Genomic DNA, 55,843 nt, shown 5'->3' on the forward strand with positions numbered 1-55,843 from the left:
CAACAAGTCGATCGACCGTATCGAGCAACAGCCGACGGTCGATCGCGATACCAAATATTATCTCGCCAACATCACCAAGGTGAAATCGATCGACGATTTCGTCAACAACGACCGCTTGTTCAAATATGCCATGAAGGCCTACGGGCTGGGGGACATGGACTACGCCAAGGCGTTCATGGTCAAGGCGCTCAAGGAAGGCGTTTCCAATCCCAACAGTTTCGCCAACAAGCTCACCGACAAGCGCTACGCCGCGTTCGTCACCGCCTTCAACTTCGCCGCCAACGGTGCCGATGCGACCATCTACAACAAGGCGCAGCAGCTGGTGGCGAAGAACTACGCCACGCAGGCGCAAATCGCCGGCCTCGATCCGAATTCCGCCTATGTGAAGGGCGAGACGACCTACTATCTTGCCAACATCACCAAGGTGAAGTCGGTCGACGATCTGATGTCGAACAGCCGGCTCTACACCTACGCGCTGGCGGCGTACGGCCTCGATTCGGCGACGGAGAACAAGGACCTTATCAAGCAGGTCCTGCAGGGTGGCGTGCGCGACCCCAACAGTGTCGCCAACAAGCAGACGAACCCGGCTTACGCGGGACTGGCCACGGCCCTTAACTTCGAACAATACGGCGAAAATGCCACCACCATCAATCCGGCGCAGCAGCCGACCGTCGACAAATACATGCGCCAGACGCTGGAAGAGGATGCCGGCCAAACCAATGAGGGCGTGCGGCTGGCCCTCTATTTCAACCGTAAGGCGCCCGATATCACCAGTTGGTACGACGTGTTGGCCGACACCGCGCTGGCCAGCGTGGTGCGCACCGCGCTGGGGCTGCCTGATTCCTTCGCCACCGCCGACATCGACAAGCAGGCGCAACTGTTCGAGCAGAAGCTCGACATCTCGGATTTCACGGATTCCGTGAAACTGAACAAGTTCCTGACCCGCTTCACCAGCATGTACGAGATCAACAACCCGACCTCGACGGCCGTGACATCGATCAGCGTGCTCTTCGCCAAACCGGTCACATCGGGCATCTCCACCGACCTGATGATGGCCATGCAGAAACTGAAGTTCTGATCATGCGAGACAGTCTTTACGTCGCCCTCTCCGCGCAGATGGCCCTCGAGCGGCGGCTCGATACGATCGCCGACAATGTCGCCAACGCCAGCACCGTCGGCTTTCGCGCCACCGGCGTGAAATTCGAGGATGTGGTGTCGGGTGCAGGGCAGAAGTCGGTATCGTTCGCTTCCTCCGGCAAGACCTATCTGTCGGGGGCTCACGGCGCCATGACAGAAACCGGCAACCCATTCGATTTCGCCATCCAGGGCGACGCCTGGTTCGCCATCGACACGCCGGCCGGCACCGTCATGACTCGCGACGGCCGCTTCTCCATGAACGAGAATGGCGAGCTGATGTCGGTCGAGGGCCACCCGGTGCTCGACGCCGGCGGCGCGCCGATCCAGCTCGATCCCCGCAACGGCCCGCCCAAGGCGGGCGCCGACGGCTCGCTGCGCCAGAACGAACAGCTCGTCGGCTCGATCGGCCTCTACAATTTCGACCCGGGCCAGAATTTCGTGCGCTACGGCAATTCCGGCATTGTGCCCGCACGCACGCCCGAACCGGTCACCGACCGTTCCGATGTCGGCATAGCGCAAGGTTTCGTCGAGGAATCCAACGTCAATCCGGTGCTGGAAATGACCCGGCTGATCATGGTCCAGCGCGCCTTCGAGAACACCGCCGCGATGATGCGGCAGACCGATTCCTCCACCGATGAGGCGATAAAGACGCTCGGCTCGAAGTCGTAGCATGTCGTCAGAGCAGCCATCCATCCGCGCACCCGAAAGACAGCTCCAGCCGGCGCCGAAAGATCGGCTTGCCGCTTTGGAGCGGGTCATCAGACGCTTCGGCGATAGCGACGGGCTGGTCAAGCGCGGCGGCCTCGTCACCGAAGTCACGCCCACGCACTACAAGGTGCGCGGCCTTTCCGATTTCACCAGGCTGGGCGACATTGTCGAACAGCGCGGCCAGGCCGGCGCGCGTCGCGGCGAGATCGTCAAGATCAGCCGTGACGAGGTTGTGATCGCCCCCTTCGAACGCAGTGCCGATGCCGGCATCGGCGATGCCGTGTTCCGCCGGGGTCCGCTCGCGGTGGCGCCGCATGCCTCGTGGCGCGGCCGCGCCATCGACGCGCTCACCCGGGTGATCGATGGTGGTCCGCCCTTGATGAGGGGCGACGACATGGCGGCGATAGCCGCGACGCCCGGCGCCATGGCGCGGCAGCGTGTCGGCACAGCCTTCATGACCGGTGTCAAGGTCATCGACATTTTCACGCCACTCTGCTTTGGCCAGCGCATGGGCGTTTTCGCCGGCTCCGGCGTCGGCAAGTCGACGCTGTTAGCCATGCTCGCCGGCGCCGACGCGTTCGACACCGTCGTCGTGGCGCTGATCGGGGAACGTGGCCGCGAGGTCCGCGAATTCCTCGAGGACACGATCGGCGACAGCATGGCCAAGACCGTCGCCGTCGTCGCCACCAGCGACGAGAGCGCCATGATGCGCCGGCGCGCGCCCGACACCGCCATGCGTGTGGCCGAGCATTTTCGCGACCAGGGCCACCGTGTGCTTCTGGTGCTGGATTCGATCACCCGCTTCGCTCACGCGCTGCGCGAGGTGGCGACGGGAACCGGCGAGCCGCCGGTCGCGCGCGGCTATCCCGCCTCGGTCTTCACCGAACTGCCCAAGCTGCTCGAGCGCGCCGGCCCCGGGGCCGAAGGTAAAGGCTCTATAACCGCCATCATTTCCGTGCTGGTCGACGGCGACGACCACAATGATCCGGTCGCCGATTCCGTGCGCGGCATTCTCGACGGCCATGTCGTGCTCGACCGCGCGATCGCCGAACAGGGCCGCTATCCGCCCGTCAATCCGCTGTCGTCCATATCGCGGCTGGCAGGCAAGGCCTGGAGCATCGAGCAGCGAGCCCTGGTGACGCGGCTGAAGTCGATGATCTCCCGCTTCGAGGACACCCGCGACATCCGCCTGCTCGGCGCCTATCAGGGCGGCGTCGACGCCGAACTCGACATGGCGGTGCGCCAGGTGCCCCTGATCTATGAGGCGCTGACGCAATCACCCAGGGACCGTCCGTCCGCCGATCCGTTCTCCGACCTTGCCCGCCATCTCAAGGGAAAGCAGAATGTCGAACCAGGAGACTGAACGCCAGTACACGGAGCGCCTCCTGAACGAGATGATCGCCGAGGCGAACGCCGCGGAGCAGGCTCGAGCGGAGGAGGCCAGGGTCGCCAAAGCAAACGCCGCCGGCGCCATTGCTGCCAGGACCGCGGCTGTTCTGGCCAGGGCCGTCAAACCGGCTCTCCCCAGATCCGAACCTGTTCTGGGCCGGACCGCCCTTTCCTCAACGCATGTGGCTCCCGGCGTCGATGCTCCGGAGATGATGCAGGCCAGCCGCGAATTGCTGATCGAAGACCTTTTTCCGGTCGCCGAATGGCCGCAACCGCCAAAGGCGCAATTTCCAAAATTGCGAAAGAAGGCGGACCGTCGCAGCGACGTCGTCATCGCCGCGCTCGGCATCACGCTCGGCCTGATCTGCGCTCTGTTTCCCTGGTACATTTTCTTCAACCAGGACCAGTTCGGCGTCCAGGCGATCAAGTTCGGCGGCACCGGCACCAATTCAGGACGCGTGGGCGGCGGCGTGGTCGCGGCACGCAGCGCGCCGCTGACCGCCAAGGACGTTCCCAACGCAGGTGTCGACCTGCTCGCCACCGGCGCGGTGCAGGACGATGCCAAAACGGAGCCGCCCGGCGACCAGCCCTTCCCCGCCGATATCGCGAAGTTCCGCATGGTCCATGTCGCCAACGGCCGCGCCATGATCGAGGACGACACCGGCCTGTGGATGGTCCAACGCGGTTCAACGCTGCCGGATTCCAGCAAGGTCTCGGCGATCGAACAGCGCAACGGCAAATGGGTCATGCTCACCAGCGCCAACCAGGTGATCGAGCTTTCCAGGTAAGGCCGTCTCGGCCTTGCCCAGAGCCGGATCCAAGATAGAGCAGCATATCGTCCGAAAACCGCTTCACACTTTTCGGCATCCTGCTCTAGCGACCGTCCGCAAGGTCCACGCAAGACTGGCGGCCTAGTCTTTGGGCACATGCCCGGAGATTCCCATGGAGCCTGTTTCCCTTTTCGATCTCGCCGCCAAGCAAGCGCAGTGGCTGTCCGTGCGTCAGTCGGCCGTGGCCGGCAACATCGCCAATGCCAACACGCCGGGCTACACGGCAAACGATGTCGAGCCTTTCGAGAAGGTGCTCGACCGTACCGCGGTGTCGCTTGAGATCACCGAGCCCGGCCATCTTGGCAGCGCTGCCACCAATGCCGGCTTCGCCATCAAGCCGCAGGAAGACGACGGCGTGATCTTGCCGTCCAAGAACACGGTCGTGCTTGAAGACCAGCTTCTCAAGGCCGGCGAAGTGCGCCGCTCCTTCGAGCTCAACACGGCAATCGTCAAGGCATTCCATTCAATGATGATGATGGCGGTGAAGAGCTGACCATGGACGCGCTGACCGCAGCCCTCAAAGTCGCAGCATCAGGCCTCGGCGCCCAGTCCGAGCGCTTGCGCGTGGTTTCGGAAAACCTCGCCAACGCCCAGTCGACGGGAACCACGCCGGGCGCCGACCCTTATCGCCGCAAGACCATCAGCTTCGTCTCCGAACTCGACCGGGCCTCCGGCAGCTCGACCGTTGAGGTGAACTCGATCGACCGCGACCCGAGCGACTTTCCCGTCGAATTCCAGCCCGGCAACGAGGCCGCCGACGACAAGGGCTATGTCAAGATGCCCAATGTGAACGTGCTGATCGAAATGGCCGACATGACCGAGGCCAACCGCTCCTACGAGGCCAACCTGCAAGTCGTGAAGCAGGCGCGCGACCTCATTTCAATGACCATCGACCTGATGAGGAACCAATGATCGTCAACGGCATCGGCGCGCTTAACCTGAAGCCTGGGCTGGGCGACACGGCTACCGACCTGCTGCAGGGTGGCGTTGCGCCGGCGGCATCGGGAAACCTCGGCACCTCCTTTGCCGAGGCGGTGAGCCAGGCAGCCTCCAAGACCGTCAGCACCATGCAGAATGCCGAGCAGGTGTCGCTGCAGGCGCTCAAGGGCGACGCCGACACCCGCCAGGTGGTCGATGCCGTGATGAGCGCCCAGCAGGCGTTGCAGACCGCCGTTGCTATCCGCGACAAGGTCGTTTCGGCCTATCTCGAAGTCAGTCGTATGGGCATCTGAGGAGCAGGCCATGAAAGCACTCGCCATCGCCGCCACCGGCATGAATGCCCAGCAGACCAATCTGGAAGTCATCGCCAACAACATCGCCAACATCAACACCACCGGCTACAAGCGCGCGCGCGCCGAATTCTCCGACCTGCTCTACCAGGTCGATCGCACGCAAGGTGTGCCGAACCGTTCCAACGCCTCGCTGGTGCCGGAAGGCGTTTCGATCGGTCTCGGCGTCAAGACGACCGCCGTGCGCAACGTCCACACACAGGGCGAACTGACCAGCACCGGCAACAGTTTCGACATGGCGCTCACCGGCAGGGGCTGGTTCCAGATCGAAGGTGCCGATGGCGGCACGCTCTATACGCGCGCCGGCGCCTTCAACACCAACGCCACCGGCCAGCTGGTGACGGTCGACGGCGCCAACGTCATTCCGGCCATCACCGTGCCGACTGATGCGGTCGAGGTCATCGTCAACAAGACCGGCCAGGTCTTTGCCCGCATCGACGGTCAGACCGACCTGCAGAATCTCGGCCAGCTCCAGATCGTCAACTTCGCCAACGAGGCAGGCCTGGCACCGCTCGGCGACAATCTGTTCCAGGAAACGACAGCCTCCGGTCCCGCCAATGTCGGCGTGCCCGGCGATCCAGGCTTCGCCACCATCCAGCAAGGCTATCTCGAGGCTTCCAACGTCGATCCGGTCAAGGAAATCACCGAGCTGATCTCGGCGCAGCGCGCCTATGAGATGAATTCCAAGGTCATCCAGGCCGCCGACGACATGGCCTCCGTTGTGTCCAAGAACATCAGGTAACGGATGATGGCCATGCCGATCTCCCGCTCCGCATTCCGCCGCGCCGCGCTGACCCTTGCGCTGGTGGCCGGCGGCATGCCGGCTTTCGCCCAGGAATCGACGAGTCAATCGGCAAGCCAATCGACGGGCCAGTCGGCCAACCAGATTGCCACCAATCAGCCCGCCGGCGAGGTCGTGCTGATTCCCAACCGCGTCATCTATCCCGGTGAGACCATCGAACTCGCCGCGCTGAAACAGGTCACCCTCATCACGGGCAAGCACAAGCCCGATGCGGTAGCGACCCGTTCCGAGGAACTCCAGGGCAAGATCGCCAAGCGCACGCTGCTGCCGGGCCGCTACATTCCTTCCGCCGCCATCCGCGAGGCCTGGCTGGTCGAACAGGGTGCGGCCGTGCAGGTCTTCTTCGTCGCCGGCGGGCTGACGATCACGGCCACCGCCGTGACCTTGCAACCGGGCTCGGCCGGCGACTTCATCAAGGTTCGCAACAGCGACAGCGGCAAGATCCTCTCCGGCACGGTGATGGCCGACGGCACCATCCAGGTCGGCGCTTCATGATGCGGCCGTTTGCCCTTCTGCTCGCGGCGGCACTTGGCCTGCAGCCGGTGCTGGCCGATGGCTTAACGCCCAAGGCCAAGCGCGAGCTCGCCGCCAGGAATGGCGGTGTCTACGACGATCCGGAATATGATCCGGCCACCACCACGCGCATGTTCCGCGTGTCGCCCGGGCCGAGTTCGCTGCCGCCAGGCCAGGTCGCCTCGCGCATCAAGGACATCGCGCAGCTGCAGAGCTCGCGCGACAACCAGCTCGTCGGCTACGGCCTCGTCATCGGGCTCGCCGGATCCGGCGACAGCCTGCGCAACTCGCCGTTCACCGAACAGTCGATCCGCGCCATGCTCGAAAATCTCGGCATCGCCACCGAAGGCGGCAGCGCGCGCGCCAAGAACGTCGCCGCCGTCATCGTCACCGCCAACATGCCACCCTATGTGCAGTCGGGCGCACGCATCGACATCGACGTCTCCTCGATGGGCGACGCCACCTCGCTTGCCGGCGGCACGCTGATCATGACGCCGCTCAAGGCGGCGGACGGCGAGATTTACGCCGTCGGCCAGGGCGCGGTCATCGTTTCCGGTTTCACCGCGCAGGGCCAGGCCGAGCAGTTGACGCAAGGCGTGCCGACCGCCGGCCGCGTGCCGAACGGCGCCATCGTCGAGCGGCAGGTGAAGGCCGAATTCGACGACCAGTCGACGCTGACGCTGCAATTGCGCAATCCAGATTTTTCGACCGCCATCCGCATCGCCGATGCGATCAACGACTACACCGCCCAGCGCTTCGGCATGCGCGTGGCGGCCGAGCGCGATTCCCGCACCGTGCAGATCAGGCGGCCGAAGAGCGTGTCGGCGGCCCGCTTCTATGCCGAGATTGAGAATCTGGTGGTCGAGTCCGACACGCCGGCTCGCGTCGTCATCGACGAGCGCACCGGAACCATCGTCATCGGCAACGACGTCAAGATCTCGCGTGTCGCCATCAGCCACGGCACGCTGACGGTGCGCATCACGGAAGCGCCGCGCGTCGTGCAGCCGGAACCCTTCTCCAAGGGTGAAACCGCCGTCGAGCCGTTCACCGCCATCGATGCCAGCCGGCCCGACGCCCGCGTTGCCGTGCTCGATGGACCCGACCTGCAAACCCTCGTTTCCGGCCTCAATCGTCTCGGCGTCAAGCCGGACGGCATCATTGCCATCCTGCAAGGCATCAAGTCGGCCGGCGCCCTGCAAGCCGATCTGGTTCTCCAATAGCGATGCCGATGATCTCCTCCCTCTCGTCCCGTGAAAGACGCCGCTCCCGCATCTTCCTGTTGGCGGCCGCGATGGCGGCCATGCCTGTCCTTGGCGGCGCACACGCGGACGATGCCGTGCGGCAGGTTCTGCCCGGTGGGCAGCCCGCGGTCGCGCCGCAGCAATTGACGCGGGAGAAATCACCGGACCAAAGCGAGATAGAGCGCTTCTGTTCCAACATCGCCGATGCCGCCCGCGACCGCCGCTATGCCTTGCAGGCGGAGGAGTTGAAGCAGCTGCAGGCCGGCATTGACGAGCGCATGAAGGCGCTGGACGCAAAGAAAGCCGAATACGAGACCTGGCTGAAGCGGCGCGAAGTGTTCCTGGCCAGGGCCGAGGACGGCGTCGTCAAGATCTATGCCGGCATGAAGCCCGATGCGGCTGCCGAACGCCTGGCAATCGTCAATGCGGACCTCGCCGCGGCCATCCTGATGAAGCTCGATTCACGCAAGGCCGGCGTCATCCTCAACGAAATGGACCAGAAGGCGGCGGCGACGCTCACCGGCATCATGGCCAGCGCAGCCCGAAGGGTAGATCCGTCATGATCCGCAAAATGCTCATCCTGTGCGCGGCCGCAGCCTTGTCGGGCTGCGGAACCAACTTCAAGGAGATCGGCAGGGAACCGACCATGTCGCCGGTCGGGTCGGGCATCGGCAGCGACGGTGCAGCGCCCTACAGCTATCCTCAGCCGCCCGCCACGCCGGTCAAGAAGTTCTCTCTGTGGGACGATCGTCAGAGCCGGCTGTTCACCGATCCCAGGGCGCTGCGCGAAGGCGACATCCTGACCGTCAGGATCAAGCTCAACGACAAGGCCAACTTCAAGAACCAGAACGACAGGAGCCGGACTGCCGCGCGCAAGCTGGGCTATGACGTCACGCTGGGATGGGAAGGCAACAGCACGAGCGGCAAGGGCGACGCCGGCTTGAGCTCCAGCACCGAGACCAACGCCGACGGCGAAATCAAGCGCTCGGAGAACCTTGAGCTCAACGTCGCCGCCGTCGTCACCGAGGTCCTGCCCAACGGCAATTTGATGATCAGGGGTTCGCAGGAAGTGCGCGTCAACTACGAACTCAGGGTGCTCACCATCGCCGGCATGGTGCGTCCGTCGGACATCGGCGCGGAGAACACCATCTCCTATGAACGTATCGCCGAGGCGCGGATCTCCTATGGCGGCCGCGGTCGCGTCAGTGAGGTCCAGCAGCCGGCCTACGGCCAGCAGGTCCTCGACCAGGTTCTTCCGTTCTAGGTCTTGGCCTTCTGGGGATTGGAGAGCAAAGCACCGTGGCCAATATCGAACAGGTTCAGCCTCGCAAGGGTCCTTCCCTTGCCATCCAGGGCGCCATGCTGCTCGTGGTGACGGCCGCCGCCATCGGCATGGGCTGGATGTCAGGCGGCTATCTCAAAGGCGTCGGCGCACCATCATCGGTGCCTGTTGCGCCCGAAAATGAAAGCAAGGTCGCCCAGCCCGCCGCCACCCAACAGCCAGGCACGGGTCCAACGCTTGTCACACTGGCGCCGATCACCACCAATATCGCCTCGCCTGCCGATACATGGATCAGGATGGAAGTATCCGTGGTCTACGACGCGCCGCAGCCGCCGGCCATGGCGGAGGATATTCAACAGGATCTTCTGGCTTTCGTGCGCACCCTGAAAATGCACCAGATCGAAGGCGCCAGCGGCTACCAGCACCTGAAGGCCGATCTCGACGAACGCGCCTCGATCCGCAGTCAGGGGCACGTCAAACAGGTTCTTATCAGGACATTGCTGCTCGAATGAGAAAATTCCTTCTTGCCGCGGTACTGATCGGTGCCGCCACCTCCGTCGCGGCGGCCCAGCAGCTTGACCTCGGCGGCATCGGCAAGGCCGATGGCACCACCGTCGGCTACATCATTCAGATGTTCGGCCTGCTTACCGTCTTGTCGGTGGCGCCGGGGCTGCTGATCATGGTGACGAGCTTCACCCGCTTCGTCATCGCCTTCTCGATCCTGCGTGCCGGCATCGGCCTGCAATCGACGCCGGCGAACCTCATCCTCATTTCGCTGTCGCTGTTCATGACCTTCTATGTCATGGCGCCGACCTTCGACCAGGCGTGGAACACCGGCGTCAAGCCGTTGATGGACAATCAGATCAGCCAGACCGAGGCCTTCGAGAAGATTTCCGATCCCTTCCGCACCTTCATGCTGCACAATGTGCGCGACAAGGACTTCGACCTTTTCGCCGACCTCGCCCGCGAGCGCGGCCAGGTCGTTGCCAAGGAGACGGTCGACCTGCGCATCCTGGTGCCTGCCTTCATGATCTCCGAGATTCGCCGCGGCTTCGAGATCGGCTTCCTGATCGTGCTCCCATTCCTGGTCATCGACCTGATCGTGGCGACCATCACCATGGCGATGGGCATGATGATGCTGCCGCCAACAGTGGTGTCGCTGCCGTTCAAGATCCTGTTCTTCGTCCTTATCGACGGCTGGAACCTGCTCGTCGGCAGCCTGGTGCGCTCTTTCACCTGATCGTCCGCGCTCGACATCAGGCATCGCGCGCCCGAGGAATCGGACGGCGCGAGCATCATCGAATTTTCTCCGAATTATTTTCGATTAACCGTCCGATTTAGTCCTTTGGTAGGGACTCGCCGCCATAGTCGCTCGCAGATGGCGGGTGACCCAAACACAACGGTCATTGGCATGATGCCGCTCCGTCATACCGGACAAACCGGTATGCAAAAAACACCTGTAAAAACAAGGTACGAGTAGCCATGGCCAGTATCATGACCAACGCCGCAGCGTTGACCGCGCTGCAGAGCTTGAACGCCACCCAGAAGAGCCTCGACACCACCCAGTCCCGCATCTCGACGGGCTATCGCGTCTCCCAGGCTTCGGACAATGCCGCCTACTGGTCGATCGCCACCACGATGCGCTCCGACAACCAGGCCATGTCCACCGTTTCGGACTCGCTCGGCCTCGGCGCTTCGAAGGTCGACACCGCCTACACCGGCATGAACAGCGCGATCACCACCATCAACTCGATCCAGCAGAAGCTGACCGCGTCCTACGGTCAGACCGACGCCGCCAAGGAAAAGACCCAGGTCGAAATCGCCGCCCTTCAGGCACAGCTCAAGGGTTACGCCGACTCCGCCACCTTCTCCGGCACCAACATGCTGTCGGTGTCCACCGCCTCGGGCACGGCAGCCGACGTCAAGGTCGTTTCGGCTTTCAACCGCACCTCTGCCGGCGCGGTTTCGATCTCGACGATCGACGTCAAAGTCGAAAGCATCAAGCTCTATGACTCCGGCGCCGCGCCGACCGCCAAGGGTATCCTCGACACAGCCCGCCTTGGCACCACTGGCGCTGCAACCACCACAGCACAGGCCCCGACCCTTGGTGGCCCTATCGTTGCCGGCGATACCTATTCGGTCGCCAGCCTGGCCATCTTCTCAGGCACCACGGCCGCCAGCGACGCTCAGATCTCGCAGATGATGACCGTCGTCGACGCCGCGCTCAAGGACATGACGACCGCCGCTACCAAGCTCGGCGCCGCCAAGAGCTCCATCGACCTGCAGAAGACCTTCACGCAGAGCCTGATGGACTCCATCGATCGCGGCGTCGGCCAGCTCGTCGATGCCGACATGAACAAGGAATCGACCCGCCTCCAGGCTCTGCAGGTCCAGCAGCAGCTCGGCGTCCAGGCGCTGTCGATCGCCAACGGCTCCTCGCAGTCGATCCTGTCGCTCTTCCGCGGCTGATCCCTCTCGACCGACCAAACCAGGCAAACGGGCCGCGCCAAAAGCGCGGCCCGTTTTGCGTTTGCTCCAGCCCCGCGCAACCCTCGTTCCTTAACCCTCTGAAGCTGGCTTTTAACAGGCCATTAACCATAACGAGCTAGTCATGGTTAACCAATGACTACAACGGATTGCCGAATCGGCCCGATCGGGGTGGCGGCAATCCAGGGGCGGGTCGAGCGGCTCGCGAGGGCAACGCCGGTCTTTGAGAAAGACCGGTCTGAAAAAAGGAGCGAGTTTCTTGGCGAGCATCATGACAAACGCCGCGGCGTTGACCGCACTTCAAAGCCTTAACGCCACCAACAAGTCGCTCGAGCAGACCCAGGCCAGGATCTCGACCGGTTACAGGGTCTCCGAAGCATCCGACAACGCCGCCTACTGGTCGATCGCCACGACGATGCGCTCCGACAACCAGGCGCTGTCGACAGTGCAGGACGCGCTCGGCCTCGGCGCCTCGAAAGTGGACATTGCCTATACTGGCATGAACAATGCGCTGGATACGATCGGCAAGATCAAGACCAAGTTGCTTTCGACCATTGGCCAGACGGCAGCCGCCAAGGCAAAGACGCAGACCGAGATCACGACGCTTCAGGCGCAGATGAAGTCCTTCGCCGACGCCGCCACTTTTTCTGGTTCGAATTATCTTTCGGTGACGTCCAACGCCGCCAATGGTGGCGTCCAATCTGACGCCAAGATCGTCTCGTCCTTCAATCGCTCCTCCTCGGGCGCCATCTCGCTCGGAACGATCGACATCAATTTGGAGAGCACCAAGCTGTTCGATTCCGGCCTTCCTGCCGTCGTCAAGAACCAGGGCACGCTCGACCGCCAGACCTCGGTCTACTCCACCGCCGCCGCCCAGGCCTTGTACGACGCCGCCTATGCGACAGCACTCGCTGGCGGCGGCACGGACGCCGCCGCCAACACCGCTGGCCAGACCGCGGCCGCGGCGAGCACGGCCACGAAGATCGACAACGTCTCCGCGTTCAATCTCGACATCACCGCGGCCGGCGTGACCGACGACATCATCACCCAGATGATCGGCAAGATCGACAACGTCATGGCTCAGTTGACCGACCAGGCCACCATCCTCGGTTCGGCCAAGAGCAGCATCGATCTGCAGAAGACCTTCACGCAGAGCCTGATGGACTCCATCGACCGCGGCGTCGGCCAGCTCGTCGATGCCGACATGAACAAGGAATCGACCCGCCTCCAGGCGCTGCAGGTGCAGCAGCAGCTCGGCATCCAGTCGCTGTCTATCGCCAACAGCTCCTCGCAGTCGATCCTGTCGCTGTTCAAGAACGGCTAGTTCAGCCTTAGCCGACGGATACTTCGACTTCCAATTCACGGGCCGCGCCGCAAGCGCGGCCCGATTTCATTTTCGCACAAGCTTCGAGGCTTAGTGTTCCGGCGGACAGTCATGCTGGGAGTCGCTCAACCGTGCCGCAACAGATCCAGAGCATCATCTCGAATCTCCGCGGCTTTGGCGTCAGGCGCCTCGCCATGCTGGCGGGCATCGCTGTCCTGGTGATGGGCGTCATCGGCATTGCATCGGTCTACCTCAACCGCCCGGCCTATGACACGCTCTATGTCGGGCTCGACCGCTCCGACGTGAACCAGATCGGCCTCGTGCTGGGCGAGGCTGGCATCGGCTTCGACGTCGGCTCCGACGGAACCTCCGTGCTGGTGCCGGCCGGCACCACGGCGCAGGCCCGCATGCTGCTTGCCGAGAAGGGCCTGCCGACCAGCGCCAATGCCGGCTACGAGCTGTTCGACAATGTCGGCGCGATGGGCCTCACCTCCTTCATGCAGCAGATTACCCGCGTGCGTGCGCTCGAAGGCGAGATCGCCCGCACCATCCAGTCCATCGCCGGCATCAAGGCGGCACGCGTCCACATCGTCATGTCCGAGCGCGCCAATTTCCGCCGCGATGAACAGCAGCCATCCGCCTCGGTCGTCATTCGCTACTCCGGCATCGACGCGGAGAAGAGCGCCATGTCGATCCGCCACCTCGTCGCCGCCGCCGTCCCTGGCCTGTCGGCCGACAAGGTGACGGTGCTCGATTCCAACGGCAATCTGCTGGCCGCGGGCGATGATCCCTCCAACACCAGCGCCGCCCGCACACTCGGCGTCGAGCAGACCGTGGAGGCGCAGATCGGCGACAACATCCGCCGCGCGCTGACGCCCTATCTCGGGCCTGACAATTTCCGCGCCAGCGTCAAGGCCGACGTCAACACCGACACCCGCCAGACCGAAGAGACGATCTTCGATCCGGAGTCCCGCGTCGAACGCTCGGTGCAGTCGGTGCGCGCCAACGAGAACAGCAATCAGAAACAGGCCTCCACCCCGGCCAGCGTCGAGCAGAACCTGCCCGAGACCCAGGCGACCAGCACCGAGGGTCCGCAGACCTCCTCGGCGAACGACCGCAAGGAGGAAATCACCAATTACGAGATCAACTCCAAGAAGATCGCCACCGTCTCCAATGGCTACAGCGTCACCAAGATGTCGATCGCAGTCGTCGTCAACCAGGACCGGCTGAAGGCGATCCTGGGCAAGGACGCGACGCCCGACCAGATCGCCAAGCGCGTCGCCGAAATCCAGAAGATGGTGAGTTCCGCCACCGGCTTCGACGACAAGCGTGGCGACGTCATCGACGTCTCGGCGGTCGAGTTCATCGACGGGCTGGACGGCGAGGCGATCCCGCAGGGGGGAATGCTCGATTCCATCGGCCAGCATGCCGGCACGTTGATCAATGCCGGCGCCTTCATTGTCGTGGTGTTCCTGGTCGCCTTCTTCGGCTTGCGGCCGATGGCGGCCGCGCTGACGGCCAAGGCGACGCCCGCCATAGCAGGCCCCAATTTCGATGAAGTCCAACGCTCTCTGCCGACCCCGGAGGCAGCCGCTTCCGCCGATGCGGGTGCCGCCGTCGGCGCCTTGCCCGGCACGCGTGCCGGCGCCACCCCGCTCGACGATTTGCGCCAGAAGATCAGGCCGGCCCCGCAGGAGCGGCTTGCCCGCATGGTCGACATCAACGAGGAACGCACCGCGCAGATCCTGCGCAAATGGGCGGCCCAGGAAGTCGCGGCGTAGACCATGCCCTCCGCAGCCCTCTTCGATCTTCTTCCGGACTTCGGCACGCGCGCGCAACGCGCCAGCCAGCCCCAGCCCGCCGCCGAGCACAAGCCCGAGGCGGCGGCACCGCCGGCCGATATCGGCACGCTGATCGCCGAGGCGGTTGCCCAGGCGGAGGCGGCGCTCGGCGAACGGCTTGCCGCGACCCATCAAGCAGCGCTGGAAGCGGAACGCCAGGCAAATGCCGAGGAAGCGAGGGCGTTTCTCGACAGCTTCGGTGGCGATGTCGGTAAGGCGGTTTCGTCGCGGCTCGACGCCATGGAGGCGCGCGTGACGGATCTTGTCGGCGCCACGGTCGCCCGCATCATCGGCGGCGTTGTCAGCGACGATCTGCGCAAGCGCTCGCTTGAAGCGCTCGCCGGCGCGATCCGCGAAGCCGTCCGCGATGGCGAAGCCGTGCGCATCGCTGTCCGCGGGCCACTCTCGCTGTCCGAAACGCTGAAGGCATCGCTTGGGCCGCGCGCCGAAAATCTCGACTTCATCGAGGCGCCCGGCTTCGACCTGACGGTCACCATCGACGAGGCCGTGTTCGAGACGCACATGGCCGAATGGTCGGCAACCCTTTCCGAGGTCCTGTCATGAGCGTCGCCGATGCCGATCACGGCAGGCACGAGATCATCATCGTGCGGCGCGGGCATGACGACCACGACGAAGGTCATCATGGCGGCGTCTGGAAGATCGCCTTCGCCGACTTCATGACCGCGATGATGTGCTTCTTCCTGGTCATGTGGCTGATCAATGCCGCCAACGAACAAACCAAGGCGGCCGTCGCCAGCTACTTCAATCCCGTCAAGCTGGTCGATCGCGAGTCGAGCCGCAAGGGCCTCCAGGATCTCGGCAATGGGCCGCGCTCGGTCGGGCTGATGGCCGACGAACCGCAGGAAGCGATAACCAAGGCCGGGCAGGACGGCAGCGGCGCCGCGGGCTCATCCAACCGCAAGCAAGACAAGCAGGAACCGCAGCAGTCGCAACAGTCCGACGAGCATCTCTTCGCCGACCCCTATGCGGTGCTCTCGGAGATCGCCACGGAGACCGGCGTCATGCAGAATGTCAGCCAGAAAGGCGACGGCGGCGCGCAGAATTCTGGTCCGGCGACGGGCGCCTCGGGCGGCGCGTCCTACCGCGATCCCTTCGAGCCTGACTTCTGGTCGCAGCAGGTCGCCGCACCTGGCGCCGAGGCGAGTGCCCAGCGCCCCAGGGTCGAGGGCGATCCGCTCAAGCCCGGCGACAAGGCTGCCGAGACACAGATCGCCAAGGTCAAGGCCGTGCCGCCGGCACCACCGATCAAGGACGCACCGCTGGAGCCGTTGGCCGGGGATGGCAAGGATGCCGCCGCGGCAACGGCCAAGGCCGGCGATGTGAAAGCTGGGGATGCCAAGGCCGGGGATGCCAAGGCGGGCAACGCCAAGGCTGGAGACAGCAAAGCTGCGGATACGCCCAAGGCCGTCGCGCAGCAGGAGGCCGCAAAGCCCGAGGCGGCGGACAAGGCTCCGACCGCCGCCGCGGTGAAAGCGGCCGCCGACGTCAAGCAGCAGCTTGCCGATGCCTTCAAGCCCGGCGACAAGCTGCATGACGGTGTCTCGGTCGAAGCCACCGACAAGGGTGTCGTCATCTCCATCACCGATCAGCTCGACTTCGGCATGTTCGAGGTCGGATCGGCGGTGCCGAGCCGTGAACTGGTGCTGGCGATGGAGAAGATCGGCCGCATCGTCAACAGCCAGAAGGGCACCATCAGCATCAACGGCCACACCGATGCGCGCCCTTTCCGCAGCGCCAACTACGACAATTGGCGGCTGTCGACGGCGCGCGCGCATTCGGCCTACTACATGCTCGTGCGTGGTGGCGTCGATGAACGCCGTATCACCGAGGTTGCCGGCTTCGCGGATCGCCAGCCCAAGGATCCGGCAGACCCGATGTCGGCGGCCAACCGCCGCATCGAGATCCTGATGGCGACCGGCGGATGAAGAGGGGGGCGCTGACCAGCCGCCTGACAGGCCTGTTGCTGCTGGCCGCGGCGTGTCCGTCCACGGGCCTCGCCCAGGATACGCTGCAGCCCTATCAGCTGGTGCGCTCGTTGCAGCTCGTCCAGGACCGTATCGCGGCCGGCGATCATGCCGCGATGCCGATGCAGGCCAAATTGCTCGAGATGACCGATGCCCGGTTGCGCGCCGCGGATGCCGAGGATTTCAAGGATCCCAAGAATTTTCGCGCGCTGCTGGTCTACGGCATGAGCGGCGGCAATCCGGTGACCGTCGAGGCGGCCGTATCGCGCGCCGCCTCCGATCCGCGGAACCTTGCCATCGCCAAAGGCGTGATCGGCTATCTGAACGGCCGGCCCGGCGAGGCGATCGAAGCCTTGAGGCCGATCGACCCGATGACCCAGCCAAGCGATCTCGGCGCGTTCCTCGCTTTGGTCAAAGGGTCACTGCTCGCCACGGACCAGCCGGCCGCCGCGCTGATGCTGCTCGATGAGGCCAAGCTGCTCAGCCCCGGCACTCTGGTCGAGGAAGCGGCTTTGCGGCGCTCGGTCGGCATTGCGGTGACGCAAGGCGACGCGGCACGGTTCGCGCTTGCCTCGACCCAATATGTCGAGCGCTATCTCTATTCGCCTTACGCCAGCCAGTTCGCCGACTCCTTCGTCTCCGGCGTCATCGCACTGCACATGTCAATCAGCCAGGACAAGCTTGCCGACATCACCTCGATGATGGATCCCGAGCGCGAGAAAGTGATCTATCTGCGCATCGCCCGCCGCGCCGCGATTGACGGCATGAGCGACTTGTCGGCCTTCGCCTCGGCACGGGCCGAACAGGGTCGCGACGGCAACACCAATCAGGGCGATCCGCGCGCCCTGCTCTATTCCAGCCTGTCCACGGTGACCTCCGATACCATCGAGGACGTGCGCGCCAAACTGGGCAAGATCGACCGCGGCAAATTGTCGGACGGCGACCGCGCCTTGCTCGACGCGGCCCAGGCCATCGCCGGCGAAGTGGTGGCGCCGCCTGCCTCACTTGCGGCCGCAAATCCGGCGCCCGCACCAGTGGTGCCGGCACCCGAACCGGAGGTTGCGGCGGTGCCGACCACTGATGCCGCCGGATTGCCCCCCGTCGAGGGCGCCGTCTCCGAACGGCCGGCCGTGGCGCCATCCCTGGCCGCCGCGCCTGCTGCGCCGAACGCATCCGCGCCGGCAACCGACGCGGCAACCGCCCTGCCGGCATCGGCGCCGGCGACCTCGGCCAGCGCCGACACGACAGACCCGACCGACGCCGCCATGACAAAAACCCGTCGACAGCTCGACCTGATCGACCAGATGCTTGGAGCCGCCCCGAAATGACCCCCAGCCTCGGCCCGGCCCTGCCAGGATTTACCGCCGCGCGCACGGCCGAGCAGCCGGCCGCGCCTGGAAAGAAGGACGACACCGGTTTCGGCAAGATGGTGCACGGCGGCGCGAGCCCTGCCAATTCGGAAAAGCAGCCACCGGCCGAGGCCGGCTCTCGCGATCCGCGCTGGAGCAGGCTTGCGGCAGACCTTGCGGCGAAGACTGGCGAGGATGAGCCGATGCCCGCAGGCAAGGCAAGGACCACGCCGAGTGGATCATCTGCCGCGAAATCCATGAAGGACGGCAAGGACACCGGGACGGACAAGGATGCCGATGCCGACGCGTCGGCCATCGAACCGGGTGCAACCGCGCTCGACGAGCATCTGCCGCTGCTGATGGCGTTTCATGACCTGCGCCATTTCTCGACGTCAGCCAAGTCGGCCGACTCGAGCGCGGGCGAAACAGGACAGGACGCCGCTGTCGTTGGACAGCTTCCCTCGAAGGGCTATCGGCAGAAATCCGCCGCCGCCAGTGACGGTCTCGACCCCATCTCCAAGCCTGAGCGGGTATCGCTCGCAGACGGGCCGTTGACCAAACTCGACGGTCAGCTCGTCCGCGATGCCGCCGGCGCGCCAAGACACGACGGCATGATCGAGGCCGGCCCCCTGCCCGAGACATCCGCGGAGGTGCCGGGCGTGGAGACGAAGCAGGCGGCGCCGCAGCTGAAATCCATCGCCGACCTTCAGTCTTCATTGCGGTCCGAACCAGGAAAACAGCAGTCGGCGGCGGCACGCATCGACGTCGTTTCCGAGCGCAGCTTCCCCGCGCCGCCGCAGGCCCCGATGAGCCAGGCGGCCCTCAACGTGATCGGCGCCATTTCAGCCGACGGCGGCCCGAACCAGGCGCTCGCCACGGCGTCCGCGACCGCTCAGCTGACGGGCTCTGTTGCCGTTCCGACACATGTCTTGAAGATCGAACTTCACCCGGCCGAACTGGGCATGGTCACGGCCCATCTTCGGCTCTCCGGAGAACAACTGTCGATTGAGTTGAAGCCCGAAACACACGATGCCTATCGCCGGCTTTCCAGCGACAGCGAAGCGATCGTCAAGTCGCTGCGCGGGCTCGGTTTCGAGGTTGACAAGGTGACCATCCTGCAACCATCGATTGCAGTCACCTCCACAACCCGGACGGATACAACCGCCTCCGTGAGCGCGGCACCCGGCCGCGATCCATCATCCTTCCAGCCCGGAAACTCCGGCGGCGGCAATAATGGGGCCGGTGGCCAGCAGTCGGGTCAGCATTCCGCAAGGGGTAGCCATGATGATGCGCAAACACACGGCCGCGTCGCTTCGCCTTCTCGCGAGCGCGCTGGCGGCGATATATTTATCTAGCCTCGCGAGCAGCGCCGGCGCCGCCACCAATCCCTGCGAACCTGAGATCCTGCGTGCCGCCGACCGCTATGGCGTGCCCGCCGGCATCCTCTATGCGGTCGGGTTGACGGAAACCGGCAACAAGGGCAGTCTTCAGCCCAACGCATTGAATATAGAAGGAAAAGCAGTCTTTCCGAGAAGCCGAACCGAAGCGCTTGCCGCCTTCGCCAACGCCCAGCGCGAGGGCAAGACGCTGATCGATCTCGGCTGCATGCAGATCAACCATCACTACCACGCCTCGCATTTCCGCAGCGTCGAGGACATGCTCGACCCACGCCAGAACGTCGACTACGCGGCGCGCTTCCTGGCCAGCCTCCATGCCCGCCACGAGACCTGGTCGATGGCCGTCGCCCGCTATCATGCCGGTCCCGACAACGACCCGGCGCAGAAGGTCTATGTCTGCAGGGTGATCGCCAACATGGTTGCCACCGGCTTTGGCAAATGGACCACGAACGCGCGCACCTTCTGCAACCCGTAAGCGCATTTTCTGCTTCTAATACATCAATCCCCGACTGCGGAGCGGTTCGGCACGACTTGGTCAAGACTTGCACCCGCAAGCATATCTGGCTGCACGCTAATGCAACCGATCCGATTCCAGACTCCCAAGAAACTAGTTATAAGAAATGACGGTTGTTCAGGATTCCCGGCAGCGGATACGCCTTTCCCCACGGGGCAAATGTGCTGATTCGGAGGCGGGGCCGATGATCGTTATCGTTGACGAGCGAGAGCTCGTGACAGAGGGCTACAATTCACTTTTCGACCGCGAGGGGATCGCCTGCGCCGGTTTCGCACCGGGCGAATTCGGCGAGTGGGTCAACTCGGCCGCCGACACCGATCTGCGCTCGGTCCGGGCCTTCCTGATCGGCGATTGCCGTGACGGCGCGATCTCGCCGCGCCAGATCCGCGACCGCACCGGGGCTCCGGTCATTGCGCTCAGCGAGCAGCATTCGCTGGAAAACACGCTGCGGTTGTTCGAGAGCGGCGTCGACGACGTCATCCGCAAGCCGGTGCACATCCGCGAAATCCTGGCCCGCATCACCGCCATCCGCCGACGCGCCAGCGAGGACGTCGCCTATACCGAGATCGGCGCCATGCGCATCTTCATGGACGGCCGCGATCCCGAGATCGACGGCCAGCCTTTGCCCTTGCCGCGCCGCGAGCGCCGTATCCTGGAATATCTGGCGAGCAACCGCGGCCGCCGCGTCACCAAGACCCAGGTGTTCAACGCCATCTACGGCATCTTCGACGAAGAGGTCGAGGAGAACGTGGTGGAGAGCCACATCAGCAAGTTGCGCAAGAAACTGCGCGAGAAGCTGGGCACCGACCCTATCGATTCCAAGCGCTTCCTCGGCTACCGGCTCGTGTTCTGATGCGGCGCCGCGCCAGCCTCGCGCAAGACAGGACGCGTAGCCTCGAAGCCAGTGGCATGGATATTGCGGAGACATCTCGATGAGCCTCTACGGAATGATGCGGACCGGCGTTTCCGGCATGAACGCACAGGCAAACCGCTTGTCGACGACAGCCGACAACATCGCCAACTCCGACACCACCGGCTACAAGCGGTCCTCGGCTGAATTTTCGACGCTGATCATGCCGTCGACAGGCGGCGCCTATAATTCCGGCGGCGTCACCACGACGATCCGCCAGGCGGTCAGCGATCCGGGCGTGCTTCAATACACGACATCGGTTTCCGACCTTGCCGTCAGCGGCGATGGCTTCTTCGTCGTCCAGGATCCCAGCGGCACGCCTTTCCTGACCCGCGCCGGCGCCTTCGTGCCCGACGCACAGGGCCGGCTGGTCAATGCCGCCGGCTTTCAGCTGATGGCCTACAGCTACGCCAATGGCACGCCGGCGGCGACAGTGAACGGCTTCGAAGGTCTCGAGCCGGTCGTCATCTCCGACCAGGGACTGACCGCGACACCGAGCACCGAGGGTAATTTCAGTGGCAATCTGCCGGCGGGCGCGACACCGGTCGCTGCCGCCAACCTGCCCAGCGCCAACGCCGCCACCGCACAGTACACTCAGAAAACGTCGATGGTCGCCTATGACAATCTCGGCAACAAGAAGCTGCTCGACGTCTATTTCACCAACACCGGCACCGGCACCTGGGAGGTAGCAGTCTTCGATCAGTCGAAGGCAACGCCTGGAACCGGTTTTCCCTACGCCGCCGGCGGCGCGCTCGGCTCAGCCAACCTGACCTTCGATACCACGACGGGCAAGCTGACCGGCACACCCACAGGCATTTCATTCACCGTGCCGGGTGGCGCCAGCCTCAATCTCGACTTGTCGAAGCTGACCCAGCTCGGGACCGGATTCACCGTTTCCGATGCCCAGGTCAACGGCAATGCGCCGAGCACCATCGACAAGATCCAGATCAGCAAGGATGGCACCATCTACGCTCAGTACAAGGATGGCACCTCCAAGCCGCTCTACAAGATTCCGCTGGCCGACGTGCAGAGCCCCGACCAGCTCAAGGCGCTGCCTGGCAACGTCTACGCGCAAGGCACTGAGTCCGGCGCGGTCCGTGTCGGCTTTGCCAATGAAGGCAAGGCCGGCTCGATCATCTCCGGCGCGCTCGAGAATTCCAACGTCGATATCGCCGAGGAATTGACCGACATGATCGCGGCCCAGCGCAGCTATACCGCCAATTCGAAAGTCTTCCAGACCGGTTCCGATCTGATGGACGTCCTTGTCAACCTGAAGAGATAACCGGGCTCCGCCCGTGAAAGACCAGCATGTCGCTTTCCACCGCACTGAGCATCGCCCAATCGGCGCTTCTGGCCACCTCGCGGCAGACAAGCGTCGTCACGCGCAATGTGGCAGACGCCGACAATCCGAACTATTCGCGCCGCATCGCGCTCGTCACCAGCACGAGCCCCGGCGCACGTTCGGTTGATGTCCAGCGTGCAGCCAACGACCTGCTGTTTCGCCAGAACCTCGGCGCCCTGTCCGCCTACGCCGGCCAGAGCGCGCTTTACAGCGGCATGGATCAGCTCGACGTTTCAGTGAATGGCGTCGACAACGCCTCCTCACCTTCGACTGCGATCGGCAACCTGCAGCAGGCGCTGCAACTATACGCGACCTCGCCGTCCAACCAGAATCTTGGCGCGAGCGTCATCGACGCGGCCAAACAGGTCGTGCGGTCCCTGAATGAAGGCTCCAAGGCCATTCAGGACTTTCGTACCCAAACCGACGGCCAGATCGATACCGCCGTCAAAGATCTCAACTCGCTGCTCAACCAGTTCCAGGATGCCAACACGGCGGTCATGTCCGGAACCCGTTCCGGCACCGACGTTTCCGATGCGCTAGACCAACGCGACGCATTGTTGAAGAAGATCGCCAATTACATTCCGGTATCGACCTTCACGCGTGGCGACAATGACATGGTCATCACCACGGGTGACGGCACGACATTGTTCGAGACGATCCCACGCACCGTCAGCTTCGCCCCATCTTCGGGCTATGCCGCGGGTGCGGCCGGCAACACCGTCTATATCGACAACGTACCGGTCTCGGCGGGCAGCGGCGGCAACACCACCGCCAGCGGCACGATTGCCGGCCTGCTGCAATTGCGTGACGGCGTCGCCTCGACAATGCAGGGCCAGCTCGACGAAACCGCGCGCGGCCTGATCACCGCCTTTGCCGAAACGGCACCGTCGATGCCCAACGCGGCAGGCCTGTTCACCTGGCCGGGCGCACCGGCGGTGCCAGCCGCAGGCACGCTCGTCGATGGCATTGCTGGAACGATCAAGATCAATGCCGCTATGGACCCCAGCGCCGGCGGCAACCCGACATTGCTGCGCGACGGGGGCGCCAACGGCGCCGCCTACATCGCCAACACCACTGGCGGGCCTTCATACTCCAATCTTCTGGTCGCCTATGGCGACCAGCTCGACAAGCCGATGACGTTCGATCCCTCGGCCGGGATTTCGGCAACCTCCAGCGTTGCCGACTACGCCGCCAATTCGATAGGCTGGTTGCAGGGCATTCGTCAGCAGGCTTCGACCGCCGCCGACGCCAAAGAAGCCCTGGCACAGCGCAGTGCCGATGCCTTGTCCAACGCAACCGGCGTCAATGTCGATCAGGAAATGTCGCTGATGCTCGATCTCGAGCACACCTATCAGGCATCCGCCCGGATGATGAAGACCGTCGACGACATGATGACGGCGCTGTTGAACGCGGTGGGATAAGCCATGACCTTCGTCTCCTCTGCTGCCCTTACGAATGCCATGCGCTATCAGCAGATGCGCATGCAAGCCGATCTCGTCAAAGCCACGAAGGAGTCCTCGACCGGCAAGGTCGCCGATGTCGGTCTGGCACTTGGTGGACGTACCGCCCAGTCCGTTACCTTTTCGCGCGACCTCGACCGGCTCAACGTCATTGTCGATTCCAACGGACTGGTGGCCGCCCGGCTCTCGTCGACCCAGACTTCGCTCGGCCAGCTCTCCAACGTCGCGCAGACTTTCCTGTCCAGCCTGACCACCGCATCGTCGGGCGACAACTCAGACAGCCTGACCCAATCGACCGGCCAGACAACTATCCAGCAGCTTACGTCGATCCTCAACACGAGCGTCAACGGCGAATATCTGTTCGCTGGCACCAACACCGACGTCAAGCCGATCAACGATTTCACCGCCGCCGGCTCTCCCGCCAAGGCTGCCTTCGACGCCTCCTTCGTCGCCAAATTCGGCTTCACGCCCGCTGACCCGCTCGCGGCCAACATCACCGCGGCCCAGATGGACGATTTCATCACCAACTATGTCACGCCGCAGTTCCTCGGCGCGGGCTGGCAGACCAACATGTCGAATGCCACCGACCAGCAGATCGTCAGCCGCATCGCGCTCAACGAAACCACCGAGACCTCGACCGGCGCCAACAACGACGGCATCAGGAAGCTCGCCATGGCGGCGGCCATGGTCTCCAGCCTGATGTCCACCAATATCAGCCAGGCGGCAAAGGACAGCATCATCGACCACTCGCAGAAACTGGTCGGCGAGGCGCTGAGCGGCATCGCGCAGGTCCAATCCCAGACCGGTATCGTCCAGAAGCGCGTGTCCGACGCCAGCGACCGTATGAAAACGCAGATCGACCTGTTCGAACGGCACATTCTGGATCTCGAAGCAGTCGATCCGGCGGAAGCCGCGACCCGCGTCGCCGACCTGACGCAGCATATCGAGACGTCCTTTGCTCTGACGGCGCGCCTGCAGCAGCTCAGCCTGTTGAATTACCTGACCTGAAAGCACTCTGAACCGGAACGGTAGAGCCAACGATGTACCAATTCTCCTACGCCGACGTCCAAAGCACCTCCGTCACGGACGCCAAGGACCGCGAGCGCGAGCTGCTGACCCGCTCGATCGACATGCTGTCGGCCGCGGCGGCGGCCGGCCGGGATTCGATGGAGGCCGTGGAGGCACTGAATTTCACCAACCGTATCTGGACTGTCTTCGTCGAAGACCTCGGCTCCAGCGACAATGCGCTCCCCAAGGAATTGCGCGCCAACCTGATTTCCATCGGCCTGTGGCTGCTGCGCGAGGCGGAGGACATCCGCCAGGGCCGCACCGACAATTTCGAGGGGCTGATCGAAGTATCCCAGATCATCCGCGACGGCATTCAATGACCAACACGCTGAAGATATCACTGAAGCCCAACGAGAAGATCTACATCAACGGCGCGGTCATCCGCGTCGACCGCAAGGTCACCGTCGAGCTGATGAACGACGTGCAGTTCCTGCTCGAGAGCCACGTGATCCAGGCCGACGAGGCGTCGACGCCATTGCGGCAGCTCTACTTCATCGTGCAGGTCATGCTGATGAACCCCGCTGGTGCCGATGAAGCGCGCGAGATGTTCCGCCGCTCGCTGCCGCTGCTCATTGCAAGCTTCGAAGACGCCGAGATCGGCAACGCGCTGAAACAGGTCGACCGCATGGTCGGCGAGGATCACATCTACGAGGCCTTGAAGGCGATCCGTTCGCTTTATCCTCTCGAACGCCGCGCGCTTGGCGGCAATGACGACGTTCCGGGCGCCGCGCGCCCGCTGGCCGTGGGAGCACGATACTAATGACCGTGGACATGACGACTTCGATACCGGTTGGCGCCAACCAGACCACCACGCAGACCGCCAAGACCGCTGTCGACTACAACTCGTTCCTGAAACTTCTGATCGCCGAGATGAAGAACCAGGATCCGACCAAGCCGATGGATTCGACGCAGTACGTCGCCCAGCTCGCCACCTTCTCGCAGGTCGAGCAGTCAGTGCAGACCAACACCAAGCTCGACCAGATCATGCAGTCGTCGGCGCTGTCGCAGGCCGACGCTCTCATAGGCCGCAACATCACCTCGGCCGATGGCAAGACCACGGGCACGGTGGCGTCGGTGACGCTTGGCAGCAACGGACTGATCGCGGTGCTGCAGGATGGCACCACGGTCCCCGTCGGCGCGGGCGTATCGATCAAGCCGGCGAGCTAGGCCAACCGCCACATGAATGAGGCCGACGCTCTCGACATCGTCCAGTATGCGGTGTGGACGGTGCTGACCGCCTCCGCGCCGGTGGTGCTGGTCGCAATGGCGGTCGGCATCGGCATCGCGCTCATCCAGGCACTGACGCAGGTCCAGGAGATCACCTTGACCTTCGTGCCCAAAATCGTCGCCATCATGCTTGTGGTGGCGCTTACGGGTCCCTTCATCGGCGGCCAGATATCGGCTTTCACCAATGTCATCTTCGAGCGCATCCAGAACGGTTTCTGATCTGGAACCTTCCGGGACGGTGCGGCTTCCCTTGGGAATGCCCTGAAAGCGGCGGCCCGCTTGCGGTTGACCCGGTTCCGGCTAGATTGCCGTGTTGGCCACTCCCGGCCAGGCGATCGTTTTGTCCCAATGGCTTCTCGCAGAACCCCGGACCAGCCCAGACCGGCCGGCACGCCATGTGCGGCATAGCCGGCGTCTGGCGCAAACGCGATCCGATCAGCGGCGGCGACATCGCCGACGTCAACAGCATGATGCAGGCGCTGGCCCATCGCGGGCCCGACGACCATGCCAGCTGGAACGACGGCCGGCTGGCGCTCGGTCACCGGCGGCTGTCGATCATCGATCTGTCCGCGCAGGCGCGCGAGCCCATGCTCACGGCCTGTGGCAAGGGCGTGCTGGTCTACAATGGCGAGGTCTACAATTATCGCTCGCTGCGGGACGCGCTGGAGGCTGAGGGCAGGCGGTTCCGGACGGTCTCGGATACAGAGGTGGTTCTCGAAGCGCTGCATCACTGGGGGCCGGACAAGGCGATCCCGATGTTCGACGGCATGTTCGCCATCGCCTATTTCGACGCGCGTGCCGGCGCCCTGTGGCTCGCGCGCGATCGTCTCGGCATCAAGCCGATGTCGGTGGCCGAGACGGGCGAGCGAATCCTGTTCGCCTCCGAGGACAAGGCGATCCTGGCCTGCGATGGCGTTGCACGGAGCGTGGATGCGCGCGAGATCACCTTGCGCCTTGCCTGGCAGAGCCGTGACTCCTGTTCCAGCCTGTTCCAGGGCATAGAGCGGCTGCCGCCGGCAGGCCTGTGGAAGATCAGCGATGCCGGCATTGAGAAGCGCTGTTTCTGGCATGTCCTCGATGCGCTCGACCCCGCCCGCATCGTTGGCGATACGACCAGCGACGCCGAGCACATGGCAACACTGGAAGCGCTGATCAAGGACAGCGTCGAGCTCCATTGCATCGCCGATACCAGCCTGGCCGCGGCCTGCAGCGGCGGTGTCGATTCTGGTCTCGTCACCACGCTGGCCAAACGGTTCAGGCCGGAGATGACGGCCTATGTCGTCGATCCCGGCATTGGCCACAGCGAAGCCGATGACGCCGAGCGCACCGCCAGCCAAGCCCATGTGCCGCTGAACAGGGTGCCGGTCGACAAGGACCGGTTCCTCGACCTATGGCCGAAGACCATCTGGCATCTGGAAAGCGACGGTTGGCATGCAAGCCATGTCTGCCTGCTCGCGCTCGCCGAGCAGTGCCGGGCCGATGGCATCAAGGTGCTGCTGACCGGTGAAGGCGCCGACGAACTCTTTGGCGGCTACGACTGGCAGGAAGCCAGCCTGAAATTGTGGCGGCCCTGGTCCTGGCCGAGGCGGCTGTTTCTTTCGAAGCGAAGCCTGACCCGCAAATTCGAGCGCCAGCGTCATGCCCCGTTCCGCACATCGATCGCGGGTGGCCATGCCTGGGATCGCAACGTCGTGCTCAGGGCGCTTTCGCCGGAATTGAATTTCCTTCAGGCGAAGATTTTCGACCGGCTCGAGCCGGTGACGCCGCTTGGCGACCGCGCCTTCCTTGGATGCTGCCTTCACGACATGTATTCGCATCTGCAGGATCTGCTGAACCGGCATGACCGGCTCAGCATGGCGGCCTCGGTTGAGCTCAGGGTGCCGTTCCTCGAAAACCGGCTGATCGACTTCGCGATCCATCTGCCTCGGCGACACAAATACCGCCAGAAGCAAGGAAAATGGCTTTTGAAGAAAGTCGCGGAAAAACACATTCCACTTCAGAACGTGAGGGCCAGGAAGAACGGTTTCCAGGTATCGGCGAACTTCACAGCCGGCACCGAGTCCCTGTTGCATGGCGGCTTTCTGCGCGATGCGATGAAGTGGCCGGCATCTTCGGTCGCGGACCTGATCGACCTCGCCAGGCGCGATCAGGCCTCGAGGCTTCGGCTGGTGGGAATGGAGCTTTTCCTTCGTCTCCATGCCGGCGGCCAATCCACCGGCCACCTGACCGAGGCACTGCACGCGGCCGTCGCCGAGGCGCGCTGAAACGTCAGAGGCGTGTGGCCCTTCGCTATCCCCTTGTTGGACCATGATCTTCCCCGCAAGGCATTCGCGCTTTGCGCCGCGATGCCATAGTTTCGGCAAATCATGCGGGGAAACGGATCACCGCAAGGATCAGCGCGCCGTGGCAGGAACCCACCGATGATTGACGAAAAGCCGGATAGCGAAAGCGTCTCGGCGCTGGCGCCGTTCCGGCACGGCATCTTCCGCGCCGTATGGGGCGCAAGTCTCGTCTCCAATTTCGGCGGCTTGATCCAGGGCGTCGGCGCCGCCTGGATGATGACCACCATCGCCACCTCGCCCTATCAGGTCGCCCTGGTCCAGGCCTCGACCACCTTGCCGATCATGCTGTTCGCGCTTGTCGCCGGCGCCATCGCCGACAGCTTCGACCGCCGCAAGGTGATGCTGGTCGCCCAGACCTTCATGCTGGTCGTTTCGGTGCTTCTGACCGCGTTCACCTATCTGGACCTGATCACGCCGTGGACGCTGCTGGCCTTTACCTTCCTGATCGACAGCGGCACGGCGCTCAACAGCCCGTCATGGCAGGCCTCCGTCGGCGACATCGTTCCGCGCAACAAGGTGCCTGCCGCCGTGGCGCTGAATTCCATGGGGTTCAACCTGACCCGCAGCGTCGGCCCGGCGATCGGCGGCATCATCGTCGCGGCCGCCGGCGCGGCCGCCGCCTTCGCGGCGAACGCGGTGAGCTATATCGGCCTCATCGTCGTGCTGGCACGCTGGAAACCGGATCTACCGGTCTCGACCTTGCCGCGCGAGTCATTGGGGGCCGCCATGGGCGCCGGCCTGCGTTACGTCGCCATGTCGCCCAACATCGGCAAGGTGCTGGTCAGGGGCGCGGCCTTTGGCTTCAGCGCCGGCGCGGTGCTGGCGCTGCTGCCGCTGGTGGCGCGCGACGTCGTCAAGGGCGACGCGCTGACCTACGGCATCATGCTGGGCGCCTTCGGCATCGGTGCCGTCGGCGGCGCGCTGATCAGCGTGCGGCTGCGGCAGTTGCTCTCCAGCGAGACGATGGTGCGCTGTGCCTTCGCCGGCTTCGCTGCCTGCGCCTTCAACGCCGCCATCAGCCAGCATGCCTGGCAGACCTCGCTCGGCCTGCTGGTCGGCGGAGCCTGCTGGGTGATCGCGCTGTCCCATTTCAACGTCACCGTGCAGATGGCGACACCGCGCTGGGTGGTCGGCCGGGTCCTGTCTGTCTACCAGACCGCCACCTTCGGCGGCATCGCACTGGGCAGCTGGATCTGGGGTGTCGTTGCCGATGCGCATGGTGCCGAGACGGCGCTGATCGCCGCGGCCATCGCCATGCTGGCCGGCGGCGCCATCGGCCTCGTACTGCCGCTGCCGCAGCAGCAGGTGCTCAACCTCGACCCGCTCAACCGCTTCAAGGAACCGCACCTCGCGCTCGACCTCAAGCCGCGCAGCGGCCCGATCGCCATCATGATCGAATATGTGATCCGGCGCGAGGACGAGGCGGAATTCCTCGCCACCATGGCCGAGCGCGGCCGCATCCGCCGCCGTGACGGCGCCCGTAACTGGACGCTGGCGCGCGATCTCGAAAATCCGTCGATCTGGATCGAGCATTACCACACGCCGACCTGGCTCGAATATGTCAGGCATAACGGCCGCATCACCCATGCCGATGCCATGGTCGGCGAACGCTTGCGGGCGCTGCACTCGGGCGACGAGCCGCCGCGCGTGCGCCGCGTCATCGAGCGCCCGACGACAGCCGGCACGGCTCTGGTGCCGGCCAAGGGACCGATCGAGCACTGACAGTGGTTCTATGACGATCTGAAACGTTTTCTTCAGGGGCAAGTGAAACAATCTGTGACGCCATGCGTGATCGCCTCAGGTCGACGCCAGCTCTAAATGCAAGTATTCGAGACACCGAGGTTGAGGAATCGCAATGAGCGTCGTTTACACGATTGGATACGAAGGGACGGACATTGAACGGTTTGTCGCAACTTTAAAAGCGGTGGGCATAGAGCGTCTGGCAGACGTCCGCGCGGTTGCGCTCTCCCGCAAGAAGGGATTCTCTAAGAAGGCTTTATCGACTCGGCTCGAAGCAGAGGGCATCGAATATTTGCACTTCATTGATCTCGGCGATCCAAAACCCGGAAGGGACGCCGCCCGCGCGGGATTTTTTGACAAATTCCGTGCTATATACTCAGCACACCTTGATTCTGACGATGCTCAATCGTCCCTCAGGGAGCTAGTGGTCGTGGCGGGGGAAAAGCCTACGTGCCTGCTATGCTTCGAACGCGATCCGGTGACCTGTCATAGGTCCATCGTCGCGGGGGCCATGACGGAGTCGGCGGAGTTCGAGGTCTGCGATCTTTACGGAGACAGCCCCGAACGCTATGTCCGGAACGCCCCAAGAATGCCGCGTTACCATCCTCGTGAAGGCGTTGCCGCAGCCTAGCAAGCTGTATGGTGAGACTGTTTGCTGCGCAGGTGTAACGCCCGACGGGAAATGGAAGCGCCTCTACCCCATTCGGTTTCGACACCTTTCCGGCAAAACTAGTTTCAAACGATGGGACCAAGTTCGATTTCGTTATTCCAAACCTCGCCGAGACAAGCGGGAGGAAAGCTGTCACGTCCATGAGGAGAGTATCGAGATACTTGGCGAGCTTTCGCGTAAAGAGCGATCCCGGGCATTTGATCCACTGATCCTCCCCTCCGTCGCCGAAGCCGCACGTCGCGGTCAATCTTTGGCACTGATCCGGCCAATTGACCCGAACTTCCAATGGAAACGAAAAACCGACGCTGCGATGGCAGAGGAGCGTGAAGCTTACGCGAAAGCTGCACGTCAAGGATCGTTACTCGACAGGGAATTGGAGGCGTTGGAACCCACCCCATACGAGTTCAGGTTCAGGTTCGGCGACGATGAGGCTGAGCACACCTATGTGGATGGTGATTGGGAAGCACATGCAATGTTCTACAACGGTATCCGCAGCGGTAAGTCTGAAGCAGATGTGCTCGAATGGATGAATCGTACATTTAACGTTGAATACCCTGCAAGGGGTATGGCTTTTGCCGTGGGAAACCAAGCGAAGCGTCCGCAAACATGGCAGCTTCTCGGAGTACTTCGGCTTGACGAGCTTTCGGGGGCCGAGAAAGCCCAAGGAAGTTTGTTCTGAAACCCTGTCCCAGTTTTCGCAAGTACGTAAAGCTAAACCCTGAAGGACGCAGGATGACCAAACTTCCTCTACCACGGCTTCGTCGAGTTCCAGAGGCTTTCAAAAAAGAATTGGAGGAATATCGGAACGCTCACCCAACGCCTAGGTCACCATGTATAGATCAGACTGAAGCCGAGATCGAAGCCTATTACCGCACCGCGCTCCTGGGTATGAGCGCCGTCGTCCGAAACACGCAAGGCCACGGTCTCCTTTATCACGTTGCTGAAATCGAGGGGACCAATCCAGCCCGAGGGCGCGTTTACGTGAAAGGTCACGGAGCGTTCTACATGAAGCACGGCAAGAACTGTTATCATCCTAAGGGGCAGATCAGCTTGATAGTGCCAACCCAGCTGGTGCTTCAATGGACACAGGAGCATCCCAAAGGTGAGATGGGATATACAATCTTCAGGTAACGATTCATCCGAGTGCCATCCACAGGCCCGCGCCTTTATCCCTCCCCCGACAGGTCCCGGCGCGCCTTTTCGAGTTCCTCGGCATAGCGCCGCATCAAATGGCCCTCGGTCAGCAGACCGAGCACGATGTGGTCGGCGAAATCCTCGACCACGGCCAGTGCCTCGGCGCCGGCGCGCTGGAAGGTCTCGGCGGCGGCCTGCACGTTCATGCTCGGCACCAGCACGGCATCCTTGTACTGGGCAAGATCGCGCACCGTCGCCTCGCCTCCGGAAGGATCGCTGTGCAGTTCGGCCACGATCAGCACGCCGACATACTCATCCCCCGGATCGACGGCGATTACGCGCTGGGCCGACCCCAGCGGGAATTCCTTGCGGAAGGCGGCCAGCGTCGTCGACGCATCGATGGTCTTGATATCCTTGCGCATCATCGAGCCGACGGTCAGGCTGCGCATCCAGCCGACATCGTGGGCGCTGCGGATCGTCTCGCCGCGCAGGTGGAAGCGCCAGGTCGAGAACGAATAGCCGAAGGTCTCGCGCACCAGGATCGCCGCCATGATCGAGGCGGCCAGCACCACGCCGGTGAGCGTCAGGTCGCGTGTCGATTCCAGCGCCAGGAAGGTCATGGTCAGCGGACCCCCGACGACACCGACGGCAAGCGACGTCATGCCGACGACGGCGGCGACGGAGGGGTCGATGCCAGTGGCTGGCGAGACGAGCGCCATGACACCGGCAAACGCCTTGCCGAGCAGCGCGCCGAGGAACAGCGAGGCGAAGAACAATCCGCCGCGAAAGCCCGAGCCAAGCGAGATGGCCGACGCCGCCAGTTTCAGCACGAAGACGCTCGCCACCACCGCCAGCCCGTAATTCATGGCGAACTCGCGATGCAGCGCGCCGTGGCCGCTGGACAGGACCTGCGGCGTGATCAGCCCCAGGAGCCCGACCAGGACACCGCCGATGACGGGGCGCAGCGAGGCATCGACCGACAGCCTGTTGAAACCGCGTTCGATCAGCGTGACCAGTTGCATGATGGCGATCGAGGCCGCCCCGCCAAGCAGGCCGAGCAGCAGGAACGGCACATATTGGCTGGCGGTGAGTTGCGGCAACCCTGAGAGCTCGAGCGGAAACGGCACGCCGCCGAACACTTCCGCCGTCAGCGAGGCGGAGATCGCCGCGGTCATGACCGGCGCGACATTGGCGACCGAGTAGATGCCGATGACCAGTTCGAAACCGTAGAAGGCGCCGGTCAGCGGCGCATCGAAGGCGGCGGCTATGGCGCCGGCGGCGCCGCAGCCGACCAGGATGCGGACATCGTTGCGGCGCAACCGGAAGGCGCGCGCCAGCCGCGAGGCGACGCCGGAGCCGACCTGCGTATAGCCGGCCTCCAGGCCGACCGAAGCGCCGAAGCCGCTGGAAATCATCGTCTGGACGACGATGATGAAGGTATCGGTCAGTGACATGCGCCCGCCATAGAGCGCGTTGGCCTCGATCGGGTCGACCGGCGTGCGGAATTTCCGAAGCCTGAGCCAGACCACCGATATCCCGAGCAGGATGCCGCCGATCGCCGGGATCAGTGCCTGCATCGGATCGGCAAGTGAGAACATGCCGGACAGCCGGCCGCCGGGCTGGACACCGAACAGAAGCCCGTGCAGATCCTGCACGATCTGGCTCATCGCGGTGACCAGCATGCCTGCCATGACGCCGACAACGCCCGCCAGGATGACCACGGCAATGCCGCGCGCCTCCAGCAGAGGGATTGACCTCAGAAGCACCGCGCGCAGCCGGCGGGCGTAGACTTGGGGTTGGTTTCTGGAAAGCACGGGGCGGCTCGCCGATATCAAAGGCAAAGGAAGACCCGCCTGATACGCCGGGCGGCACGTCGTGACAACCACAATGCCGACATCGAAGGCGCCAATATGGCCGCGATGCCGCCCGCCTTTCCAGCCCTGGATCGGAAAGCCACCGGCGCGGTGGTCAATCCGGGATCGTCAGCGGGCCGCAATCGTCGTCGGCAATGAAGGTCGCCAGCAGTTCGGCCGGCTCCGTCGTGCTGGCATTCTCGGCGAAGAGATGGATCGCCCCGGGCGGCTCGAACCATGTTTGTCCCTGCGCATAGGTGCCGACGGGGCCGCCCGCCAGTTGTGAACGCAGCGTACCCTTCAGCACGAAGGCGCTGACCGAGCCCGGATGCCGATGGCGGGGCGTATAAGCATTTGGAGGAAATGCGACGACGACCGTGGTGATCGACTTGCCCGGTACGTTGGGTAGCCCTTCACAGGAGACAGGCGTGACGACCGTCTTGGGCCGTGCGGCGGAGCTACCTTCGGCAGCGCCTTCCATGTTCATGTGCGTTTCCATGCCGACCGGCTCGACAGCCATCAAACCCGGACCGGTCCACTTGGCCGCCAGCGCGAACAGAACCGCGACGGCACTGACGGCGATCAGGGACTGGCCGGTCCGCAAACGAGCTTGATGGGTGATCATGTCGATGTCTCCGAGCGGATTGGTTCAGGCGGGCAAGCGGAAATCGGCGCACCAGCCGAGTTCCTCGGCCGCCTTTCGCGTCGAGACGGCCTCATTGGGTTCGGTAATGTTGAAGATGCCTGGCGCGCCCTTGTCCAGTGCAAGCAGCGCCGCATAGGCAGCCGCATCGACATGCAGCGGCGACGCGCCGGCGGGCGTGTCCGCTCCTGTTCCGGGGCCGTAGAGCTGGCCATAGCGCAGGACGATGCCGGCGAATGGTGCATTGAGCACGGCCGTTTCGAGCGCGATGACCCCGCCGACGCTGATTCCGCGATTGCCGCTCGCGCCGCTATCCAGCGGATCGGCCTCGGCATGCGGCTCGGAGCCTGGCGCGAAGGCCCAGGCGATGCTTTGCGCCACCATGCGCCTGACGCCGGATGCGACGGCCGCGGCGACCAGATTGCGTGTGCCCTCCTCGCGGATGCGGGCGTTGCCCACGACAGCTTCGGCCATGCGGCTCGGGTCCAGGCCTGCCGGCAGGTCGGTCAATTGGTGGACGACGATGTCGGGGCGGGCAGCACGCATCGCCCGCGACAGTGCGTCGGCATCGAACACGTCCACAACCGCTGGCTCGACGCCAAGGGTCCCTAATTTGGCGGCTCTGTCGGCATTGCGCGTAGTGCCCGTCACCTGATGGCCGGCGGCCAGGAGTTGCGGGATCAGCCGCTGCCCGATGGCGCCCGAAGCGCCGGCGAGAAAAATCCGATAGGCCATCGTCATCGTCCTTGCTCTGCTATAATCTCAGGGTTCGAACAACATATAAGAGCTCTTACATCATGCGCAAGCCAGATCAACATGCCTCGGTTCCGGCTCCGGGCGAAGGCAAACGCGGCGAGCAAGGCTATCTCGGCTATCTCCTGCGGCAGGCCGCCGGCGCGCATCGGCTGAGGGTCGACCGGGCGCTGGCCGACCTCGGCGTGACGCAGCCGCAATTCGTCACGCTGACCATGCTGGCGGCCTATCCCGGCCTCTCCAACGCCGATCTTGCCCGGCTGGCGCTGCTCACCCCGCAAACGCTCAGCGTCATCGTTACCAATCTGGAGCGCGCCGGCTCGCTGCTGCGCAAGCCCCACGCCGTACATGGGCGCATCCAGCATATCGAGCTCAGCCCCAGTGGACAGGCGCTGCTGCGGCGATGCCGGGACCGTGTGCATGCGATCGAGACCGAACTGGCCACCGGTCTGTCGGCGTCGGAGGAACGAGCCGTCAGGCGGTGGCTGGTCGGCGTTGCCACCGCCGATACCGCCGAAACCTGATTGCTTGCTGGCGGCTGGCGAGGCGCCGGACCGTTCAGGTCGGCATGGGTTCGCCGGCCTCGTAGAGCACCAGATTGCGCTCGCCGATGCCGAGCCCCGGCCAGCTCGCGCGCCAGTCGGCGATGTGCGGCGAGCGGAAATGCGCATCGAGTGCCGGCCGGTCGCGCCATGCCTCGGTGACCCGGATCAAGCCGGGATCAAGCACATCCTGCGCGTAGGAATATTCAAGGCATCCGTCCTCGGCGCGGCTGGCGCGAACCATGCGCTCCATCACCGGCCTTGCCTCGTCGAGCCTGCCGGGCGGCAGGCGGATCGTACCGATGATCAGCAGCATGGATAGTCCTTCGCGAGAGAGTCGATCCGGCCACTCTCCCACCCTCGCGCAAGCTTGGCCAGCTACCCTCGCCGGGCTGTCGCATGCTCGGCAGCCCTATGGGTTCGAGGACGAGAATGGCGATCAGCGAAAGCATCCAGCCCGGCGCGGTGGCCAAGAACGGCCGCGACATCTTCTTCGCGCTCGGCATCGTCATCATCCTGGCCGTGCTGTTCCTGCCGATCCCGGCCTTTCTCATCGACATCGGGCTGGCCTTCTCGATCGCGCTTTCGGTGCTGATCCTGATGGTGGCGCTGTGGATCCAGCGGCCGCTCGATTTCTCCTCGTTCCCGACCGTGCTGCTCATCGCCACCATGCTGCGCCTGTCGCTCAACATCGCCACCACGCGCATGATCCTGTCGCATGGCAATGAGGGCACGCACGCCGCCGGCTATGTCATCGCCGGCTTCTCCAAGCTGGTCATGGCCAGCGACTTCGTCATCGGCCTCATCGTCTTCATGATCCTGATCGTGGTGAACTTCATCGTCATCACCAAGGGTGCCACCCGTATTGCCGAGGTGGGCGCCCGCTTCACCCTCGACGCCATCCCCGGCAAGCAGATGTCGATCGACGCCGATCTCTCCGCCGGCATGATCGACGACAAGACCGCGCAGCTGCGCCGCCGCGAACTGGAAGAGGAATCCTCCTTCTTCGGCTCGATGGACGGTGCCTCGAAATTCGTGCGCGGCGACGCCATTGCCGGCCTGATCATCACCGCCATCAACATCGTCGGCGGCATCGCCATCGGCTACATCAGGCACGGCATGGGCATGGGCGAGGCCGCCGACGTGTTCATCAAGCTGTCGGTTGGCGATGGTCTCGTCACCCAGATCCCGGCGCTGATCGTCTCGCTCGCCGCCGGCCTCTTGGTTTCCAAGGGCGGCACGCGCGGCTCCACAAACCAGGCCGTGTTCGGCCAACTCGGTGCCCATCCGCGCGCGCTCTATGTGGCGGCGGCGCTGCTGGTTCTGCTCGGCCTGATGCCCGGCCTGCCACTGTTCCCGTTCTTCGCGCTGGCCGCCGGCATGGCTGGCCTCGGCTATGTCATTCCGATGCGCCACAACCGCGCGGTCGCCGAGGCCGAGGCATTGAAGAGCCAGGAGAAGGCGACCAAGGCCGAGGAAGAAAAGAACTCGGTCAAGGCCTCGCTCGCCACCGCCGAGATCGAACTCCTGATCGGCAAGCAGCTTTCGACCCGGCTCCTGGTTTCGCATCAGGAACTGGTCTTCCGCATGTCCAAGATGCGCAAGAAATTCGCGCAGCAATACGGCTTCGTCGTTCCGGAAGTCCGTGTCGCCGACGACTTCGCAATCCCGCCGAAAAGTTACCAGATCAAGGTGCACGGCACCGTGGTTGCCGAATATTCGATGCGCGTCGGCGAGATCATGGTGCTGCTCGGCAACCGCGACATACCCGAAATCCCCGGCGAGGAAATTCGCGAGCCAGCCTTCGGCATGCGCGCCTATTCCGTCATGGAAACCTTCGCCGAGGACCTGAAGCGCGAGAACTTCACCTTCGCCGACAACATGTCGGTGCTGCTCACCCATCTCTCGGAAGTCATCCGCAACAACCTGCCGCAGCTGCTCTCCTACAAGGACATGAAGGCGTTGCTCGAACGCCAGGACCAGGAATACCGCAAGCTCGCCGACGAGATCTGCACCACCCACATCTCCTATCCCGGCCTGCAGGCGGTGCTGAAGCTTTTGCTTGCCGAACGCGTCTCGATCCGCAATCTGCATTTGATCATCGAGGCCATCGCCGAGATCGCGCCGCATGTGCGCCGCACCGAGCAGATCGTCGAACATGTGCGCATCCGGATGGCCCAGCAGATCTGCGGCGACCTGTCGGAAGGCGGCGTGCTCAAGGTGCTGCGCCTCGGCAACCGCTGGGATCTTGCCTTCCACCAGAGCCTCAAGCGCGACGCCAAGGGCGAGGTGCGCGAGTTCGACATCGATCCGCGCCAGTTGGAGGAGTTCGGCCAGGACGCCACCAAGGCGATCAAGAAACACCTGGAAGCCGGCGAGCGCTTCGTGCTGGTCACCGCGCCCGACGCGCGCCCCTATGTACGCATGATCATCGAGCGCCTGTTCACCACGCTGCCGGTGCTCTCCCACGTCGAAATCGCCAAGGGCGTCGAGATCAGGGTGCTCGGGACCATATCGTGAGCGTTCTCTCGCAGGCCGTCGTCATCGCGGCGTTCCTCGCCTTCTGCCGCATCGGCGCCTGCTTCATGCTGATGCCGGGCCTGTCCAGCGCCCGCGTGCCCGTCCAGGTCAGGCTGTTCGTGGCGGTCGCCGCCACCGGCGGCCTGCTCGCCTTCCTGTGGGACAAGATCTTTCCCTTCGTCGATCCGCGTCCGCAGGTCCTGGTGCCGATGATCATTTCGGAACTGCTGGTCGGCGGGCTGATCGGCGCCATGACCAGGCTCTACACGGAAGCGCTGCGCTTCATGGGCTCGGCTATCGCCATGCTGATCGGCTATGGCGGCTCCGGCGGACCGGCGATCGAGGAGCCGGAGCCGCAGGCGGCGCTCGCCGCCATCATTTCGTTCTCGGCGCTGCTGATGCTGTTCGTCTTCGACTTCGATCACGAGATCGTCCGTGCCCTGGTGACGTCCTACACGGTCGCGCCGGTCAACGTCTTCTTCAACCCGCAGGCAGCGCTGGTCGACATCACCGACACCGTGTCGGACACGTTCTTCCTGGTCATCCGCCTCGGCAGCCCCTTCGTCGCCTATGCCATTCTCGTCAACCTGACGATCGGCTTCGTCAACAAGCTGACGCCGCAGATCCCGATCTATTTCATCTCCCAGCCCTTCGTCATCGCCGGCGGCATGCTGATATTCTATTTCGCCATTGGCACCATGCTGTCGCTGTTCGTCGACGGCTTCGTCGACCTCACACTGGCGAGGTGACATGAGCACGCGCAAGGATCGTCTGAGGAAACTCGTCAAGGTGCAGGAGCAGCTGAAAGCCCTGCACGAAACCCGCCACGCCACCTTCGTCGCCGCCGCAAACGCCGCCGAGACCGAAGCCCGTGAACTGATCGGCCATTTCGACCAGGACAATTCCCTCTCCGGCCTGTTCCCCGATCTCTACCATCGCCGCATCGCCCAGGCTGTCGTGCGCCAGGAGGAGAACCTGGAAAGCGCCAGGCAGGAGGCCGGCCTCATCGCCGCGGCAAGCGCCCGCACCAACATGGTCGAGCGCGCCTACAAGGACGTACGCAACCGCGACGAGCGCGAGAGATCAGACCGCGAGCGGCTCGATTTGATCGCGCAGAAGCGGCAGGAATAGCGGCGAGTTTTGTTGATCCAGAGACGGTCTTTGTCCGCCGAGGCGCGGGCATCCGCTCCGCGTCTCATGTCAGCCGGTTTCAGTGTCCCATTCTGGTGGGCCGCCTGGCCGCCACGGCGGACATTACTTCAGAATGTTGATTTCGACGGACGGACGAAGATGTTCGGCTCGCTATTCCAGATACGGCCTCAGCACGTCTTCGATCCATGCCATGAATGCGCGGACCCGGCGCGACAGATTGCTCCGATGAGCCACGACGAGGGACACAGCGATCGCCCGTCGACGAAAATCGGGTAGGACCTCCACAAGCGTTCCGCTCTCCAGGTATTGGCCAATCCCCAGGAGTGGCGCCTGAATCAGGCCAAGGCCGGCGAGCGCAGCGGCGTCGTAGGTCTGCGCGCTGTTGACGTGCAGCGCGCCTGGCAACTGAAGCGTCGCGTAGCTGTCGCCGTCCGGATATTCCCATCCCAAGGGTCTTGCGCCCAGCACCGTCGAAAAATGAATTGTCCGATGTTCCTGACGCTGCAGATCTTCCAGCGACAGAGGGACGCCGTGGCGCGCCAGATAGGCGGGACTGGCGGCGTTGACCATGCGCAACAGGCCCAGAGGGCGGGCAATCAGCGTTTCGTCCCGGATGGCTCCAAGCCGCAATACACAGTCGAACCCCTCTTGAACCAGATCGACTTGCCGATCCGTACTCGACATCTCCAGCTCCAACTCGGGGTGAGCCGCCATGAAGGCCGGCAAGGCCGGCACGATCGTTGTGCGCGCAACCTCGGTCGGAAGATCGACCCTCAGACGCCCGCGAAGTGCCACGCGATCGCCTGCGAACATCGAGTGTAAGTCATCGATTTCAGCAAGCAGATCGCGGGCACGGGCATGAAATGCGCGTCCGTCTTCCGTCAACTGCACGCTGCGCGTCGTCCGGTGCAGGAGCCTGACACCGATATCTTCTTCCAGCTTGCGGACCGCCATTGAGGCCCTTCCCTTTTGAATGCCCAAGCTGTCGGCTGCGTGAGTGAAGCTCTCCATTTCCGCTACCGTTATGAAGATGAGGATGGGTTCGAGATTCTGCATTTTCGCGCCTCGGTATTGTTCCCCGCAGAGAGAACAGTGAGTTCTCAACCTCGGCGCTTATCATATCTAAGAGACACAGTAAGCTCCGAATATATTCCAATCGGAGAATGACAGGTGCCCCAAACAATGAACCTTCATCAGGCGCCTGAAACCATCACCTTGCAGCGCGCCGTGTGGGCCGGCCGGATAATGAGCGCGTTTGTCGTGATTGCTCTGGTGGCTGACGGCACTGTTCAGCTTTTCGCGCCGGCACGGATCGCGAGCATGTTGCAGGAAACCGGGTTCGCGATGGAGCTGACCCGTGTCGTGGGTCCTATCATACTCGCCTGCGCCATCCTTTACGCCATCCCGGCCACCGCCGTCCTCGGCGCGATCCTGGTGACGGGCTTTCTGGGCGGCGCCATCTGCGCCCATGTCCGCATTGGTGAGTTGGGGTCGCCGCCGGAAGTCATTTCCCTGCTTCTGGGCGCGATGACATGGGGCGGCCTCTATCTGCGCGATCCCCGTATCCGGGCCATTCTGCCGCTCATCCTTTGAACCCGCGGAACAGGGTTCTGTGCCTCAAGATCAGGAGAAAACGCATGTTTTTAGTAATGGGAATTACGGGAAAAGTTGGCGGCGCGACGGCAAGGCATTTGCTGGCGCAAGGCAAGAAAGTACGCGCGCTGGTCCGCGACCGCGCGAAGGCGGCTAGCTGGACAGACCAGGGCGTCGAACTGGTCGACGGCGACTGGAACAATGCGGCGGCGATCGAGCGGGCGCTCGCAAGCGTCGAAGGCGCGTTTGTCATGTTGCCTCCCATCTGGGCCCCCACACCGGATTTCAACGAAGCCAAGGGCATCATCGCGAACTATGTCAAGGCGCTCGCCAAAGCGCCGGCGCCGCGGATCGTGGCGCTTTCGTCGATGGGCGCGGACAGAACCAGCGGGATGGGGCTGATCACGGCCCTGTCGCTTCTGGAGCAGGGCTTTGGCAACCTGAAATTGCCGATCGCATATGTGCGAGCCGGCGGGTTTTTCGAAAACTTCCTTTATGGCTTGCAAGTCGCCCAGGGCGGCGCGTTGCCGGTCTTCTACAACCCGACCAATCGGCAATCGACCATGGTCGCGACCGACGACATCGGCGCCGAGGTCGCAACGCTTCTGGGCGGGCCGGCATGGTCGGGGCATCGGGTCATCGAACTCGGTTCGATGGTGAGCGCGGATGAAGTCGCCGCGCAATTGGGTGAAGTCATGAAGCTCGACGTTAAAGCCTTTGCTGTCCCGAGGGCCGGGTGGCCGGCGACGTTCGAACAGTTCGGCATTCCAAAGGGCCAGTCTGGCCCGGCCGAAGCGATGTATGAGGCCGTCAACGCCGGAGGGATGGACCTCGGAGTCGAGGGTACGGAGCACGTGGCGGGCACGACGTCCGCACGCGATGTATTCGAGGCTGCCCAGAACGCCCCAAACGTGTAAGTCCGGGACGGATCAGGCATGAGACGGAGGCTGCCCGCTACTGCGAGGAGAATCGGACGCGGCAGACTTCCACCCATCCCTGCGTTCCACCTCCAACCTCCGCAAGCCTGCCACAAGCTTGTTGAGGCATGGTCCTGGCTAAGGAAACCCGGCAAAAGGCGGACTTTCTTGGCGATTTCTCCACCCAGCGACATCGTGATGGATGTCGCCCGAGCTGCCGATCCGATGGATATCGAGGCTGCCCGCGCCGCGCTGACCAAGCGCGCCGGCGGCGTCGCTGCCACGTTTGCGGTCGACACCGCGGCTTCTGTCGATGCCGGCTCGATCCTGTCACGCGCGACGGCCGACAAGGCCGCCGCCACGGCCGATCCTGCCAAGAAGTTCAAGAAGTTCGAGGCGATGGTCTTGCAGACCTTCATCCAGAACATGCTGCCCAAGGACACCGAGGGCGTCTACGGCACGGGTCTCGCCGGCGACATGTGGAAATCGCAGCTCGCCGAGCGCGTCGCCGACGTCATGGCCGATCGCGGCGGCATCGGCATCGCCAAGTCGCTGCTCGCCGACCACTACATGGACGGCAAGCGCAAGGTGCCGATCGGCCCGGTCTCGAATGGACCGGAAAAGACCGAAATCGACCAGCAAACCCGTCTGTCCACCTCGCTCGTCCAGGAATTGCAGCGCAAGGCCGCCAGGTCGATGACCGGCGACGAGACAACCATAAAAACAGACATCAAGATCTAGACTGGGAAACACCATGGCCGACTCTTCCGAATTCACCGCCAACCTGCCAGCACGAGCGACCGCGCCGGACACACCGGCCCCGTTCGCTCGGCCTGGAAACCTTGCCGCCATCATCGGCCGCATCGAGGAGGTGGTCGAGGAAGAGACCGCCGGCATCCGCAGCGATACAAGCTATGACCTCAAGGCGTCGAACGCCCGCAAGAGCCGTTATCTCTACGAGCTCACCCGCGCCATGAAGGGCGGCAGCGAGGCCGAATTCCTCGAGCAGCATCGCGAGGGCCTGACCCGGCTGCGCCAGAAGCTGGCGAAGAACGAGGCCGCTATCCTGGCGCATCTGAGCGCCGTCAACGAGGTGGCCGGCCTGCTGCGCAGCGCCATTCAGCGCGCCGAAACCGACGGCACCTACTCCGCCGGCGAATTCGGCAGGCTGAAAGGGTAGAGCGCGGCGATGCCGGGCTCGGATTCAAAATGATCAAGGTCATCGCCATAGCGGTCTGGATCTGCGCCGCCACGCTCGGCGCGGTGTTCTATTCGTTCCAGGCCGCCGGCGAACGCGGCGTCGGCGAGAAACCCAAGCCGATGCTTGGCGGGCTGGACTACGTCAAGACCGACGTCATTTCGGTGCCGCTGATCCACGATTCAAAGATCGACGGCTACTTCCTGGCCAAGCTCGTCTACACCGTCGAGCCCGAGCAGATAAAGAAGCTGTCGATCCCGGCCGAGGCGCTGATTACAGACGAGGTCTACAGCTATCTCTACGCCCATCCCCAGATCGACTTCACCAAGAAGGCGACGGTCGACCTCGATGCCTTTCGTGCCGCCATCCGCGACACGATCAACACACGTGTCGGCGCAACCCTGGTGCATGAGGTCCTGATCGATCAGGTCAATTTCCTGAGCAAGGATGAGATCCGCGACAACTGGCTGCGCCGGCGGCAGGATGCCAGCACCCCCGCGACCGAGACGCCTAAGCCGGTCAGCGCGCATTGAGCTATCGGCCGTCGGGCCGGCGCCAGCGGTCCCGATAGCAGTCGGCGCCGGGGCCGATGCCCGCAATTTGCGTTGACGTAAACGTCAATCCAAAGCTATATGCGGCAGCGATTGTAATCGCCTCAGAGGCATGGGCTTCGGCCGGACCGAAATGCCCTGCGCGACAGAATGCAACCAGACAGGAGAACAGCGTGAGCGTTCAGGAGATTGCCGAGAAGATCAAGTCGCGCGTGGCCAGCAGCGGGTTCGATCGTTCCGTGAAATTCGACACCGGCAGCGACGGCGTCATCGTCATCGACGGCGCAACCGTCTCGACCACGGACGCCCCCGCCGACTGCACCATCAAGCTCTCGCTCGACGATCTGGATTCGCTGATCGCGGGAGACCTGAATCCGACCATGGCCTTCATGACGGGCAAGATAAAGGTCGAAGGCGACATGACCGTCGCCATGGCGCTGAGCCAGTTGATCGGCTGAACGGACGTGGCCGCCAGAAGCGGCTTTGAGATGACAAAACGCCGCCTTTTCAGGCGGCGTTTTGTTTTTGAAGGGCAGTCGCGCTTAAGCCTCACGCGCCAGGATCGGCGCCTGTGCCTTGAGCTTGCGGCCGGACGCCTTCAGCGTCCCCTCGGCGCCATCGAGCGCGCCCTCCACCAGTTCCAGGGCCAGCAGGCGGTGCCGCTCGTAAGGTCCCGGCATGGCGAGCGCGCCGGTCCTGGCGGCCGAAAAGCCGAAGCGGCCATAGTAGGGCTCGTCGCCGACCAGCAGGATCGCCGCATGGCCGAGGCGCGCGGCTTCCGCGATGGCATGCCGCATCAGCGCCGAACCGATGCCGGCACTCTTGAGCGAGGGGTCGACGGCGAGCGGGCCAAGCAGCAGCGCCGACGAACCGCCGTCGCCCAAGGTGACATCCCATAGCCGCACCGTGCCGGCCACGCCGCCCGAGGCATCGCGCGCGACGAAGGCAAGACCCTCCGAGGGCCGACGGCCACGCCGCAGCTTTTCCGACGATTTGGTCTTGCGCTTCGGCCCCATGGCGCGATCGAGCAAGGCTTCGCGCGCCGCCACGTCGGCAACGGTTTCGGCAACCACGGCCAAGGCCGGCGCATGAGCTACGATTTCAACTGACATTTCCATTTCCGCGATCCCTGGCGAGCGGAGATCTGTTCCACAGGCGAGCCCAAGCGGCGACGGGCGCCCACCTGGGATGATCTGATCGGTTCTTTCGAACCGTCAGATCACGTAGGATCGGAGAGGCTCGAAGCCGTTGAAGGCGACCGCCGAGTAGGTGGTCGTGTAGGCGCCGGTGCCTTCGATCAGCACCTCGTCGCCGATGGTCAGCGACAAAGGCAGCGGATACGGCGTCTTCTCGTACATCACGTCGGCCGAATCGCAGGTCGGGCCGGCGAGCACGCAAGGCGCGGTCTCGGTGCCGTCATGCGCGGTGACGATCGGGTAGCGGATCGCCTCGTCCATCGTCTCGGCCAGGCCGCCGAACTTGCCGATGTCGAGGAACACCCAGCGTACATTGTCGTTGTCGGCCTTCTTCGAGATCAGCACGACTTCCGACTTGATGACGCCGGCATTGCCGATCATGCCGCGGCCCGGCTCGATGATCGTCTCGGGAATGGCGTTGCCGAAATGCTTGCGCAGCGCCGAGAAGATCGCCTGGCCATAGGCCTGCGCCGCCGGCACGTCACGCAAATAGCGGGTCGGGAAGCCGCCGCCCATATTGACCATCTTGAGCACGATGCCTTCCTCGGCCAGCGTCGCGAACACCTTCTTGGCGTCGGCCAGCGCACGGTCCCATGCGGTCAGGTCGGTCTGCTGCGAGCCGACATGGAACGACACGCCATAGGCGTCGAGGCCGAGGCCCTTGGCATGGCGCAGCACATCGACGGCCATGGCCGGCACGCAGCCGAACTTGCGCGACAGCGGCCATTCGGCGCCTTCGCCATCTGTCAAAACGCGGCAGAAGACGCGTGCGCCGGGAGCGACGCGGGCGATCTTCTCGACCTCCTCGACGCAGTCGACCGCGAACAGCTTGATGCCGAGCTGGTAGGCGCGTGCGATGTCACGCTCCTTCTTGATGGTGTTGCCGAAGGAGATGCGGTCCGCCGGCGCACCGGCGTCCATCGCCATCTCGACTTCGGCAACGGAAGCGGTGTCGAAGGACGAACCCATCGCAGCAAGCAGGCGCAGGATTTCCGGCGCCGGGTTTGCTTTCACCGCATAGTAGATCTTGGAATCGGGCAGCGCCTTCTCGAAGGCGCGGAAATTGTCGCGCACGACATCGAGGTCGACGACGAGGCAGGGGCCGGACGGACGTCGGGTGGCGAGGAAGTCGAGAATGCGCTGGGTGGCCATCGGGTTTCTCCATCGCGCCTTTCGGCGCGCACAAGGGTGCGGGCGCGGGCTGTCGGCCTCGCGAACACGCGGTCAAACAAAGGCGGGACGGAAAATCCATGGAACCAGCCGGTGGAGACCCCGGAACCATGAAACGCCGTCTCGCGGCGATGAACCTTGGCCTTGCCCGGCTTCGGTTCGCTTTGTCTGCCTTGGCTTGGATTGGGAGAACCCCGTTCCGCACTGCCGGCAATGAAGGTGTGCCTCTTCAGTAACCCCGGTCTTTGGACAACCGGCAGAGAACCAGAAAGGCCCGCACCGTCGTTGCTTCAAGGTGTCCTCGGTCTGGCGGTTGGCCGCTAAACCGACTGGAGGGGTTGGCTCCAGTTACCTTACCGATTTCCCTCACCATTCGAGGATCGGCGGACACCCACAGGCACGTGCGACTTTGGGCAAGCGCGATATAAGAGCGAAGCATTTCACAATCAATAAAAATCGTATCCCAGGTTGTAAAATTTCTGGCATCGAACAATGTTGGCGCAACCGTATCCGGATATCGAACGATGACAGGCACACACGGCCCCTTCAACGCCTTTCTCGATCTCCGCCAGATGCCGGTGGCGCATGCCGAGCTTGGGCCGCTGGCCGGGCTGCGGCTGGCGGTCAAGGACATTTACGACGTCGCCGGCTACCGCACCGGTTGCGGCAATTTGCAGAAATTCGCCGGAGGCCACGCCGCTTCGCGCACGGCAGGCGCCGTGCAGATGATTCTCGACGCGGGCGCGCGTTTCGTCGGCAAGACCCAGACCGACGAACTCGCCTTCGCTCTGTTCGGCCAGAACGCGCATTTTCCGTTTCCGGTGAACCCGGCGGCTCTCGACCGCGTCACCGGCGGTTCGTCTTCGGGGTCGGCCGCGGCGGTGGCGGGCAGGCTGGCCGACATCGCAACGGGGTCCGACACAGGTGGTTCGATCCGCGCGCCGGCGAGTTTCTGCGGGCTGATTGGCCTCCGCACCACGCATGGCCGCATTTCCCTCGACGGCACCATGCAGTTGGCGCCGAGTTTCGACACGTTCGGCTGGTTCGCCGACGACATCGAAACCTACGAGACCGTCGGCAAGCTGCTGCTTGGCCGCGATCCGCATCAACATTCCCTGGATCGGCCGCTGACGCTCGGCTGGCTGGACGAAATGATCGCCCGGCCGGCGCTCGCCGAATTTGCAGGAATGAAGGCGCTGGCGAGCGCGGTGTTCGGTACGCCGGCGACGCCGATGTCGCGCTTCAGTTCTTCTCCGGATGAACTCTACTGGTGCTTTCGCCGGCTGCAGGCCAGGGAGGCCTGGACGGTGCATGGCGAATGGATCACCAGCGGCGAGCGCGACCTTGGGCCTGGGGTCGAGGAGCGGTTCGGCTTCGGCCGTGCCGTCGACGATCGGACGGCACAGGCCGAAAAAGTGCGCCGGCTGACTTTTCGCGGTGAATTGAGCGCCCTGCTCGGCAAGGACGGTTTCCTTATTCTGCCGACGGTGCCGGGTCCGGCGCCTTATGTCGACAGCACACCCGAGCAGTTCCAGGCCTATCGCGAGCGCGCCTTGCACCTTCTGTGCCTGGCCGGGCTCTCCGGCTTTCCCCAAATCACCTTGCCGATCGGCTCGGTTGCCGGCGCACCGTTTGGACTTTCGCTGCTTGGCCCTTCCGGCAGCGACATTGCCCTGATACGGCTCGGCCGAAAACTTCTAATGCATGTCGCGCAAAAGTGACCTCGGTTTTGCGAAGAGGACATGCATCAAACAACACTCAAAGCGCGTCGCGTGAATTCGTTTCGACGCGACGCGCTTTGGACGCAGCACAAAGGGCCTGAATAATGGACACACTGACCCGCATGCGCGCCTTCATCGACGTCGTCGAGGCCGAGGGCTTTTCGGCGGCGGCGCGCAAGATCGGCCGCTCCAAGGCGCTGCTGTCGAAATATGTGCGCGAGCTGGAGGACGAACTCGGCGCGCTGCTGCTGAACCGCACGACGCGCCAGTTCTCGATGACCGAGGCCGGCCACACCTACTACCGTCGCGCCTCCGAGATCGTGCGCGAAGTCGACAGCCTGGCCGACGCCGTGCGCGAGTCCTCAGGCGACGTGCGCGGCCGCATCAAGCTGTCGGCGCCGCGCACCTTCGCCGACGCGCCGATCGGCCAGTCGCTGATCGACTTTGCCAAGCAGTATCCCGACATAGTGCTCGACATCCAGCTCGACGACCGCTTCGTCGATCTCGTCGAGGAAGGCTTCGACCTCGCGGTGCGCATCTCGCGGCTGGAGAATTCGTCGCTGATCGCAAGGCGCCTGGCGCCGTTCTCGATCAAGCTCTGCGGTTCTCCCGAACTGATCGCCAAGCATGGCATGCCGACACGGCCGCAGGATCTCAGCCACATGCCCTGCATCGTCGACACCAATGGCCGCGGATTGAACAACTGGCCGTTCAAGGGCGACAATGGCGACCCGGTGAGCATTGCCGTGTCGGGCCCGATCGAGGTCAACAGCCCGATGGCGGCGCGCGCCGCGGCCCTGTCGGGTCTTGGATTTTGCATCCTGCCGGATTTCATCGCCGCGCCTGACCTCAAGAGCGGCCAATTGGTGGCGGTGCTCGACGACCGCATCCTATCGGGCGGCGGCATCTTCGCCGTCTACCCGCATCGCCGCTATCTGCCGGCGAAGGTGCGCGTTTTCGTCGACTTCCTGGTGCAGTGGTTCAGGACGCGTGAGAGCGCCTGACCTGCCTCAGGCCTCGAGGCGCGTCGCGCCGCGAAGCGCTTTGAGTTCTCGTTGCGTGCGTGCCGTTGTCCCTGAACCGCCGCGCACTTTTGGGTGACATGCGCCGACAGTCCCAATTTCGCCCCCTTTCTGGTAACCTTCGGCAACTCTTTCCGAAAGCCAAGGGAATCGCGACCGCGAATGTATTTGAAACGGCACGCAATCACGCTGGCTTCGGCCTTGGCGGCGACTTTCGCCGCGACGGGACCGGCCGAGGTGCATCCGCACGTCTTCGCCGAGGCACGCCTCGACGTGATCCTGGCCCCGGATCACCAAAGTGTGAAAGCGCTGCGCCATCTCTGGCGCTTCGACGATCTGTTTTCGAGTACGGTGATGATGGAGTTCGACAAGAACTCCGACCTGAAGCTTGACGACAAGGAGCTGAAGGAGGTCGCCGACACGGTCCACGCCTCGCTAGCCGAGTTCAATTACTTCCAGCTCGTCACGCAGGACGGCAAGGACGTGGCGATGACGCCGCCGCCCCACCTGATGGCCAATTTCGACAACGACCAGTTGATCATCCTGTTCGAGTCCGAGCCGAAGGCGCCGATCAAGCTGACCGGCAAGATCGACATCGGCGTCTATGATCCGACGTTCTACACCGCGATCGACTTCACCGAGGATTCCAACATCACGGTCGAGGGCCTGCCCTCGAACTGTGCCAGCAAGGTGGTCCGTCCTGATCCGGACGAAGCGATCAAGGAAAACCAGAAGACCCTGACGGATGCCTTCTTCAACGATCCGACAGGCACCGACATGAGCAAGATCTTCGCCACCAAGCTCGAACTGACCTGTCAGCCAGAAGGATGAACCCGGTGACGAAACCGTCCCTGCGTTTGGCATTCGGCCTGTTGGCCATCGCTTTTGCCACGATGCATTTCGCCAATGCCGCGCACGCCCAGAGTTCGCTCGGCATCGGCGTCAATGATGGCATGGCGCCCAGCACCGGTCCGTTCGCCCACATCCTGATGTGGATCAATCTCAGGCAGCAGGAATTCTATCGCGCGCTGGCGACGGCCATGAAGGCGATGCGCCAGGACAATAGCAAGCTCTGGGTGCTCATCGGCCTGTCCTTCGCCTATGGCATTTTCCACGCCGCCGGCCCCGGTCACGGCAAGGCGGTGATCTCCTCCTACATGGTGGCCAACGAAGTGGCGCTGAAGCGCGGCATCCTGTTGTCCTTCGTCTCGGCGCTGCTGCAGGGCCTGACGGCGATCCTGGTGATGCTGCTTGCCTATTTCGTCCTGCGCGGCACCACGATCTCGATGACCGATGCGGCCTGGTTCATGGAGATCATGAGCTTTGCCCTGGTCACCCTCTTCGGCGCCTGGCTTCTGTGGCGCAAGCTCGGCCCCGCCGTCCTGCACCTGTTTGGCAAGGGGCCGGCCTACAGCCTGTCGGCGGCCCATGCCGGCCATTCGCATGGGGCTCATTCCCATGGCCACTCGCATGCAGGCCATTCGCATGCCGCTCATTCGCACGCGCTGCGCGCGTATGACGATCACGACCATGTGCATGACCATTCACACGATCATCACGACCATGGCGCGCATGACCATCATCACGACCATGGCGCGCACGATCACGCGCATCATGACCATGCGATCGGCGAGGTCTGCGAAACTTGCGGCCATTCGCACGCGCCCGATCCGGCAATGCTGTCCGGTGACCGCTTCGACTGGCGCACCGCCTGGTCGGCGGTAGCGGCGGTCGGCATCCGCCCCTGCTCCGGCGCGCTGATCGTGCTGAGTTTCGCGCTGCTGAACGGGCTCTGGCTCGGCGGCTTGCTGTCGGTGCTGGCGATGTCGATCGGCACCGCCATCACCGTCTCGGCGCTGGCGACGATGGCCGTGACCGCTAAGAACTGGGCGGTCTATTTCGCCGGCGACGGCCGCATGGGCAACCGCATCCACTCGATCGTCGAGATCGGCGGCGCGGCCTTCGTGTTCCTGTTTGGACTGCTGCTGCTGTCGGCGAGCCTGACAGGCGGCGTCTAGGCCTCCACCACGATCGAACGGGTGGCTGCGGACCTCTAATTGGGTATCTTGCCGCCCAGCTCATCCTCGATATGGGCGCGGATGATCTCGTCGAAACTCTTCTCGGCGCTGAAGCCAAGCTCGCGTGACCGCCGCGCCTCGAACCGGGTCGGCCAGCCCTTGACGATCGTCCAGATCGTCTCGTCGGGCACCTCGCGGATCAGCTTTGCCGTCTTCGATCCGGCGATGCGTTCCAGCGCCTCGATTTGCTCGCCAACGCTGACGGCGACGCCCGGCATCGTCAGGTTGCGGCGCGGCCCGACGGCGGCACCGTCGATGCCAGCCGCATGGATCAGGAAATTCACCGCCGAGCGCGGGCTGGCATGGGTATGCACGACCGAGCGCGGCACCGGCAGGATCGCCTCCTGCCCGCTCAGCGGCTCGCGGATGATACCGGAGAAGAAGCCGGAGGCCGCCTTGTTCGGCTTGCCCGGCCGCACGCAGATCGTCGGCAGCCTTATGCCGATCCCGTCGAAGAAACCGCGCCTGGAATAGTCGGCGAGCAGCGCTTCGCTCATCTGCTTCTGAGTGCCGTAGGAGGTCAGCGGCGTCGGATGGAAGTCGTCCGGTATGACATCCGGGAACGGCGCGCCGAACACCGCGATCGACGAGGTGAAGACGACGCGCGGCGCGAATCCGCCCAGGCGGATGGCGTCGAACAGCGCGCGCGTGCCGTCGAGGTTGACGCGGTAGCCGAGGTCGAAATTCGCTTCCGCCTCACCCGACACGACGCCGGCGAGATGAAAGACGACATCGGGACGTGATGCGACAAGGCTCTCGGCGGCGCCTGCTTCGGCAAGGTCACCCGTGTGCAGTGCGACGCTGACGCCGTCCATGGCCGGCGCCTGCGGTGGCACGATGTCGTGCAGATCGAGCGCGGTGATCTTCTTGCCCCGCAGCGTGCCGTCCTTGGCCAGCCGGGCGATGACCTTGCGGCCGACCATGCCCGCGGCGCCAGTGATCAGAATGCGCATGTCCGATATCCCTTACTTGTCCCGATTATTACGCTGGGTGCGCGCGCGCAGCCAGAACACCAAGAAAAACGCCAGCACGAAGACGGTGCCGAAGATACCCGCCAGCACGGTCGAAAAACTGCCGAGTGCCAACATCATGGTCGGCAGGTAGAAGGCTGCAATGCCGAACACAAGCATGATCCAGACCGCCGCGATGGCCGCATTGCGCGTGTCACGGTCCATCATGCCGCACCGGAGCGGCGGTCGTTGATCGGGCTGAGTTTCAAAGCTGGAGAACTCCTGAGGCAGGTCCGATCGATGGTCATCGGTCGGACCTAGTGATAGTGGCCGTGATGCGCAGCCGCATCGTGCCCATGCTGATGCTCATGATCGTGGTCGTCACCATCGTCGGCGCACTGGCCGAATTCCGGTTCCACGGTGGCATGGCTGATGCCGTGTTCGCTGGCAAGCCGCTTCTTGATGGCGCTGACGGCCTGATGCGCATCGACGCCCTCGTTGAGGCACGCATGCAGCGTCGCCATGCTGCTTGTCCCGTCGATCGACCAGATATGCATATGGTGCACTTCGCGCACACCCTGGACCGTTGCCTGGATGTCCCCGGCGATCAGGTCGCGGTCGAGGCGCGGCGGTACGCCTTCGAGCAGGACGTGGGCGGCGGCACGCATCAGCGACCAGGCGGTGGACAGGATCAGCAACGAGACCAGCACGGACAGGATCGGGTCGATCGGCGTCCAGCCGGTCGCCAGGATGACCAGTGCCGCCACGATCGCGGCTGCCGAGCCGAGCAGATCGCCAAGCACATGCAGGATGGCGCCGCGCATGTTGAGGTTGTCTCGATCGCCGCCATGCAGCACCAGGAAGGAGCCTATGTTGACCAACAGGCCAAGGATCGCCACCACCAGCATCGGTCCACCCAGCACCGGCGCCGGTGTCTGCAGGCGATCCCAAGCCTCGTAGACGATCCACAGCGCGATGACGAAGATGGCGATGCCGTTGGTGTAGGCCACCAGCGTCTTGACCCGGCCGAAACCGTAGGTGAGCTGGCCGGTCGCCGGGCGGCTTGCCAGATGAAAGGCATACCAGGCCAGGCCGAGCGCGATGGCGTCGGCGAGCATGTGGCCGGCATCGGCCAGCAGCGCCAGTGACCCCGTAAACAGACCGCCGAGCGCCTCGGCGACCATGAAGCCGGCGGTAAGGCAGGCCGCGATCAGGACGCGCTTCTTGTCGGTCGAGCCATGCACATGGCCGGCGCCGTGATCCTGCCCGCCGTGATCGTGGGTATGCGACAAATGGCAAACTCCCGTTAGGCGCCGAATTCCGCGCGAAAATCCTCGAGCCGCCTCTTCTGCTGGCCGTCGCCATCGAAATTGGCCGGATCGAGCCAAGCTTCATAAGCCTTGCGCAGAGCCGGCCATTCCTTGTCGATGACCGAATACCACGCGGTGTCGCGGTTTTCACCCTTGACGATGAGATGCTGGCGGAAAATGCCCTCGAACTTGAAGCCGAACCGTTCCGCCGCGCGCTTCGACGGCTCGTTGCGGTTGTTGCACTTCCATTCGTAACGGCGATAGCCGAGTTCGTCGAAGATGTATTTCATGAACAGGAACTGGGCTTCCGTCGCCGCCGGCTTGCGCGAGATGAGCGGTCCCCAATAGATATTGCCGATCTCGATGACGCCATAGGTCGGATCGATGCGCATCAGCGTCTGGCGTCCCGCGATCTTGCCGCTGGCCTTGTCGATGACGGCGAAGAACAGCGGATCCTCGCTCGCCTCCACCTTATCCAGCCATGGCTGGAAGGCAGCGCGGGTTTCCGGCGGATAGTCGGGCAACCAGGCAAAGCGGCCATCGACGTCGGATACGGACGAGGCTTCGTAGAGACCGTCGCCGTGCTTCGCGGCGTTCAGCGGCTCGAGCCTGACGGTCCGTCCCTCCAGCACCTTGCGCTCGGGCCGAGGACGTGGCTGCCAGTTTTCAAGATTTTCCGTCACCAGAATCTCCAATCCGTTGACTTTTGCGAGCGGACGCTCACAAAAACGCTGCCGCAGTGTAAGAACCACAGGGACGGGAAAAATGCTCCACACGATTTCGGCCTTCGACCGTCTCGGCGAGGAAAATGCATTCGCGGTGCTGGCGCGAGCAACGGCACTTGCCCAACAGGGCCGCGACATCGTCAACCTCGGCATCGGCCAGCCAGATTTCAAGACGCCGCAGCACATCGTCGAGGCGGCGATCAAGGCACTGCGTGACGGTCACCATGGCTACACGCCGGCCAACGGCCTCTTGGCAACGCGCGAGGCGGTGGTGCGCCGCACGCTGACCACCACCGGCGTCGAGGTCTCGCCCGAGGCGGTGATGATCATGCCCGGCGGCAAGCCGACCATGTTCGCCGCCATCCTGATGTTTGGCGAACCGGGCGCCGAGATCCTCTATCCCGACCCCGGCTTTCCCATCTACCGCTCGATGATCGAATTCACCGGTGCGACCCCCATTCCCGTGCCTATGCGCGAGGAGAACGGCTTCGCCTTCTCGGCGCAAGAGACGCTGGCGCTGATCACCTCGAAGACCAGGCTGTTGATCCTCAACTCGCCGGCCAATCCGACCGGTGGCGTCACGCCCCGGGCCGAGATCGAAAAACTGGTAAAGGGGCTGGAGAAGCACCCCGGTGTCGCGATCCTCTCCGACGAGATCTACGACGTCATGACCTATGACGGCGAGACGCATTGTTCGTTGCTCGGCTTTCCCGAGATCCGCGACAGGCTGATCGTGCTCAACGGCTGGTCGAAGACCTGGGCGATGACCGGCTGGCGCATGGGCTGGTCGATCTGGCCAAACGGCGACAAGGGCGCCCATCTCTACGACAAGGTGCGCAAGCTGGCGGTCAATTGCTGGTCCTGCGTCAACGCGCCGAGCCAGTTCGCCGGCATCGCGGCCATTGACGGTCCGCAGGACGATGTCGACAAGATGATGCGCGCCTTCGACAACCGCCGGAAGATCGTGGTCGAAGGCCTGAATGCCTTGCCAAACATCTCCTGCATCACGCCCAAGGGCGCCTTCTATGCCTTCCCCAACGTCTCGAAGGCCGGCTGGAAGGCCAAGAAGCTCGCCTCGGCCCTGCTCGACGAGGCCGGTGTGGCGCTGATCGGCGGCCCCGATTTCGGCATTCTGGGCGAAGGCTATATCAGGCTGTCCTACGCCAACTCCGAGGAGAACATCCTGCGCGCGCTGGAGCGGATCGGGGCGTTCCTCGCCAAGTGAGCTTCAAAGCGGCCCGCTGCCCTTCCGGATTATTTGCGGCTGGCCGCCATGGCGGTGTCATGAGCCGTCGGGAGACGCGTGGTCAAGGCTGGGCGCAAATGCCGAGAACAGCTACGGTTTTGGGATCAAGATCAACCGAGGTGCCCCTCAATGTTCTATGCAATCCTTGCCTATCACGTGGAAGATGCGATCAAGGCGCTGACGCCGCAAGAGGATGCGGCACTGATGGCTGAGTTGCTGAAGATCAACACCCGGCTTCGTGACGAGGGCATCCTTGGACCGTCCGCGCGTTTGGGGGCGACACGGGATGCCTGTACCTTGCGCGGCCCGGCCGACGGCGTGATCATCGACGGCCCTTTCGCCGAGACCAAGGAACAGTTGCTCGGCCTCTATGTCGTCGACTGCGCCACGAGGGACGCGGCCATCGCGATCGCCCGTGACCTTCGCAGTGTCAATCCCACCGCCGTCTACGAGATCAGGCCGATTCTACTCTTCAAGCCCGGCGTGCCGTTGGCGGGCAAATGAGCCGGCGGCGAAAGCCATGCCGGTGCCCGTCGTTCACCCACGCCCAACGAATGGCATCTTGGTCGCCATCACAGTCATGAACAGCACGTTGGCGTCGAGCGGCAGGCTGGCCATGTGCACCACCGCATCGGCGACGCGCTGGACATCCATTACCGCTTCGGCTGATATCGAGCCATTGGCCTGCGGCACGCCGACGGTCATCGGCTGTGCCATGTCGG

62 protein-coding genes (2 of these 62 running past the window's edge) are annotated in these 55,843 nt (G+C 63.8%); 50 read left to right on the forward strand and 12 right to left on the reverse strand.

Features of this window, described 5'->3' with window-relative positions:
* The 34 genes from EN804_RS06640 to EN804_RS06805 all read left to right on the forward strand — a co-directional run.
* Positions 1 to 1,078: the 3' portion of a DUF1217 domain-containing protein gene (locus EN804_RS06640; RefSeq protein ID WP_135918959.1), read on the forward strand. The gene continues 44 nt to the left of window position 1, outside the view; 1,078 of the gene's 1,122 nt are visible here — the last part of the coding sequence; its start codon lies off the left edge, out of view; the stop codon is at positions 1,076 to 1,078.
* Positions 1,079 to 1,080: 2 nt separating this feature from the next.
* Positions 1,081 to 1,806 carry a flagellar basal-body rod protein FlgF gene (gene flgF, locus EN804_RS06645; protein WP_135918960.1) on the forward strand — a complete coding sequence of 242 codons (726 nt, stop codon included), beginning with the start codon at positions 1,081 to 1,083 and terminating at the stop codon, positions 1,804 to 1,806.
* Between the two features lies 1 nt (position 1,807).
* Positions 1,808 to 3,208 carry a flagellar protein export ATPase FliI gene (fliI, locus tag EN804_RS06650; RefSeq protein ID WP_135918961.1) on the forward strand — a complete coding sequence of 467 codons (1,401 nt, stop codon included), beginning with the start codon at positions 1,808 to 1,810 and terminating at the stop codon, positions 3,206 to 3,208.
* Positions 3,189 to 4,022: a hypothetical protein gene (locus EN804_RS06655; RefSeq protein WP_127275713.1), complete on the forward strand. Its 834-nt coding sequence runs from the start codon at positions 3,189 to 3,191 to the stop codon at positions 4,020 to 4,022. Before fliI ends, EN804_RS06655 begins: the two co-directional genes overlap by 20 nt.
* Before the next feature lie 154 nt (positions 4,023 to 4,176).
* Positions 4,177 to 4,557 (forward strand): flagellar basal body rod protein FlgB, encoded by a 381-nt coding sequence (gene flgB / locus EN804_RS06660; RefSeq protein ID WP_127275714.1) that lies wholly within the window; start codon positions 4,177 to 4,179, stop codon positions 4,555 to 4,557.
* Positions 4,558 to 4,559: 2 nt separating this feature from the next.
* The gene (gene flgC / locus EN804_RS06665; RefSeq protein WP_127275715.1) at positions 4,560 to 4,976 is read left to right on the forward strand and encodes a flagellar basal body rod protein FlgC; all 417 of its coding nucleotides are present in this window, start codon (positions 4,560 to 4,562) and stop codon (positions 4,974 to 4,976) included.
* On the forward strand, positions 4,973 to 5,296 hold the full coding sequence (locus tag EN804_RS06670) for a flagellar hook-basal body complex protein FliE (RefSeq protein ID WP_189343701.1): 324 nt from the start codon (positions 4,973 to 4,975) through the stop codon (positions 5,294 to 5,296). The genes flgC and EN804_RS06670 overlap by 4 nt, the downstream gene beginning before the upstream one ends.
* 10 nt (positions 5,297 to 5,306) lie before the next feature.
* Entirely contained in the window at positions 5,307 to 6,095 is a 789-nt protein-coding gene (gene flgG / locus EN804_RS06675) for a flagellar basal-body rod protein FlgG (RefSeq protein WP_135918962.1), read from the forward strand.
* A gap of 6 nt (positions 6,096 to 6,101) precedes the next feature.
* Positions 6,102 to 6,650: a flagellar basal body P-ring formation chaperone FlgA gene (flgA, locus tag EN804_RS06680; RefSeq protein WP_135865557.1), complete on the forward strand. Its 549-nt coding sequence runs from the start codon at positions 6,102 to 6,104 to the stop codon at positions 6,648 to 6,650.
* Positions 6,647 to 7,888 carry a flagellar basal body P-ring protein FlgI gene (locus EN804_RS06685; protein ID WP_135881286.1) on the forward strand — a complete coding sequence of 414 codons (1,242 nt, stop codon included), beginning with the start codon at positions 6,647 to 6,649 and terminating at the stop codon, positions 7,886 to 7,888. The genes flgA and EN804_RS06685 overlap by 4 nt, the downstream gene beginning before the upstream one ends.
* Positions 7,889 to 7,890: 2 nt before the next feature.
* Positions 7,891 to 8,472 (forward strand): MotE family protein, encoded by a 582-nt coding sequence (locus tag EN804_RS06690; RefSeq protein ID WP_189524457.1) that lies wholly within the window; start codon positions 7,891 to 7,893, stop codon positions 8,470 to 8,472.
* A complete protein-coding gene (gene flgH / locus EN804_RS06695) occupies positions 8,469 to 9,173 on the forward strand; it encodes a flagellar basal body L-ring protein FlgH (RefSeq protein ID WP_127281130.1) in 705 nt (234 codons plus the stop codon). Before EN804_RS06690 ends, flgH begins: the two co-directional genes overlap by 4 nt.
* 35 nt (positions 9,174 to 9,208) lie before the next feature.
* Entirely contained in the window at positions 9,209 to 9,703 is a 495-nt protein-coding gene (locus EN804_RS06700) for a flagellar basal body-associated FliL family protein (RefSeq protein WP_135918964.1), read from the forward strand.
* Positions 9,700 to 10,431, forward strand: coding sequence for a flagellar type III secretion system pore protein FliP (gene fliP / locus EN804_RS06705; protein WP_027144757.1), 732 nt, complete (start codon positions 9,700 to 9,702; stop codon positions 10,429 to 10,431). Before EN804_RS06700 ends, fliP begins: the two co-directional genes overlap by 4 nt.
* A gap of 242 nt (positions 10,432 to 10,673) precedes the next feature.
* Positions 10,674 to 11,660, forward strand: a complete 987-nt coding sequence (locus tag EN804_RS06710) for a flagellin (RefSeq protein ID WP_127869874.1) — start codon at positions 10,674 to 10,676, stop codon at positions 11,658 to 11,660.
* A 277-nt stretch (positions 11,661 to 11,937) separates the two neighbouring features.
* The gene (locus EN804_RS06715) at positions 11,938 to 13,002 is read left to right on the forward strand and encodes a flagellin (RefSeq protein WP_127277944.1); all 1,065 of its coding nucleotides are present in this window, start codon (positions 11,938 to 11,940) and stop codon (positions 13,000 to 13,002) included.
* Between the two features lie 131 nt (positions 13,003 to 13,133).
* Positions 13,134 to 14,783, forward strand: a complete 1,650-nt coding sequence (gene fliF / locus EN804_RS06720) for a flagellar basal-body MS-ring/collar protein FliF (RefSeq protein WP_135865559.1) — start codon at positions 13,134 to 13,136, stop codon at positions 14,781 to 14,783.
* Positions 14,784 to 14,786: 3 nt separating this feature from the next.
* Positions 14,787 to 15,407, forward strand: coding sequence for a hypothetical protein (locus EN804_RS06725; RefSeq protein WP_135918965.1), 621 nt, complete (start codon positions 14,787 to 14,789; stop codon positions 15,405 to 15,407).
* The gene (locus tag EN804_RS06730; RefSeq protein WP_135918966.1) at positions 15,404 to 16,789 is read left to right on the forward strand and encodes a MotB family protein; all 1,386 of its coding nucleotides are present in this window, start codon (positions 15,404 to 15,406) and stop codon (positions 16,787 to 16,789) included. The genes EN804_RS06725 and EN804_RS06730 overlap by 4 nt, the downstream gene beginning before the upstream one ends.
* A complete protein-coding gene (locus EN804_RS06735; RefSeq protein WP_135918967.1) occupies positions 16,786 to 18,156 on the forward strand; it encodes a chemotaxis protein MotC in 1,371 nt (456 codons plus the stop codon). The genes EN804_RS06730 and EN804_RS06735 overlap by 4 nt, the downstream gene beginning before the upstream one ends.
* Positions 18,157 to 18,434: 278 nt before the next feature.
* Positions 18,435 to 19,532 carry a flagellar hook-length control protein FliK gene (locus EN804_RS06740; RefSeq protein WP_246693376.1) on the forward strand — a complete coding sequence of 366 codons (1,098 nt, stop codon included), beginning with the start codon at positions 18,435 to 18,437 and terminating at the stop codon, positions 19,530 to 19,532.
* Positions 19,462 to 20,049, forward strand: a complete 588-nt coding sequence (locus EN804_RS06745) for a transglycosylase SLT domain-containing protein (RefSeq protein WP_167531313.1) — start codon at positions 19,462 to 19,464, stop codon at positions 20,047 to 20,049. The genes EN804_RS06740 and EN804_RS06745 overlap by 71 nt, the downstream gene beginning before the upstream one ends.
* A gap of 223 nt (positions 20,050 to 20,272) precedes the next feature.
* Positions 20,273 to 20,941: a response regulator transcription factor gene (locus tag EN804_RS06750; RefSeq protein WP_015315897.1), complete on the forward strand. Its 669-nt coding sequence runs from the start codon at positions 20,273 to 20,275 to the stop codon at positions 20,939 to 20,941.
* A gap of 79 nt (positions 20,942 to 21,020) precedes the next feature.
* A complete protein-coding gene (locus tag EN804_RS06755) occupies positions 21,021 to 22,280 on the forward strand; it encodes a flagellar hook protein FlgE (RefSeq protein ID WP_135881293.1) in 1,260 nt (419 codons plus the stop codon).
* Positions 22,281 to 22,306: 26 nt separating this feature from the next.
* Entirely contained in the window at positions 22,307 to 23,761 is a 1,455-nt protein-coding gene (flgK, locus tag EN804_RS06760) for a flagellar hook-associated protein FlgK (RefSeq protein WP_135918969.1), read from the forward strand.
* A gap of 3 nt (positions 23,762 to 23,764) precedes the next feature.
* On the forward strand, positions 23,765 to 24,808 hold the full coding sequence (locus tag EN804_RS06765) for a flagellar hook-associated family protein (protein ID WP_127280388.1): 1,044 nt from the start codon (positions 23,765 to 23,767) through the stop codon (positions 24,806 to 24,808).
* Positions 24,809 to 24,840: 32 nt separating this feature from the next.
* Positions 24,841 to 25,188 (forward strand): flagellar biosynthesis regulator FlaF, encoded by a 348-nt coding sequence (gene flaF, locus EN804_RS06770; RefSeq protein ID WP_127869879.1) that lies wholly within the window; start codon positions 24,841 to 24,843, stop codon positions 25,186 to 25,188.
* Positions 25,185 to 25,628 carry a flagellar biosynthesis repressor FlbT gene (gene flbT / locus EN804_RS06775; protein ID WP_127869880.1) on the forward strand — a complete coding sequence of 148 codons (444 nt, stop codon included), beginning with the start codon at positions 25,185 to 25,187 and terminating at the stop codon, positions 25,626 to 25,628. Before flaF ends, flbT begins: the two co-directional genes overlap by 4 nt.
* Positions 25,628 to 26,035, forward strand: a complete 408-nt coding sequence (flgD, locus tag EN804_RS06780) for a flagellar hook assembly protein FlgD (protein WP_127280391.1) — start codon at positions 25,628 to 25,630, stop codon at positions 26,033 to 26,035. Before flbT ends, flgD begins: the two co-directional genes overlap by 1 nt.
* Before the next feature lie 12 nt (positions 26,036 to 26,047).
* The gene (gene fliQ, locus EN804_RS06785) at positions 26,048 to 26,314 is read left to right on the forward strand and encodes a flagellar biosynthesis protein FliQ (protein WP_013893193.1); all 267 of its coding nucleotides are present in this window, start codon (positions 26,048 to 26,050) and stop codon (positions 26,312 to 26,314) included.
* A gap of 176 nt (positions 26,315 to 26,490) precedes the next feature.
* Positions 26,491 to 28,359, forward strand: coding sequence for an asparagine synthase (glutamine-hydrolyzing) (gene asnB / locus EN804_RS06790; protein WP_135918970.1), 1,869 nt, complete (start codon positions 26,491 to 26,493; stop codon positions 28,357 to 28,359).
* A gap of 156 nt (positions 28,360 to 28,515) precedes the next feature.
* Positions 28,516 to 30,159, forward strand: a complete 1,644-nt coding sequence (locus EN804_RS06795; RefSeq protein ID WP_135865573.1) for an MFS transporter — start codon at positions 28,516 to 28,518, stop codon at positions 30,157 to 30,159.
* A 133-nt stretch (positions 30,160 to 30,292) separates the two neighbouring features.
* On the forward strand, positions 30,293 to 30,808 hold the full coding sequence (locus EN804_RS06800; protein ID WP_135865575.1) for a DUF488 domain-containing protein: 516 nt from the start codon (positions 30,293 to 30,295) through the stop codon (positions 30,806 to 30,808).
* Entirely contained in the window at positions 30,747 to 31,526 is a 780-nt protein-coding gene (locus EN804_RS06805; protein ID WP_246693377.1) for a hypothetical protein, read from the forward strand. Before EN804_RS06800 ends, EN804_RS06805 begins: the two co-directional genes overlap by 62 nt.
* A 487-nt stretch (positions 31,527 to 32,013) precedes the next feature.
* Here the strand turns inward: EN804_RS06805 and EN804_RS06815 are convergent, their stop codons facing one another.
* From EN804_RS06815 to EN804_RS06825, 3 genes are all read right to left on the reverse strand, one after another.
* A complete protein-coding gene (locus EN804_RS06815; protein ID WP_135918972.1) occupies positions 32,014 to 33,795 on the reverse strand; it encodes a chloride channel protein in 1,782 nt (593 codons plus the stop codon).
* Between the two features lie 154 nt (positions 33,796 to 33,949).
* Positions 33,950 to 34,459 carry a cupin domain-containing protein gene (locus tag EN804_RS06820; protein ID WP_135918973.1) on the reverse strand — a complete coding sequence of 170 codons (510 nt, stop codon included), beginning with the start codon at positions 34,457 to 34,459 and terminating at the stop codon, positions 33,950 to 33,952.
* 24 nt (positions 34,460 to 34,483) lie between these two features.
* Complete coding sequence (locus tag EN804_RS06825) at positions 34,484 to 35,212, reverse strand: NAD(P)-dependent oxidoreductase (protein ID WP_135918974.1); 729 nt, start codon at positions 35,210 to 35,212, stop codon at positions 34,484 to 34,486.
* Positions 35,213 to 35,274: 62 nt separating this feature from the next.
* Between EN804_RS06825 and EN804_RS06830 the strand changes: the two genes are divergently transcribed.
* Entirely contained in the window at positions 35,275 to 35,754 is a 480-nt protein-coding gene (locus EN804_RS06830; RefSeq protein ID WP_127281171.1) for a MarR family transcriptional regulator, read from the forward strand.
* A gap of 34 nt (positions 35,755 to 35,788) precedes the next feature.
* Here EN804_RS06830 and EN804_RS06835 read toward each other — a convergent pair whose 3' ends face one another.
* The gene (locus EN804_RS06835) at positions 35,789 to 36,088 is read right to left on the reverse strand and encodes a putative quinol monooxygenase (RefSeq protein WP_135881302.1); all 300 of its coding nucleotides are present in this window, start codon (positions 36,086 to 36,088) and stop codon (positions 35,789 to 35,791) included.
* 116 nt (positions 36,089 to 36,204) lie between these two features.
* On the opposite strand from EN804_RS06835, the gene flhA reads away from it, so the two are divergent.
* From flhA to EN804_RS06850, 3 genes are read left to right on the forward strand one after another with little or no spacing between them, the layout of a single operon-like run.
* On the forward strand, positions 36,205 to 38,292 hold the full coding sequence (flhA, locus tag EN804_RS06840; protein ID WP_127869888.1) for a flagellar biosynthesis protein FlhA: 2,088 nt from the start codon (positions 36,205 to 36,207) through the stop codon (positions 38,290 to 38,292).
* Complete coding sequence (gene fliR, locus EN804_RS06845; protein ID WP_135918975.1) at positions 38,289 to 39,041, forward strand: flagellar biosynthetic protein FliR; 753 nt, start codon at positions 38,289 to 38,291, stop codon at positions 39,039 to 39,041. Before flhA ends, fliR begins: the two co-directional genes overlap by 4 nt.
* 1 nt (position 39,042) lies before the next feature.
* On the forward strand, positions 39,043 to 39,423 hold the full coding sequence (locus EN804_RS06850; protein ID WP_135918976.1) for a hypothetical protein: 381 nt from the start codon (positions 39,043 to 39,045) through the stop codon (positions 39,421 to 39,423).
* Between the two features lie 171 nt (positions 39,424 to 39,594).
* Here EN804_RS06850 and EN804_RS06855 read toward each other — a convergent pair whose 3' ends face one another.
* Entirely contained in the window at positions 39,595 to 40,500 is a 906-nt protein-coding gene (locus tag EN804_RS06855) for a LysR family transcriptional regulator (protein WP_135918977.1), read from the reverse strand.
* A 114-nt stretch (positions 40,501 to 40,614) separates the two neighbouring features.
* Here EN804_RS06855 and EN804_RS06860 point away from each other — a divergent pair, with 114 nt between their 5' ends.
* The 6 genes from EN804_RS06860 (at position 40,615) to EN804_RS06885 (ending at position 44,161) form a co-directional block, all read left to right on the forward strand.
* Positions 40,615 to 41,037, forward strand: coding sequence for a DoxX family protein (locus EN804_RS06860; RefSeq protein WP_135918978.1), 423 nt, complete (start codon positions 40,615 to 40,617; stop codon positions 41,035 to 41,037).
* Positions 41,038 to 41,135: 98 nt separating this feature from the next.
* Positions 41,136 to 41,954: an NmrA family NAD(P)-binding protein gene (locus tag EN804_RS06865; RefSeq protein ID WP_246693378.1), complete on the forward strand. Its 819-nt coding sequence runs from the start codon at positions 41,136 to 41,138 to the stop codon at positions 41,952 to 41,954.
* Between the two features lie 168 nt (positions 41,955 to 42,122).
* Complete coding sequence (locus tag EN804_RS06870) at positions 42,123 to 42,695, forward strand: rod-binding protein (RefSeq protein ID WP_189524456.1); 573 nt, start codon at positions 42,123 to 42,125, stop codon at positions 42,693 to 42,695.
* Between the two features lie 13 nt (positions 42,696 to 42,708).
* Positions 42,709 to 43,134, forward strand: a complete 426-nt coding sequence (locus EN804_RS06875) for a hypothetical protein (protein WP_127869892.1) — start codon at positions 42,709 to 42,711, stop codon at positions 43,132 to 43,134.
* 29 nt (positions 43,135 to 43,163) lie between these two features.
* On the forward strand, positions 43,164 to 43,685 hold the full coding sequence (locus EN804_RS06880) for a hypothetical protein (RefSeq protein WP_127869893.1): 522 nt from the start codon (positions 43,164 to 43,166) through the stop codon (positions 43,683 to 43,685).
* Positions 43,686 to 43,876: 191 nt separating this feature from the next.
* Entirely contained in the window at positions 43,877 to 44,161 is a 285-nt protein-coding gene (locus EN804_RS06885; protein WP_027144782.1) for an SCP2 sterol-binding domain-containing protein, read from the forward strand.
* Between the two features lie 84 nt (positions 44,162 to 44,245).
* Here the strand turns inward: EN804_RS06885 and EN804_RS06890 are convergent, their stop codons facing one another.
* Entirely contained in the window at positions 44,246 to 44,821 is a 576-nt protein-coding gene (locus EN804_RS06890; protein ID WP_127869894.1) for an N-acetyltransferase, read from the reverse strand.
* 96 nt (positions 44,822 to 44,917) lie between these two features.
* Positions 44,918 to 46,051: an ornithine/lysine decarboxylase gene (odc2, locus tag EN804_RS06895; RefSeq protein ID WP_135918979.1), complete on the reverse strand. Its 1,134-nt coding sequence runs from the start codon at positions 46,049 to 46,051 to the stop codon at positions 44,918 to 44,920.
* A 542-nt stretch (positions 46,052 to 46,593) separates the two neighbouring features.
* On the opposite strand from odc2, the gene EN804_RS06900 reads away from it, so the two are divergent.
* The 4 genes from EN804_RS06900 (at position 46,594) to EN804_RS06915 (ending at position 50,830) form a co-directional block, all read left to right on the forward strand.
* Positions 46,594 to 47,790 carry an amidase gene (locus EN804_RS06900; protein ID WP_127275857.1) on the forward strand — a complete coding sequence of 399 codons (1,197 nt, stop codon included), beginning with the start codon at positions 46,594 to 46,596 and terminating at the stop codon, positions 47,788 to 47,790.
* 104 nt (positions 47,791 to 47,894) lie between these two features.
* The gene (locus tag EN804_RS06905) at positions 47,895 to 48,794 is read left to right on the forward strand and encodes a LysR family transcriptional regulator (RefSeq protein WP_127275856.1); all 900 of its coding nucleotides are present in this window, start codon (positions 47,895 to 47,897) and stop codon (positions 48,792 to 48,794) included.
* 180 nt (positions 48,795 to 48,974) lie between these two features.
* On the forward strand, positions 48,975 to 49,643 hold the full coding sequence (locus EN804_RS06910) for a DUF1007 family protein (RefSeq protein ID WP_127275855.1): 669 nt from the start codon (positions 48,975 to 48,977) through the stop codon (positions 49,641 to 49,643).
* The gene (locus tag EN804_RS06915; protein ID WP_127275854.1) at positions 49,640 to 50,830 is read left to right on the forward strand and encodes a nickel/cobalt transporter; all 1,191 of its coding nucleotides are present in this window, start codon (positions 49,640 to 49,642) and stop codon (positions 50,828 to 50,830) included. Before EN804_RS06910 ends, EN804_RS06915 begins: the two co-directional genes overlap by 4 nt.
* Positions 50,831 to 50,865: 35 nt before the next feature.
* On the opposite strand, the gene denD is transcribed toward EN804_RS06915, so the two are convergent.
* The 4 genes from denD to EN804_RS06935 form a co-directional block, all read right to left on the reverse strand.
* Complete coding sequence (gene denD / locus EN804_RS06920) at positions 50,866 to 51,843, reverse strand: D-erythronate dehydrogenase (RefSeq protein ID WP_127869896.1); 978 nt, start codon at positions 51,841 to 51,843, stop codon at positions 50,866 to 50,868.
* A 12-nt stretch (positions 51,844 to 51,855) separates the two neighbouring features.
* Positions 51,856 to 52,068 carry a hypothetical protein gene (locus EN804_RS06925; RefSeq protein ID WP_127869897.1) on the reverse strand — a complete coding sequence of 71 codons (213 nt, stop codon included), beginning with the start codon at positions 52,066 to 52,068 and terminating at the stop codon, positions 51,856 to 51,858.
* An 89-nt stretch (positions 52,069 to 52,157) separates the two neighbouring features.
* A complete protein-coding gene (locus tag EN804_RS06930) occupies positions 52,158 to 53,132 on the reverse strand; it encodes a cation diffusion facilitator family transporter (RefSeq protein ID WP_127869898.1) in 975 nt (324 codons plus the stop codon).
* Positions 53,133 to 53,146: 14 nt separating this feature from the next.
* Positions 53,147 to 53,833 (reverse strand): GNAT family protein, encoded by a 687-nt coding sequence (locus tag EN804_RS06935; RefSeq protein WP_127869899.1) that lies wholly within the window; start codon positions 53,831 to 53,833, stop codon positions 53,147 to 53,149.
* An 82-nt stretch (positions 53,834 to 53,915) separates the two neighbouring features.
* Here EN804_RS06935 and EN804_RS06940 point away from each other — a divergent pair, with 82 nt between their 5' ends.
* Positions 53,916 to 55,100: a pyridoxal phosphate-dependent aminotransferase gene (locus EN804_RS06940; RefSeq protein ID WP_135918980.1), complete on the forward strand. Its 1,185-nt coding sequence runs from the start codon at positions 53,916 to 53,918 to the stop codon at positions 55,098 to 55,100.
* Positions 55,101 to 55,250: 150 nt separating this feature from the next.
* Positions 55,251 to 55,625, forward strand: a complete 375-nt coding sequence (locus EN804_RS06945; RefSeq protein WP_135918981.1) for a YciI family protein — start codon at positions 55,251 to 55,253, stop codon at positions 55,623 to 55,625.
* A gap of 33 nt (positions 55,626 to 55,658) precedes the next feature.
* On the opposite strand, the gene EN804_RS06950 is transcribed toward EN804_RS06945, so the two are convergent.
* On the reverse strand, positions 55,659 to 55,843 hold the 3' end of the coding sequence (locus EN804_RS06950; RefSeq protein WP_127275848.1) for an SDR family oxidoreductase. The gene runs 571 nt beyond the window's last position; only the last 185 of its 756 coding nucleotides appear in the window; the start codon falls outside the window, past its right edge — the gene reads right to left on this strand; it ends in the stop codon at positions 55,659 to 55,661.

The sequence above is a fragment of the Mesorhizobium sp. M8A.F.Ca.ET.161.01.1.1 genome, from assembly GCF_004792105.1.
Classification (GTDB): Bacteria; Pseudomonadota; Alphaproteobacteria; order Rhizobiales; family Rhizobiaceae; genus Mesorhizobium.

Bases quoted from the DNA above. Each gene is read 5' to 3' on its own strand.
- flgF (WP_135918960.1), top strand. From the start codon at position 1,081: ATGCGAGACAGTCTTTACGTCGCCCTCTCCGCGCAGATGGCCCTCGAG.
- fliI (WP_135918961.1), top strand. From the start codon at position 1,808: ATGTCGTCAGAGCAGCCATCCATCCGCGCACCCGAAAGACAGCTCCAG.
- EN804_RS06655 (WP_127275713.1), top strand. From the start codon at position 3,189: ATGTCGAACCAGGAGACTGAACGCCAGTACACGGAGCGCCTCCTGAAC.
- flgB (WP_127275714.1), top strand. From the start codon at position 4,177: ATGGAGCCTGTTTCCCTTTTCGATCTCGCCGCCAAGCAAGCGCAGTGG.
- flgC (WP_127275715.1), top strand. From the start codon at position 4,560: ATGGACGCGCTGACCGCAGCCCTCAAAGTCGCAGCATCAGGCCTCGGC.
- EN804_RS06670 (WP_189343701.1), top strand. From the start codon at position 4,973: ATGATCGTCAACGGCATCGGCGCGCTTAACCTGAAGCCTGGGCTGGGC.
- flgG (WP_135918962.1), top strand. From the start codon at position 5,307: ATGAAAGCACTCGCCATCGCCGCCACCGGCATGAATGCCCAGCAGACC.
- flgA (WP_135865557.1), top strand. From the start codon at position 6,102: ATGGCCATGCCGATCTCCCGCTCCGCATTCCGCCGCGCCGCGCTGACC.
- EN804_RS06685 (WP_135881286.1), top strand. From the start codon at position 6,647: ATGATGCGGCCGTTTGCCCTTCTGCTCGCGGCGGCACTTGGCCTGCAG.
- EN804_RS06690 (WP_189524457.1), top strand. From the start codon at position 7,891: ATGCCGATGATCTCCTCCCTCTCGTCCCGTGAAAGACGCCGCTCCCGC.
- flgH (WP_127281130.1), top strand. From the start codon at position 8,469: ATGATCCGCAAAATGCTCATCCTGTGCGCGGCCGCAGCCTTGTCGGGC.
- fliP (WP_027144757.1), top strand. From the start codon at position 9,700: ATGAGAAAATTCCTTCTTGCCGCGGTACTGATCGGTGCCGCCACCTCC.
- EN804_RS06710 (WP_127869874.1), top strand. From the start codon at position 10,674: ATGGCCAGTATCATGACCAACGCCGCAGCGTTGACCGCGCTGCAGAGC.
- EN804_RS06725 (WP_135918965.1), top strand. From the start codon at position 14,787: ATGCCCTCCGCAGCCCTCTTCGATCTTCTTCCGGACTTCGGCACGCGC.
- EN804_RS06730 (WP_135918966.1), top strand. From the start codon at position 15,404: ATGAGCGTCGCCGATGCCGATCACGGCAGGCACGAGATCATCATCGTG.
- EN804_RS06735 (WP_135918967.1), top strand. From the start codon at position 16,786: ATGAAGAGGGGGGCGCTGACCAGCCGCCTGACAGGCCTGTTGCTGCTG.
- EN804_RS06740 (WP_246693376.1), top strand. From the start codon at position 18,435: ATGAAGGACGGCAAGGACACCGGGACGGACAAGGATGCCGATGCCGAC.
- EN804_RS06745 (WP_167531313.1), top strand. From the start codon at position 19,462: ATGATGCGCAAACACACGGCCGCGTCGCTTCGCCTTCTCGCGAGCGCG.
- EN804_RS06750 (WP_015315897.1), top strand. From the start codon at position 20,273: ATGATCGTTATCGTTGACGAGCGAGAGCTCGTGACAGAGGGCTACAAT.
- EN804_RS06755 (WP_135881293.1), top strand. From the start codon at position 21,021: ATGAGCCTCTACGGAATGATGCGGACCGGCGTTTCCGGCATGAACGCA.
- flgK (WP_135918969.1), top strand. From the start codon at position 22,307: ATGTCGCTTTCCACCGCACTGAGCATCGCCCAATCGGCGCTTCTGGCC.
- EN804_RS06765 (WP_127280388.1), top strand. From the start codon at position 23,765: ATGACCTTCGTCTCCTCTGCTGCCCTTACGAATGCCATGCGCTATCAG.
- flaF (WP_127869879.1), top strand. From the start codon at position 24,841: ATGTACCAATTCTCCTACGCCGACGTCCAAAGCACCTCCGTCACGGAC.
- flbT (WP_127869880.1), top strand. From the start codon at position 25,185: ATGACCAACACGCTGAAGATATCACTGAAGCCCAACGAGAAGATCTAC.
- flgD (WP_127280391.1), top strand. From the start codon at position 25,628: ATGACCGTGGACATGACGACTTCGATACCGGTTGGCGCCAACCAGACC.
- fliQ (WP_013893193.1), top strand. From the start codon at position 26,048: ATGAATGAGGCCGACGCTCTCGACATCGTCCAGTATGCGGTGTGGACG.
- asnB (WP_135918970.1), top strand. From the start codon at position 26,491: ATGTGCGGCATAGCCGGCGTCTGGCGCAAACGCGATCCGATCAGCGGC.
- EN804_RS06795 (WP_135865573.1), top strand. From the start codon at position 28,516: ATGATTGACGAAAAGCCGGATAGCGAAAGCGTCTCGGCGCTGGCGCCG.
- EN804_RS06800 (WP_135865575.1), top strand. From the start codon at position 30,293: ATGAGCGTCGTTTACACGATTGGATACGAAGGGACGGACATTGAACGG.
- EN804_RS06805 (WP_246693377.1), top strand. From the start codon at position 30,747: ATGTCCGGAACGCCCCAAGAATGCCGCGTTACCATCCTCGTGAAGGCG.
- EN804_RS06820 (WP_135918973.1), bottom strand. From the start codon at position 34,459: ATGATCACCCATCAAGCTCGTTTGCGGACCGGCCAGTCCCTGATCGCC.
- EN804_RS06825 (WP_135918974.1), bottom strand. From the start codon at position 35,212: ATGGCCTATCGGATTTTTCTCGCCGGCGCTTCGGGCGCCATCGGGCAG.
- EN804_RS06830 (WP_127281171.1), top strand. From the start codon at position 35,275: ATGCGCAAGCCAGATCAACATGCCTCGGTTCCGGCTCCGGGCGAAGGC.
- EN804_RS06835 (WP_135881302.1), bottom strand. From the start codon at position 36,088: ATGCTGCTGATCATCGGTACGATCCGCCTGCCGCCCGGCAGGCTCGAC.
- flhA (WP_127869888.1), top strand. From the start codon at position 36,205: ATGGCGATCAGCGAAAGCATCCAGCCCGGCGCGGTGGCCAAGAACGGC.
- EN804_RS06850 (WP_135918976.1), top strand. From the start codon at position 39,043: ATGAGCACGCGCAAGGATCGTCTGAGGAAACTCGTCAAGGTGCAGGAG.
- EN804_RS06855 (WP_135918977.1), bottom strand. From the start codon at position 40,500: ATGCAGAATCTCGAACCCATCCTCATCTTCATAACGGTAGCGGAAATG.
- EN804_RS06875 (WP_127869892.1), top strand. From the start codon at position 42,709: ATGGCCGACTCTTCCGAATTCACCGCCAACCTGCCAGCACGAGCGACC.
- EN804_RS06880 (WP_127869893.1), top strand. From the start codon at position 43,164: ATGATCAAGGTCATCGCCATAGCGGTCTGGATCTGCGCCGCCACGCTC.
- EN804_RS06890 (WP_127869894.1), bottom strand. From the start codon at position 44,821: ATGGAAATGTCAGTTGAAATCGTAGCTCATGCGCCGGCCTTGGCCGTG.
- odc2 (WP_135918979.1), bottom strand. From the start codon at position 46,051: ATGGCCACCCAGCGCATTCTCGACTTCCTCGCCACCCGACGTCCGTCC.
- EN804_RS06900 (WP_127275857.1), top strand. From the start codon at position 46,594: ATGACAGGCACACACGGCCCCTTCAACGCCTTTCTCGATCTCCGCCAG.
- EN804_RS06905 (WP_127275856.1), top strand. From the start codon at position 47,895: ATGGACACACTGACCCGCATGCGCGCCTTCATCGACGTCGTCGAGGCC.
- EN804_RS06910 (WP_127275855.1), top strand. From the start codon at position 48,975: ATGTATTTGAAACGGCACGCAATCACGCTGGCTTCGGCCTTGGCGGCG.
- EN804_RS06915 (WP_127275854.1), top strand. From the start codon at position 49,640: ATGAACCCGGTGACGAAACCGTCCCTGCGTTTGGCATTCGGCCTGTTG.
- denD (WP_127869896.1), bottom strand. From the start codon at position 51,843: ATGCGCATTCTGATCACTGGCGCCGCGGGCATGGTCGGCCGCAAGGTC.
- EN804_RS06925 (WP_127869897.1), bottom strand. From the start codon at position 52,068: ATGATGGACCGTGACACGCGCAATGCGGCCATCGCGGCGGTCTGGATC.
- EN804_RS06940 (WP_135918980.1), top strand. From the start codon at position 53,916: ATGCTCCACACGATTTCGGCCTTCGACCGTCTCGGCGAGGAAAATGCA.
- EN804_RS06945 (WP_135918981.1), top strand. From the start codon at position 55,251: ATGTTCTATGCAATCCTTGCCTATCACGTGGAAGATGCGATCAAGGCG.